The organism is Bradyrhizobium sp. CIR18 (assembly GCF_014198295.1).
In the GTDB taxonomy this organism is placed as follows: domain Bacteria; phylum Pseudomonadota; class Alphaproteobacteria; order Rhizobiales; family Xanthobacteraceae; genus Bradyrhizobium.
Window position 1 is genome coordinate 396,623 of sequence record NZ_JACIHF010000003.1, and the last position, 57,671, is coordinate 454,293.

46 protein-coding genes (2 of these 46 running past the window's edge) are annotated in these 57,671 nt (G+C 63.9%); 20 read left to right on the forward strand and 26 right to left on the reverse strand.

Annotated features, from left to right (window positions below; translation table 11 throughout):
* The 6 genes from GGD65_RS14820 to GGD65_RS14845 form a co-directional block, all read left to right on the forward strand.
* Positions 1 to 405: the final stretch of an AMP-binding protein gene (locus tag GGD65_RS14820; protein ID WP_183235726.1), read on the forward strand. Its footprint begins 1,146 nt before the window's first position; the window shows 405 of its 1,551 coding nt (coding positions 1,147-1,551); its start codon lies off the left edge, out of view; its stop codon occupies positions 403 to 405.
* Between the two features lie 228 nt (positions 406 to 633).
* Positions 634 to 2,232, forward strand: a complete 1,599-nt coding sequence (locus GGD65_RS14825) for an ABC transporter substrate-binding protein (protein ID WP_183235727.1) — start codon at positions 634 to 636, stop codon at positions 2,230 to 2,232.
* Positions 2,233 to 2,338: 106 nt separating this feature from the next.
* The gene (locus tag GGD65_RS14830; RefSeq protein ID WP_018316803.1) at positions 2,339 to 3,286 is read left to right on the forward strand and encodes an ABC transporter permease; all 948 of its coding nucleotides are present in this window, start codon (positions 2,339 to 2,341) and stop codon (positions 3,284 to 3,286) included.
* A gap of 9 nt (positions 3,287 to 3,295) precedes the next feature.
* The gene (locus GGD65_RS14835; RefSeq protein WP_018316802.1) at positions 3,296 to 4,189 is read left to right on the forward strand and encodes an ABC transporter permease; all 894 of its coding nucleotides are present in this window, start codon (positions 3,296 to 3,298) and stop codon (positions 4,187 to 4,189) included.
* On the forward strand, positions 4,189 to 5,196 hold the full coding sequence (locus GGD65_RS14840) for an ABC transporter ATP-binding protein (protein ID WP_183235728.1): 1,008 nt from the start codon (positions 4,189 to 4,191) through the stop codon (positions 5,194 to 5,196). The genes GGD65_RS14835 and GGD65_RS14840 overlap by 1 nt, the downstream gene beginning before the upstream one ends.
* Complete coding sequence (locus tag GGD65_RS14845; protein ID WP_183235729.1) at positions 5,193 to 6,188, forward strand: ABC transporter ATP-binding protein; 996 nt, start codon at positions 5,193 to 5,195, stop codon at positions 6,186 to 6,188. The genes GGD65_RS14840 and GGD65_RS14845 overlap by 4 nt, the downstream gene beginning before the upstream one ends.
* A 120-nt stretch (positions 6,189 to 6,308) precedes the next feature.
* On the opposite strand, the gene GGD65_RS14850 is transcribed toward GGD65_RS14845, so the two are convergent.
* From GGD65_RS14850 to GGD65_RS14885, 8 genes are all read right to left on the reverse strand, one after another.
* Positions 6,309 to 7,118 carry a hypothetical protein gene (locus GGD65_RS14850; protein ID WP_183235730.1) on the reverse strand — a complete coding sequence of 270 codons (810 nt, stop codon included), beginning with the start codon at positions 7,116 to 7,118 and terminating at the stop codon, positions 6,309 to 6,311.
* Between the two features lie 250 nt (positions 7,119 to 7,368).
* Entirely contained in the window at positions 7,369 to 9,342 is a 1,974-nt protein-coding gene (locus GGD65_RS14855; RefSeq protein WP_183235731.1) for an acetyl-CoA carboxylase biotin carboxylase subunit, read from the reverse strand.
* Complete coding sequence (locus tag GGD65_RS14860) at positions 9,339 to 10,955, reverse strand: acyl-CoA carboxylase subunit beta (protein ID WP_183235732.1); 1,617 nt, start codon at positions 10,953 to 10,955, stop codon at positions 9,339 to 9,341. The genes GGD65_RS14855 and GGD65_RS14860 overlap by 4 nt, the downstream gene beginning before the upstream one ends.
* Before the next feature lie 113 nt (positions 10,956 to 11,068).
* Positions 11,069 to 11,935, reverse strand: coding sequence for a 3-keto-5-aminohexanoate cleavage protein (locus tag GGD65_RS14865; RefSeq protein ID WP_179732987.1), 867 nt, complete (start codon positions 11,933 to 11,935; stop codon positions 11,069 to 11,071).
* Between the two features lie 199 nt (positions 11,936 to 12,134).
* On the reverse strand, positions 12,135 to 12,935 hold the full coding sequence (locus GGD65_RS14870; protein WP_092251622.1) for an AraC family transcriptional regulator: 801 nt from the start codon (positions 12,933 to 12,935) through the stop codon (positions 12,135 to 12,137).
* A 175-nt stretch (positions 12,936 to 13,110) separates the two neighbouring features.
* Positions 13,111 to 13,767, reverse strand: coding sequence for a glutathione S-transferase family protein (locus tag GGD65_RS14875; RefSeq protein ID WP_028139679.1), 657 nt, complete (start codon positions 13,765 to 13,767; stop codon positions 13,111 to 13,113).
* A complete protein-coding gene (locus GGD65_RS14880; protein WP_183235733.1) occupies positions 13,767 to 14,930 on the reverse strand; it encodes an acyl-CoA dehydrogenase family protein in 1,164 nt (387 codons plus the stop codon). Before GGD65_RS14880 ends, GGD65_RS14875 begins: the two co-directional genes overlap by 1 nt.
* Before the next feature lie 133 nt (positions 14,931 to 15,063).
* A complete protein-coding gene (locus GGD65_RS14885; RefSeq protein WP_183235734.1) occupies positions 15,064 to 16,200 on the reverse strand; it encodes an acyl-CoA dehydrogenase family protein in 1,137 nt (378 codons plus the stop codon).
* 264 nt (positions 16,201 to 16,464) lie between these two features.
* Here GGD65_RS14885 and GGD65_RS14890 point away from each other — a divergent pair, with 264 nt between their 5' ends.
* Positions 16,465 to 18,015, forward strand: coding sequence for a long-chain fatty acid--CoA ligase (locus tag GGD65_RS14890; RefSeq protein ID WP_183235735.1), 1,551 nt, complete (start codon positions 16,465 to 16,467; stop codon positions 18,013 to 18,015).
* Positions 18,016 to 18,091: 76 nt separating this feature from the next.
* Complete coding sequence (locus tag GGD65_RS14895; protein WP_018316790.1) at positions 18,092 to 19,315, forward strand: ABC transporter substrate-binding protein; 1,224 nt, start codon at positions 18,092 to 18,094, stop codon at positions 19,313 to 19,315.
* On the opposite strand, the gene GGD65_RS14900 is transcribed toward GGD65_RS14895, so the two are convergent.
* Together GGD65_RS14900 and GGD65_RS14905 are read right to left on the reverse strand one after the other, a co-directional pair.
* Positions 19,312 to 20,802 (reverse strand): glycosyltransferase family 2 protein, encoded by a 1,491-nt coding sequence (locus GGD65_RS14900; protein WP_183235736.1) that lies wholly within the window; start codon positions 20,800 to 20,802, stop codon positions 19,312 to 19,314. The genes GGD65_RS14895 and GGD65_RS14900 overlap by 4 nt on opposite strands.
* 48 nt (positions 20,803 to 20,850) lie before the next feature.
* Positions 20,851 to 21,621 (reverse strand): helix-turn-helix transcriptional regulator, encoded by a 771-nt coding sequence (locus tag GGD65_RS14905; RefSeq protein ID WP_183235737.1) that lies wholly within the window; start codon positions 21,619 to 21,621, stop codon positions 20,851 to 20,853.
* A gap of 187 nt (positions 21,622 to 21,808) precedes the next feature.
* On the opposite strand from GGD65_RS14905, the gene GGD65_RS14910 reads away from it, so the two are divergent.
* Both GGD65_RS14910 and GGD65_RS14915 read left to right on the forward strand, forming a co-directional pair.
* Entirely contained in the window at positions 21,809 to 24,070 is a 2,262-nt protein-coding gene (locus tag GGD65_RS14910) for a marine proteobacterial sortase target protein (RefSeq protein WP_183235738.1), read from the forward strand.
* A gap of 116 nt (positions 24,071 to 24,186) precedes the next feature.
* Positions 24,187 to 24,756 (forward strand): class GN sortase, encoded by a 570-nt coding sequence (locus tag GGD65_RS14915; protein WP_183235854.1) that lies wholly within the window; start codon positions 24,187 to 24,189, stop codon positions 24,754 to 24,756.
* A gap of 39 nt (positions 24,757 to 24,795) precedes the next feature.
* Here GGD65_RS14915 and GGD65_RS14920 read toward each other — a convergent pair whose 3' ends face one another.
* Positions 24,796 to 25,020 (reverse strand): hypothetical protein, encoded by a 225-nt coding sequence (locus GGD65_RS14920; protein ID WP_179732273.1) that lies wholly within the window; start codon positions 25,018 to 25,020, stop codon positions 24,796 to 24,798.
* On the opposite strand from GGD65_RS14920, the gene GGD65_RS14925 reads away from it, so the two are divergent.
* Positions 24,919 to 25,911 carry a glycosyltransferase gene (locus GGD65_RS14925; protein ID WP_183235739.1) on the forward strand — a complete coding sequence of 331 codons (993 nt, stop codon included), beginning with the start codon at positions 24,919 to 24,921 and terminating at the stop codon, positions 25,909 to 25,911. The two genes, GGD65_RS14920 and GGD65_RS14925, sit on opposite strands and share 102 nt — an antisense overlap.
* Positions 25,912 to 25,922: 11 nt before the next feature.
* On the opposite strand, the gene GGD65_RS14930 is transcribed toward GGD65_RS14925, so the two are convergent.
* Complete coding sequence (locus GGD65_RS14930) at positions 25,923 to 27,569, reverse strand: glycosyltransferase (protein ID WP_246783283.1); 1,647 nt, start codon at positions 27,567 to 27,569, stop codon at positions 25,923 to 25,925.
* Between the two features lie 198 nt (positions 27,570 to 27,767).
* Here GGD65_RS14930 and GGD65_RS14935 point away from each other — a divergent pair, with 198 nt between their 5' ends.
* Together GGD65_RS14935 and GGD65_RS14940 are read left to right on the forward strand one after the other, a co-directional pair.
* Entirely contained in the window at positions 27,768 to 29,987 is a 2,220-nt protein-coding gene (locus GGD65_RS14935) for an acetate--CoA ligase family protein (RefSeq protein ID WP_183235741.1), read from the forward strand.
* Positions 29,988 to 30,131: 144 nt separating this feature from the next.
* A complete protein-coding gene (locus tag GGD65_RS14940) occupies positions 30,132 to 30,962 on the forward strand; it encodes an MlaD family protein (protein WP_183235742.1) in 831 nt (276 codons plus the stop codon).
* Between the two features lie 40 nt (positions 30,963 to 31,002).
* Here GGD65_RS14940 and GGD65_RS14945 read toward each other — a convergent pair whose 3' ends face one another.
* The 9 genes from GGD65_RS14945 to urtA form a co-directional block, all read right to left on the reverse strand.
* Positions 31,003 to 33,963 (reverse strand): autotransporter domain-containing protein, encoded by a 2,961-nt coding sequence (locus tag GGD65_RS14945; RefSeq protein WP_183235743.1) that lies wholly within the window; start codon positions 33,961 to 33,963, stop codon positions 31,003 to 31,005.
* A gap of 354 nt (positions 33,964 to 34,317) precedes the next feature.
* On the reverse strand, positions 34,318 to 35,358 hold the full coding sequence (locus GGD65_RS14950) for an aliphatic amidase (RefSeq protein ID WP_018316780.1): 1,041 nt from the start codon (positions 35,356 to 35,358) through the stop codon (positions 34,318 to 34,320).
* A gap of 36 nt (positions 35,359 to 35,394) precedes the next feature.
* Positions 35,395 to 35,772 carry a zinc ribbon domain-containing protein gene (locus tag GGD65_RS14955; RefSeq protein WP_183235744.1) on the reverse strand — a complete coding sequence of 126 codons (378 nt, stop codon included), beginning with the start codon at positions 35,770 to 35,772 and terminating at the stop codon, positions 35,395 to 35,397.
* Positions 35,773 to 35,887: 115 nt separating this feature from the next.
* Positions 35,888 to 37,117 carry a formamidase gene (fmdA, locus tag GGD65_RS14960; RefSeq protein ID WP_018316778.1) on the reverse strand — a complete coding sequence of 410 codons (1,230 nt, stop codon included), beginning with the start codon at positions 37,115 to 37,117 and terminating at the stop codon, positions 35,888 to 35,890.
* A gap of 27 nt (positions 37,118 to 37,144) precedes the next feature.
* Positions 37,145 to 37,834 carry an urea ABC transporter ATP-binding subunit UrtE gene (urtE, locus tag GGD65_RS14965; protein WP_092251604.1) on the reverse strand — a complete coding sequence of 230 codons (690 nt, stop codon included), beginning with the start codon at positions 37,832 to 37,834 and terminating at the stop codon, positions 37,145 to 37,147.
* 227 nt (positions 37,835 to 38,061) lie between these two features.
* Positions 38,062 to 38,817 carry an urea ABC transporter ATP-binding protein UrtD gene (gene urtD / locus GGD65_RS14970; protein ID WP_091964397.1) on the reverse strand — a complete coding sequence of 252 codons (756 nt, stop codon included), beginning with the start codon at positions 38,815 to 38,817 and terminating at the stop codon, positions 38,062 to 38,064.
* A gap of 10 nt (positions 38,818 to 38,827) precedes the next feature.
* Entirely contained in the window at positions 38,828 to 39,970 is a 1,143-nt protein-coding gene (gene urtC, locus GGD65_RS14975) for an urea ABC transporter permease subunit UrtC (protein ID WP_183235745.1), read from the reverse strand.
* Positions 39,971 to 39,987: 17 nt separating this feature from the next.
* Entirely contained in the window at positions 39,988 to 40,914 is a 927-nt protein-coding gene (urtB, locus tag GGD65_RS14980) for an urea ABC transporter permease subunit UrtB (protein ID WP_018316774.1), read from the reverse strand.
* 133 nt (positions 40,915 to 41,047) lie between these two features.
* Positions 41,048 to 42,307 carry an urea ABC transporter substrate-binding protein gene (urtA, locus tag GGD65_RS14985; protein ID WP_026201734.1) on the reverse strand — a complete coding sequence of 420 codons (1,260 nt, stop codon included), beginning with the start codon at positions 42,305 to 42,307 and terminating at the stop codon, positions 41,048 to 41,050.
* A 170-nt stretch (positions 42,308 to 42,477) separates the two neighbouring features.
* Here urtA and GGD65_RS14990 point away from each other — a divergent pair, with 170 nt between their 5' ends.
* Together GGD65_RS14990 and GGD65_RS14995 are read left to right on the forward strand one after the other, a co-directional pair.
* Positions 42,478 to 45,849 carry an ATP-binding protein gene (locus GGD65_RS14990; RefSeq protein WP_183235746.1) on the forward strand — a complete coding sequence of 1,124 codons (3,372 nt, stop codon included), beginning with the start codon at positions 42,478 to 42,480 and terminating at the stop codon, positions 45,847 to 45,849.
* Positions 45,833 to 46,759, forward strand: coding sequence for a response regulator (locus GGD65_RS14995; protein ID WP_183235747.1), 927 nt, complete (start codon positions 45,833 to 45,835; stop codon positions 46,757 to 46,759). The genes GGD65_RS14990 and GGD65_RS14995 overlap by 17 nt, the downstream gene beginning before the upstream one ends.
* A gap of 222 nt (positions 46,760 to 46,981) precedes the next feature.
* Here the strand turns inward: GGD65_RS14995 and GGD65_RS15000 are convergent, their stop codons facing one another.
* Positions 46,982 to 48,484: an NAD(P)/FAD-dependent oxidoreductase gene (locus tag GGD65_RS15000; protein WP_183235748.1), complete on the reverse strand. Its 1,503-nt coding sequence runs from the start codon at positions 48,482 to 48,484 to the stop codon at positions 46,982 to 46,984.
* A 124-nt stretch (positions 48,485 to 48,608) separates the two neighbouring features.
* The gene (locus tag GGD65_RS15005) at positions 48,609 to 49,355 is read right to left on the reverse strand and encodes a trypsin-like serine protease (protein ID WP_183235749.1); all 747 of its coding nucleotides are present in this window, start codon (positions 49,353 to 49,355) and stop codon (positions 48,609 to 48,611) included.
* A gap of 101 nt (positions 49,356 to 49,456) precedes the next feature.
* On the opposite strand from GGD65_RS15005, the gene GGD65_RS15010 reads away from it, so the two are divergent.
* Positions 49,457 to 50,092, forward strand: coding sequence for an HAD-IA family hydrolase (locus GGD65_RS15010; RefSeq protein WP_183235750.1), 636 nt, complete (start codon positions 49,457 to 49,459; stop codon positions 50,090 to 50,092).
* Between the two features lie 113 nt (positions 50,093 to 50,205).
* Here GGD65_RS15010 and mtnA read toward each other — a convergent pair whose 3' ends face one another.
* The 3 genes from mtnA to GGD65_RS15025 form a co-directional block, all read right to left on the reverse strand.
* Positions 50,206 to 51,309: an S-methyl-5-thioribose-1-phosphate isomerase gene (gene mtnA, locus GGD65_RS15015; protein ID WP_183235751.1), complete on the reverse strand. Its 1,104-nt coding sequence runs from the start codon at positions 51,307 to 51,309 to the stop codon at positions 50,206 to 50,208.
* Between the two features lie 15 nt (positions 51,310 to 51,324).
* Complete coding sequence (locus tag GGD65_RS15020; protein WP_179732935.1) at positions 51,325 to 52,200, reverse strand: S-methyl-5'-thioadenosine phosphorylase; 876 nt, start codon at positions 52,198 to 52,200, stop codon at positions 51,325 to 51,327.
* A 277-nt stretch (positions 52,201 to 52,477) separates the two neighbouring features.
* Positions 52,478 to 52,750 carry a phosphopantetheine-binding protein gene (locus GGD65_RS15025; RefSeq protein ID WP_183235752.1) on the reverse strand — a complete coding sequence of 91 codons (273 nt, stop codon included), beginning with the start codon at positions 52,748 to 52,750 and terminating at the stop codon, positions 52,478 to 52,480.
* Positions 52,751 to 53,107: 357 nt separating this feature from the next.
* On the opposite strand from GGD65_RS15025, the gene GGD65_RS15030 reads away from it, so the two are divergent.
* From GGD65_RS15030 to GGD65_RS15045, 4 genes are all read left to right on the forward strand, one after another.
* Positions 53,108 to 54,325 carry an acyl-CoA dehydrogenase family protein gene (locus tag GGD65_RS15030; RefSeq protein WP_183235753.1) on the forward strand — a complete coding sequence of 406 codons (1,218 nt, stop codon included), beginning with the start codon at positions 53,108 to 53,110 and terminating at the stop codon, positions 54,323 to 54,325.
* A 39-nt stretch (positions 54,326 to 54,364) separates the two neighbouring features.
* On the forward strand, positions 54,365 to 55,345 hold the full coding sequence (locus GGD65_RS15035; RefSeq protein ID WP_183235754.1) for an amino acid--[acyl-carrier-protein] ligase: 981 nt from the start codon (positions 54,365 to 54,367) through the stop codon (positions 55,343 to 55,345).
* 117 nt (positions 55,346 to 55,462) lie between these two features.
* The gene (locus GGD65_RS15040; RefSeq protein ID WP_018316762.1) at positions 55,463 to 56,338 is read left to right on the forward strand and encodes a hypothetical protein; all 876 of its coding nucleotides are present in this window, start codon (positions 55,463 to 55,465) and stop codon (positions 56,336 to 56,338) included.
* A gap of 352 nt (positions 56,339 to 56,690) precedes the next feature.
* Positions 56,691 to 57,671: the start of a PAS-domain containing protein gene (locus GGD65_RS15045; protein WP_183235755.1), read on the forward strand. It continues 1,887 nt past the right edge of the window; only the first 981 of its 2,868 coding nucleotides appear in the window; the start codon lies at positions 56,691 to 56,693; its stop codon lies beyond the right edge, outside the window.

Genomic DNA, 57,671 nt, shown 5'->3' on the forward strand with positions numbered 1-57,671 from the left:
ATGAGCACGGTCGGCGATGTCGGCTATGTCGATGCCGACCGGTTTCTCTACCTCACCGATCGTGCCACCTTCATGATCATCTCCGGTGGCGTGAACATCTACCCGCAGGAATGCGAGAATTTGCTGATCACCCATCCCAAGGTCGCCGATGCCGCGGTGTTCGGCGTGCCCAATCCCGATCTCGGCGAAGAGGTGAAGGCGGTGGTGCAGCCGATGCCTGATGTCGTGCCGGACGAGGCGCTCGCCGAAGAGCTGATCGCATTCTGCGCAAAATCGCTGTCACGGCAGAAGGTGCCGCGCTCGGTCGATTTCGAGAAGGAATTGCCGCGGCTGCCGACCGGGAAGTTGTACAAGCGGCTGCTGCGGGACCGGTATTGGGGGAACAAGGCGTCGCGGATTGTGTGAGGGCGCGGCGGCGAGCTTGTTGATACGATTGCGCGCAACACCAGCACCGGAACCATCTCTTCGCACCTGCACTCTCACATCGTGAGAGCATGAAGACCTGCGGCCTTCGGTCATCCGAATTGTCGAGGCGGCATGCGGCCTTACCGGTTGCCTCCCTCGACTCGCGTGCTATCGTCGCGACAAACAGGCCGCAAAGGCCCAAAAGACTGACGTCCAGGGAGGATGAGCATGCGGAGCGTGTGGGCGCTCGCCGCAATGGCGGCGCTATCTGTGCTGACGGCCTCAACCACCACGCTCGCCGGCGAGCCCAAGCAGGGCGGCGTCCTGCGAATGTATCACCGCGACAGCCCGGCCAACGCATCGATCCTCGAGGGCGCGACCTATTCGGTCAACGTGCCGTTCATGGGCGTCTTCAATAACCTCGTCATTTACGACCAGCACATCGCGCAGAACAGTCCTGAGACCCTGCGGCCTGAGCTCGCCGAAAGCTGGTCCTGGAGCAGCGACAACAAGAAGCTGACGTTCAAGCTGCGCCAGGGCGTCAAATGGCACGACGGCAAGCCGTTCACATCGGCCGACGTCAAATGCAGCTTCGATCTGCTGATGGGCAAATCGCAGCAGAAGCTTCGGCAGAATCCGCGCAAGGCCTGGTACAACGAAGTCAACGAGATCACGACGAGTGGCGATTTCGAGGTCTCCTTCGACCTGAAGCGGCCACAGCCGTCACTGCTGGCGATGCTCGCGTCCGGCTATACGCCGGTCTATCCCTGTCACGTCTCGCCGGCGGACATGCGCACCCATCCGATCGGGACCGGACCGTTTAAATTCGTCGAGTTCAAGGCCAATGAATCGATCAAGCTGACGCGAAATCCGGACTATTGGAAGAAGGGCCTGCCCTATCTCGACGGCATTGAATACACGATCATCACGAACCGCTCGACCGCGATTCTCGCTTTCGTCGCCGGCAAGTTCGACATGACCTTCCCGACGCACATCACGATTCCGCTCCTGAAGGACATCAAGTCGCAGGCGCCGAACGCGACTTGCGTGGTCGAGCCGACCAACGTTTCGACCAACATCATCGTCAATTCGACCTCGGCGCCATTCGACAACATCGATATTCGCCGGGCGGTGGCGCTTGCGCTCGACCGCAAGGCCTTCGTCGACATCCTGTTCGAAGGCCAGGCCGATATCGGCGGCACCATGCTGCCACCGCCTCAGGGCATCTGGGGCATGCCCAAGGACAAGCTTGAGACCATTCCGGGCTACGGCCGGGACGTGAACGCGAATCGGGAAGAGGCAAAGAAGCTGATGCAGAAGGCGGGCTACGGTCCTGACAAGCATCTCGCGGTGAAGGTCTCGACGCGCAATCTGGCGGAATATCGCGACCCCGCCGTCATCCTGATCGACCAGCTCAAGAGCATCTATATCGATGGCGAGCTCGACGTCGTGGAAACTGCGAACTGGTTCCCGAAAGTCGCGCGCAAGGATTACATGCTGGGCCTCAATCTGACCGGCAACTCCGTCGACGACCCCGATCAGTCCTTCTACGAAAACTATTCCTGCGGCTCGGAACGGAACTACACCAATTACTGCAACAAGGAGATCGAGAAGCTGTTCGACGTGCAGTCGCAGGAGACCGACACCGCCAAGCGCAAGCCGCTGGTGTGGGACATCGACAAGAAGCTGCAGGAGGACGTTGCCCGTCCGATCATCTTCCATGCACGGGCCGGCACCTGCTGGCAGCCCTACGTCAAGGGCATCACGATCATGTCGAACAGCTCCTATAACGGCTTTCGCTACGAGGACGCGTGGCTCGACAAGTAGCGCGGCAGGCTGAAGGCTTCGGGATTTTGGTTTTGAGCATGATCTTGTCGGAAAACCGCTGCGCACCTTTCCGGATCATGCTCTAGCGGCTCGCGGAGGGCGAAGGATGTTTGCCTATCTGGTGCGACGCCTGTTCCTGATGCTCGTGACCCTGTTTGGGATCTCGGTCGTCATCTTCGTCCTGCTGCGCATCGTGCCCGGTAACATCGTCGACATCCTGTTCGCAGCCGCCGGCTATGTCGACCCCGCCGACAAGGCCAATCTGGAGAAGGAGCTCGGCATCGACCAGCCGCTGATCGTGCAATATTGGCATTGGATCAGCGGTTTTCTGCACGGCGACTTCGGCTACTCCTACGTCTCCGAAAAGCCCGCGCTGCAGGAGATATTGCCGCGGATTCCGATCACGGCAAAGCTAGCCGGCCTCGCGCTGCTATTCTCGGCCTCGATCGGTATTCCGCTCGGCGTCATCAGCGCGGTGAAGCAGGGCACACGGCTGGATTACGCATTGCGTGTCGTCAGCTTGAGCGGCTTGTCGCTGCCCTCGTTCTGGCTCGGCCTGCTCATCCTGACTGCGTCGGTGGCGATGTTCGGCCAGATGCCGATCTTCAATCCAAACCCGAAGACCTGGCTCGAGGCGTTCGCAACCTACGCCGTACCGGCCGCCGCGGTCGGTTTCCGCAGCGCCGCGCTGACCATGCGCATCACGCGATCCTCGATGCTGGAGGTGCTGCGGCAGGACTACATCCGCACCGCGCGCGCCAAGGGCGCCTCCGATGCCGCCGTGAACTATCACCACGCGCTGAAGAACGCGATCCTGCCGGTGATCACCGTGATCGGCATCGAGGCTGCGTTCCTGATCGGCGGCCTGATCGTCACCGAGACGGTGTTCAACATCCCCGGCGTCGCCCGCTTCCTGGTCGAGGCGATCCGCTGGCGTGACTATCCGATCGTGCAGAACCTCGTGATGCTGATCGCCGTCGTGGTGGTGAGCGCGAATTTCATCGTCGACATGCTCTACGCCGTGTTCGATCCGCGCATCAGATACACGGATTAGGGGATCAATTTGGCCGCGATCGACTTCGACGTTGAACTGAGGCGGGCCGGCGCGCATGCGACCGGGGGCTGGCGCCGCGTACTGTTTTTGGCACAGCGGCATGTGCTGGGTGCCGCGGGCCTCGTCATCATGACCGTGTTCGTATTCACGGCCGTCTTCGCCGATTTCATCGCGCGCTACGATCCCCTGTCGATCGATTCGGCCCGCGCTCTCGCCCGCCCGAGCCTGGCGCACTGGATGGGAACGGACTCCTTCGGCCGCGACGTGTTCAGCCGCATCATCCACGGCGCGCGGATCTCGCTGGCGGTCGGGATCGGCTCGACCGCGCTTGGCGGCACGATCGGCGTCATCGTCGGCCTCACCTCCGGCTATCTCTCCGGCTGGGTCGATCTCGTGTTCCAGCGCGTCTCCGACGTCCTCCAGGCGCTGCCGCTGCTGGTCCTGGCGCTGGTGATGACGGCGGCGCTCGGCCCATCGCTGCCGAACGTGATCATTGCGATTGCCATTCCGCTGATCCCGACGGTCGCGCGTGTCATCCGCGCCAACACGCTGGCGCTGCGCGAACTCCCCTTTATCGAAGCCGCCAAGTCGATCGGCATGAGCGAAGTGCGCATCGCGCTCCGCCACGTGCTGCCGAACACGCTGGCGCCGCTGATCGTACTCGCGACCGCCCAGCTCGGCTCGACCATCCTCACCGAGGCCTCGCTCTCCTTCCTCGGCCTCGGCATTCCCGAGCCTTATCCATCATGGGGCCGCATGCTCTCGGAGTCCGCCGCCGAATATGTCCGCACCGCGCCGTGGCTGGTGATCTTCCCGGGCATCGCGATCAGCCTCGCCGTGTTCGGCGCCAACCTGTTCGGCGACGCCTTGCGCGACATTCTTGATCCGAGGCAACGCGGCTGATGGCTGACAAACCCGACCTCGTGCTCGATGTGAAGAACCTGAAAACGGTATTCTTCACCAATTCCGGCCTGTTCAAAGCGGTCGACGACGTCTCCTTTACCGTGAAGCGCGGCGAGACGCTGGCGATCGTCGGCGAATCCGGCTGCGGCAAGAGCGTCACCGCGCTGTCGCTGATGCGGCTGGTGCCCGACCCGCCCGGCCGCATCGTCGGCGGCTCCGTCTCGCTCGAAGGCACCGATCTGCTGGCGCTGGACGAGGCGGAGATGCGTGCCATCAGGGGCAACCGCATCTCGATGATCTTCCAGGAGCCGATGACCTCGCTCAATCCGGTGATGCGGATCGGCGACCAGATCGTCGAGGCGGTGCGGCTGCACCGGAACATCCCGGCCAAAGAGGCCCAGAATATCGCCGTCGAGATGCTGCGCCTGGTCCGCATTCCCGAGCCGGCGCGACGCGCGAAGGAATATCCGCATCAACTCTCCGGCGGCATGCGCCAGCGCGCGATGATCGCGATGGCGCTGGCCTGCCGACCGGCGCTGCTGATCGCGGACGAGCCGACCACGGCGCTCGACGTCACCATCCAGGCGCAGATTCTGGCGCTGATCCTCGATCTGCAGAAGGAGCTCGGCACCGGGCTCGTGCTGATCACGCATGATCTCGGCGTGGTCGCGCAGACGGCGCAGCGCGTGATCGTGATGTATGCGGGCCGCAAGGTCGAGGAAGCCAGCGTCGAAGCGCTGTTCGCCGCGCCGAAGCACCCTTATACGCGCGGGCTGATGGCCTCGATCCCGGCGGTGCCGGCATCCGGCGTCGCGGCGCCGGCACGGCTGAATGAAATTCCCGGCACCGTGCCGTCGCTGGTGCGGCTACCGAAGGGATGCGCCTTCGCACCGCGCTGCAAGCTCGCGATCAAGCGCTGCGAGGCTGAATATCCACCGCTGGCGGATTGGGGCGGCGGACATCTTGCCGCCTGCTGGCGTGCGGAAGAAGTCGCGGAGGTGGCATGAGCGACGTTCTGCTCGAAGTCACCAACCTCAAGAAGCACTACCCGGTGCGGGCCGGCGTGCTGCGCCGGCAGGTCGGCACCGTGCACTCGGTCGACGGCGTCTCGTTCTCGCTGCATGCCGGCGAGACACTCGGGCTCGTCGGCGAGTCCGGTTGCGGCAAGTCGACGGTGGCGCGCAGCGTGTTGCGGCTGGTCGAGCCGACCTCGGGCCAGATTCGCCTCGACGGCGAGGATATCACCCATCTGTCCAAGGCAGCACTGCGCCCGCACCGGCGCTCGATGCAGATCGTCTTCCAGGACCCGTTCGCCTCGCTCAATCCGCGCATGACCGCCGGCGACATCGTTGGCGAGCCGCTTGCGGTGCACGGGCTCGCCAGCGGCAAGGAACTGGAGGCGCGGGTCGCAACGCTGTTCGAGCAGGTGGGCTTGCGAGCCGATCAGATGCACAACTTCCCGCATCAATTCTCCGGCGGCCAGCGCCAGCGCATCTGCATCGCGCGCGCACTGGCGCTGGAGCCGCGCCTGATCGTCTGCGACGAGCCGGTCTCCGCGCTCGACGTCTCGATCCAGGCGCAGGTGATCAACCTGCTGATCGACCTGCAGCGCCAGCACGGCTTCTCCTATCTGTTCATCGCGCACGACCTCGCCGTGGTCGCGCACATCAGCCACCGCGTCGCCGTGATGTATCTCGGCCGCATCGTCGAGATCGCGGGCAAGGACGAGCTGTTCCGCAATCCGCGCCATCCCTACACGCAGGCCCTGCTCGCCTCAGTTCCGGTCGCCAATCCGCTCGCGAAGAAGCTCGCGCCGCTGGTCGACGGCGATGTGCCGAGCCCGGTCAATCCACCCTCAGGCTGCGCGTTTCACACCCGCTGCCGATTTGCGATGGAGCGTTGCAGGACGGAGCGGCCGGCGCTGCTGGACGCGGGCGACGGGCATCAGGTGGCATGTCTGCTCAATGAGGGCACGGGGCGGAGCAACACAGTCCCGTAGGGTGGGTTAGCCTTGCGGACTTCGCGAAGCGTGGTCCGCAAGGCTAACCCATCACTTCTGTTTCCGCGGAGCTCAAAGAGGTGGATTACGCCAGCGGACCGCGCTTCGCGCGGCCGCCGGCTAATCCACCCTACGCTCGGTACGATTGCGGAGCGTGCTGATCACCGGCCAGGCCGCCAGCGCTGCGGCCAGATGCTTGAGCGTGTGGCCCGAGACGATGTGTCCTGTCGCTTCGAAAATGAGCGCGTCACCGAGTTCGAAAAGCTTCGCCAGCACATAAAAGAAGATCACGCCGCCGAGCGGCACGCCGAGCGCGCCAGGCTGCGGCCGCGTCAACGCCAGTCCCACGGCAAGTGCCATGCCGCCGAACTGCACGACCACCCATGGCGTGAGATTCTCGCGTGCCACCCAGGCAGCAAGCAAGCCCGCAACCATCATCAGCACCAGCACCGCCTCGCCGGCGCGCACACTGACGCGCTCACTGGCCGCGATGCCCAGAAAGCCTGCGAATGCCACCGCCATGCCGAGACGATCAGCCACGAGCCGTTGTGGCATGTCGGGGTCCAGATGATAGAAGCCTGAGCCCAGGCAGGTGAGGATCAGGCCGACGAAAAACCAGCTTGCACCCACTGGCGCATCATGGCGGGCGCGCAGCCGCTCCGAGCCCCAGACGCCCATCGCGAGAAAGGCGAGATTGCTCAGCACATCGCCTGCGTTGGGCACGCCGAGCCAGGTGCGACTGTCGACGAAGTGCGGGATGTGCCAAGCGGCGGCGGGCAGCGCGGGGGCAAGGAGCGCCGACAGCGCCAGAACGCAGAGGGCCCCAATCAGGTATCTCTCGCGGAGTTGTGGGGCGGCGAACGAGAAGCGGCGGGATACCGACGAGAGCGTCGGATTGGTCGCTTGGGCGGGATCATTGACGCGCAACATGCCGGCTCCAAAATTGAACAATGTTCATTATTTGTAGCTGGAAAATGAACGCCGTTCAAATTGAATTTCTCCCCTTGCGCCAATACGCAATTAAGCGACTGAATTAATAAGGGAATTTTTATCGCACGCGAGATGCCGTAGGGTGGGCAAAGCGGAGCGTGCCCACGGCTTTTCTGCGATTAGCGCGAGATGGTGGGCACGGCGCTTTGCGCCTTTGCCCACCCTACGATTGCGGAGTTCGTGGCGCCGACTATGCCCCGATTTCCGCAACGATCCTGCCCGTCGTCACCTGCTCGCCTTCGGCGACGTCGATAGCCGCCACCACGCCGTCGACGCCGGCCTTGTGGACGTGCTCCATCTTCATCGCTTCAAGCGTCAGAACCGGTTGGCCAGCGGTGACGCGGTCACCCGGCTTGACCAGGACGGCGACGACGCGGCCGTTCATGGCGGCGCGCACCTTGCCGTCGCCGCCATTGGCAGCAGTGGCCTTCGGCGCGGCGAGCGTGAGATCGCTGACCGCGAGCGGGATGCCACGGTGCTGGAGATAGAGGCGGTCGCCGTCGCGCAGGAATTTTGCACTATCCATCAAGCCATCGTGGCGGAAGCGGACGGCGTCGGCGTCGAGTTGATCAATTTCGAATGTGTTTCGCCGGCCGTCGATGGCAACGGTGTAGCTACCATCGCGCTCGCGCGTGACTTCGAGTTCGTATGTCTGACCGGCGATCTCGATCTTCGCTGGCAGCGGAAAGGTGGCAGCGAGGCTCCGCCCGCCCTGCCATGACGGTGTGCGCGGGTTGGTGATATAGAGCAGCAGGCCCGCCAGCGCCAAGTCAAATGCCGCGTTCGCGCGCGGTGCCAGCAGCTCGTCGCGATGCGTGCCGATGAAGGCCGTCGTCGCCTCGCCCCTGGCAAAGCCGGGATGACGGAGGCAGGACATCAGAAACGACTGGTTGGTGGTCACGCCGAACGCGGTCAGCTGCTCGAGGCCGACGATCAGTCGCCCCCGCGCCTCCTCGCGGCTCGCGCCGTGGCTGATGACCTTGGCGATCATGGAATCGTAGAACGGCGGGATCTCCGAGCCCGATCGCAGCGCGTGCTCGACGCGGATGCCGTCAGGCACCTGCCAGCGCGCCATGCGGCCCGACTGCGGCATGAAGTCGTGCGCGGCATCTTCCGAGCACAGCCGCACTTCGATGGCATGGCCGGAGAACTTGACGTCCTGCTGCTTCACCGGCAACGGCTCGCCGCGCGCGACGCGCAGCTGCAGCTCGACCAGATCCAGCCCGGTGATCGCCTCTGTCACGGGATGCTCGACCTGGAGACGCGTGTTCATCTCCATGAAGTAGAATTCGCCACTGGCATCGAGCAGGAATTCCAGCGTGCCGGCGCCTTCGTAACGCAGCGCCTTCACCGCGGCGACCGCGACTTCACCCATCTTCGCGCGCAACACCGGCGTCACCGCAGGCGACGGCGCCTCCTCGATCAACTTCTGGTGCCGCCGCTGCACCGAGCAGTCACGCTCGCCGAGATGGATGGCGTTGCCATGGCTGTCGCCGAACACCTGGATCTCGATATGGCGCGGGTTCTGAATGGCGCGTTCGAGAATGACGGTGGGGTCGCCGAACGCCGCCTTCGCCTCCGACCGCGCACTGCGCAGCGCATCCGGGAAGGACGCCGCGTCCGTCACGAGCCGCATGCCACGACCGCCGCCGCCGGCGACCGCCTTGATCATCACGGGAAAGCCGATCTTCCTGGCCTCCGCCAGCATGACTTCATCGCCTTGATCGGCACCCTGATAGCCGGGCACGCAGGGCACGCCGGCCTCCCTCATGATCTCCTTGGCGCCGGCCTTGTTGCCCATCGCCTCGATCGCCTGTGGCGACGGGCCGATGAAGACCAGGCCCGCATCCTTGCAGGCGCGCGCAAAATCCTCGTTCTCGGCGAGGAAGCCGTAGCCGGGATGAACCGCATCTGCGCCGCTCGCTTTCGCCGCGGCGATGATCGCGGGGATGTTGAGATAGGATTGCGCCGGCAAGGGTTCGCCGATGCGCACGGCCTGATCCGCCTGCTGCACATGGATCGCATCGCGATCCGCATCCGAATAGACCGCGACGACGCCAAGGCCGAGCTGCCGGGCGCTGCGCATCACGCGCAATGCGATCTCGCCGCGATTGGCGACCAGGACCTTGAAGAACGGCCGGTGCTGCACTGATCCGTTCCTCATGGGCGGGCCACCGAGAACTGCATGCGCTGGGGATTCCGCGCGTCGCCTTCGCGGCAGATCGCGAGCACTTCGGACAGCACCGCGCGGGTGTCGCGCGGATCGATCACCCCGTCGTCGAGCACGCGCGCGCTGGTCGAGAATACATCCATCTGGCCGTCGAACACGCCGATGATCTGCGCCTTCATGGCATCGAGCTTGTCCTTTTCGACCGGCTTCCCGCGCCTCGCGGCGGCCGCTTCCGTCACGATAGCCATGGTCTCGGCGGCCTGCTCGCCGCCCATCACCGCGGTCTTGGCGTTCGGCCAGGAGAAGCAGAAGCGCGGATGGAAGCCGCGGCCGCACATGCCGTAATTGCCGGCGCCGAACGAGGCGCCGCAATAGATGGTGATCTGCGGCACCGTCGCCGAGGTCACCGCCTGGATCATCTTCGAGCCGTGCTTGATCATGCCAGCTTCTTCATAGGCCTTGCCGACCATGTAGCCGGTGGTGTTGTTGAGATAGAGGATTGGCGTGCGGGTCTGGCAGCAGGCCTGGATGAAATGCGTCGCCTTGTTGGCGCCGGCGGGATCGAGCGGCCCGTTGTTGGTGATGATGCCGATCGCTTGTCCTTCGATGCGGGCGTGGCCGCAGACGGTGGCGGGTCCGTAGTTCGGTGCCATCTCGGTGAAATCGGAATCGTCGACGATACGTGCGATCACCTGCTTCATGTCGACGGAGCGCTTGTGGTCCATCGGCATGATGCCGAGCAGCTCGTCCTGGTCGTAGCGCGGCGGCTTGAATTCCGACGCCGTCCTGCCCGGTCGCTCCCATTGCAGCGCCACCATGATCTCGCGCGCGATGCGCAGTGCATCGCGGTCGTCCTCGGCGAGGTAGTCGCCGAGACCAGACACTTGCGTGTGCATCTCGGCGCCACCGAGCTCTTCTTCCGTAGCGATCTCGCCGGTCGCGGCCTTCAGCAGCGGCGGCCCCGCGAGGAAGGCGCGGGTACGGCCGCGCACCATGACGATGTAGTCGGAGAGACCCGTCTGATAGGCGCCGCCGGCAGTCGAGGAACCGTGCGTGACGGTGACGACGGGCAGGCCTGCCGCAGAGAGCCGCGCCAGATTGCGAAAAATGTTGCCGCCGCGGACAAAGTCCTCGACGCGGTAGCGCAACAGGTTGGCGCCGGCGCTTTCGACCAGTTGCACGTAGGGCAGCTTGTTCTCCAGCGCGAGCTCCTGCACCCGCAACGTCTTGTCGAGACCGTAAGGCTGCAGCGCACCGGCATCGATGCCGGAATCGCTGGCGCTGACCATGCAGCGAATGCCCGAGACGAAGCCGATGCCCGCGATGACGCCGCCGCCGGGCACGCTCTTGGTCGCGTCGGGTACATCGAACATGTAGCCGGCGAGCGTCGACAGCTCGATGAAGGGCGCGCCGGGATCGAGCACCAGCGCGACGCGCTCGCGCGGCAGCAGTTGGCCGCGCTTGTGAAAGCGATCCTTCGCCGCCGCCGACGCCGCGCGGGTGCGCTCTTCCAGCGCGCGCATGCGATCGATCAGGCCGAGCATGCCGTCGCGGTTGGCGTGGTAGGCGGCGCCGCCGGGGGAGATGGTGTTTTCGAGAATGGACATGACTCTATCCTACCCGTCATTGCGAGGAGCGAAGCGACGAAGCAATTCAGTCTGTTTCCGCGGATGTACTCTGGATTGCTTCGCTTCGCTCGCAATGATGGCTGGGGCTACATTCAGCGATTCGTCCCAAAGATCTTCCGCGCCTCGGCGGGGCTCGCGATCTCGCGGCCGGCACGGCGGGCACAGGCGGCGACGGCTTCGATCAGCTGGCCGTTCGATGTCACCTTCTTGCCGTCGGCGAGATAGAAGGTGTCCTCGAGACCGGTGCGCAGGTGGCCACCGAGCTCGGCGCAGCGCTGGTGCAGCGGCCAGATCTCCTCGCGGCCGATCGCGGTGACCTGAAAATGCGCCTCGGGACGTTTCAGCTTGATCAGGATCGGCAGCAGCTCCGGATCCGAAGGCATTCCCGAAGCGACGCCCATCACAAAATTATACTCGAGCGGTCCCTTGTACATGCCGACCTGCGTGTACATGCCGACGCAGCGGACGATGCCGACGTCGAAGCATTCGAACTCGGGAATGGTGCCGACCGCGTTCATGACGTCGAGATAGTCCTTCACCTTCTCGACCGCGTTGTCGAACATCATCGGTGGCCAGGCCCAGGTATTGTCGGCCTTCACCTTCAGATAATTCAGCGAGCCGGCGTTGCAGGCGGCGATCTCCGGCTTGGTCTCACGGATGCAGTCGAGCGCGCCGGAGTAGTTCGGCCCTGACACGCCCGAGGTGTGATTGATGATCACGCCGGGACAGGCTTCACGGATCGCCTGCTGGATCTCCCTGCTGACGGCGACCTCCCAGGACGGCAGATGGCCCTTGCCCGGCGCCTGCTGACGCAGGTGGATGTGCATGACGGACGCACCGGCGTCGAACGCAGCCTTGGCCTCGCGCGCCATCTGCTCGGGCGTCACGGGCACATTGTGCTGCTTGGGGTCGGTGAGCACGCCGTTCAGCGCGCAGGTGATGACGGCCTTGTCGCTCATGCCTTGGATATCTCGCACGTTGAGAATTCAACGCTTGCGATCATGGGATGGGTGGCATGCGGCTTCTTGCGCGGAGAAGCTGGAAAACACGACGAATTCGTAGGGTGGGCAAAGCGAAGCGTGCCCACCATCTTTGCCAGTTGCCGAGAGGTGGTGGGCACGGCGCAAGAGCGCCTTTGCCCACCCTACGAGTGCGAGCCTAACTCGCCTCCGCGAGCCTCACCGTCTCGGTGCTGCGATAGATCGCAAGGTCGCGCGAGCCGACGAAGATCGCGCGCGGCTTCAATCCGTAGAAGCGGCGGATCGAATGGCTGAAATGCGTGGAGTCGGGATAGCCGATGTCCTGCGCGAGATGGGCGAGGTTGAGGTCCTGGTTGGCGAAGTGCAGCAGATGCCGTGCGCGCTTCCAGGCGCGGAAGGAGCGGAACGAGATGCCGGTCTCTTCCTTGAACAGATGCAGGAAGCGCGAGGCCGAGAGCCCTGCTTCCGCCGCACAGGTGTCGGCCGTCACCGGCTCGCCGGAGAAACGCTCGATGCGGGCGACGGCGCGGGTCACGCGCGGATCGAGCTCGCGGCGAGCAAGCGCCTCGCCAAAGCACATCTCGTCGAACTCGGCGGTGGTGATGTCGCCATAACGGCGCTGGCGCAGCAATGCGTAAGCGGCCAGGATCTTGCGGGCATAGAGAGCCTTGTCTGGCCCGCGCAGCCGCTCGGCCAAAGCCTCGATCACGCCATCCGGCATGCTTTCCGGCTCGAGGGTCACGCTGATTGCAGTGCGGTAGTCGCTGGCGATGGAATGCCGCTGGTTCGGCAGGGTCACGATCAGTTCGTCCGACGTGTGGACGTCGTCGATCGTCAGGTGCAGGCTGCCTTTCACCGCGACGTAGATATGGCAGCAGCCGGGGGTCCGCTTGCGAGGGCGCCCGAGCAGGCCGGCATAGAATACCCGCTCCGGCGTGATCAGCATCAGATGGTCGGATTCGCGACCTTTATCTTCCATTGGGGATCCTCCTCGCGCGGCTCTCTGGCCGCTGCGGACGGAGGTCACCTTAGCGGAAATTTGGGCGCTGTCACGACGGGATAGCGCTGTCATCGAGCGCAAAGCGTTGGCATTCCAGGACAGCGATGCGCCGGTCCGGAACCATCGTGAGACTATAGTCTCGACGCGCGGAGGTTTACGCCCTCACGCGCGGTGCAACATTCTGCTCGGCGCCAGCCTTCTGTTCCGCAGCAACCGCACGCTTGAAACCGTCGCGCTGCTGCAGGCGGGCCCAATAGGCTGCGACATTTGGCCCAAAATCCTTGGCAAGCCCGATGTTGTCGGCCAGCCGAAGCGCATAACCGATGACAATGTCAGCGGCGGTGAAGCGGCCGGCGCATAATGTTTCGGCATTGGCCGTCGCGGCTTCGACAGCGCGCAACCGGCCGAGGAACCATTTTGCATAGTCGCCGGCGACCTGCGGATTGCGCCGCTCCTCCGGCTCGAGCTGGGTGTATCGGAGCACCAGCGTCTGCGGGAAGGTTAACGTGGCGTCGCTGAAATACATCCAGTTCAAGAACGCGCCATAGGCGGGATCTTCCGGCCCGACCATCAGCGGCGTCGGGCCATGCTTGATGCCGAGATAGTGGCAGATGCCGGAGGATTCGGTCATCTTCGTCTCGCCGTCGACCATGAAGGGAATCGTGCCGAGCGGATTGAGCGCGAGATATTCCTTGGCGAAGACCCGCGGCGGGAATGGCAGCATCTTCAGCTCATACGGCAGCCCCATCTCCTCCAGCATCCAGAGCGGGCGGAACGAGCGCGCGGCGTCGCAGTGATAGAGCGTGATCATCAGGCGTTTCCTTTGCTGCCGGGCAGCGTGCCCATCATCTTGCACAGGACCATCAGCATGACCTCGTCGGCACCGCCGCCGATCGAGGTCAGGCGGCTGTCGCGATAGGCGCGGCTGACCGGCGTCTCGTTGGTAAAGCCCATTCCGCCCCAATATTGCAAGCAGGCGTCGGTGAGCTCGCGGCCGAGCCGGCCGGCCTTGAGCTTGGCCATGGTGGCGAGCTTCGTCACGTCCTCGCCGGCCACCAGCTGCTCGGCGGCCCGATAGATCAGCGCGCGCAGCAGCTCGACCTCGGTCTGCATCTCCGCCAGCTTGAAGTGCACCACCTGGTTGTCGAGGATCGACTTCCCGAAGGCCTTGCGGTTGCGGGTATATTCGATGGTCTGATCGATGATGTATTCATGCGCCTTCAGGCAGGCCGCCGCACCCCAGAGCCGCTCCTCCTGGAACTGGATCATCTGGTAGGTAAAGCCCTTGCCCTCCTCGCCGATCCGGTTGCGCTTGGGCACGCGGACATTGTCGAAGAAGATCTGCGCGGTGTCGGAGGAGCGCATGCCCATCTTGTCGAGCTTGCGGGCGACGGTGACGCCCTTGCTCTTCATGGGCACGCAGATCAGCGACTTGTTGCGGTGAACGGGCCCGTCGCCGGTGTTGGCGAGCAGGCAGATCCAGTCGGCCTGGGTGCCGTTGGTGATCCACATCTTGCCGCCGGTGATGACATAATCGTCGCCGTCGGAGCGCGCCTGGGTCTTGATCGAGGCCACGTCGGAGCCCGCACCGGGCTCGGAGACGCCGATGCAGGCGACGAAATCGCCCGAGATCGAGGGCGCCAGGAACTCGCGGCGCACCTCATCCGAGCCGAACCGCGCCAGCGCGGGCGTCGCCATGTCGGTCTGCACCCCGATCGCCATCGGCACGCCGCCGCAGGTGATGGCACCCAGCTCCTCCGCCATCATCAGCGCGTAGGAGTAGTCGAGGCCGGAGCCGCCGAACTCCACGGGCTTGTTCAGGCCGAGGAAGCCGAGGCTGCCCATCTTCTTGAACAGCTCGTGCGCCGGGAAGATGTCGGCCTTTTCCCATTCATCGACATGAGGATTGATCTCGTTGGCGATGAACTTTTGTAAGCTACGGCGAATGTCGTCGTGGTCGGCGGTGAATAGCATTCTTTCCCCTTTGTCATTCCGGGGCGCGCGAAGCGCGAACCCGGAAACCAGAGATCAGTCCTACAATGTCGAGATTCTCCGATGCGCAATTGCGCATCGTAGTTCGGCGCTTGGCATCGCCCCACGGTGGTGATCACAACCCCATCTGCCGGCTGGCCAGATCCTTCATGATCTCCTCGGTGCCGCCGCCGATGGCGTTGACCTTGACCTCGCGGTAGATGCGCTCGGCCTTGATGCCGCGCATGAAGCCGGCGCCGCCGAAGATCTGTACGGCTTCCGAGGCGCAGAAGGCCATGGTCTGCGTCGCCTGGTTCTTCATCATGCAGATTTCGGCGACCGGGCTCTCGCCCTGCTCGAGCCGCCAGGCCAGCATCTCCAGCATCGCCTGTGACGCCGCCACCTTCTGCGCCATGTCGACGATCTTGTGCCTGATGACCTGGTGCTGCGCCAGCGGCTTGCCAAAAGTCTTGCGCTCCTTGGCGTAGGCGATCGCCTCGTCCAGGCAAACCCGCGCGAAGGCGGTGCAGGCGGCCGCCATGCCCATGCGCTCGCTGTTGAAATTCTGCATGATGATCTTGAAGCCCTGGCCTTCCTCGCCGATCAAGTTTTCGGCCGGCACGCGGCATTGGTCGAAATGCAGCGTCGCGGTATCGGAGGCCCACCAGCCCATCTTCTTCAGCCTGGTGCGCGACAGGCCGGGCGTATCGCCCTCGATCAGGAGCAGGCTGACGCCGCCGGCACCTTCGCCGCCCGTGCGCACCGCAACGGTCAGATAGTCGGCGCGCATCCCCGAGGTGATGAAGGTCTTCTCGCCGCTCACGACGTAGTGATCGCCGTCGCGCCGCGCCCTTGTGGCGAGGTTCGCGACATCGGAGCCGCCGCCCGGCTCGGTGATCGCGAGCGCGGAGATCTTGTCGCCTGACAGCACCTGCGGCAGCACGCGTGCCTTTACCTCCGGCCGTGCCGCCCGCGCAATCGGTGGCGAGCCGATGGTGTGACTCATCAGGCTGGCGCTGACGCCGCCGGCGCCCGCGCGCGCCAGCTCCTGACTGGCCACGATCTTCATGAACTGGTCGGCGGCGATCCCACCATATTCCTCGGGGAATCCCAGCCCCAACAGGCCGATCTCGGCCGCCTTGCGATAGAGCGCGCGCGGGAATTCGCCGGCCTCGTCCCACTCATGGGCGAACGGGGAGATCTCCTTCTCGACGAAGCGGCGCATCATTTCGCGGAAGGCATCGTGCTCGGCGGTATAGAACGGGCTCTTCATCGCAGTCTCGCCTCGCGGACGGATTCGTCTCGTTCACCATGGCCGGAACATCGGCTGCTCACTTGCGCAGAGTGGCTGACCAAAGAACCACTGCGGCGCAGGCCATGGCCTAGCAACTCAACGCAAGACGATTTTGACCCCTCGCGCGCCAACTCCAAGTCAAAAAACGTCGATGCACCAACTCCGGCTGGTCCCCAGGGCCACGCCGGGCATGGTGCACGGCAACAGCGATGCAGGCGGCAAAGGCCGCCGAGGGAGGAATTCTTGGCCGTTCGTTACTACGACTGGATCGTTCACCATGGCCGCCGCACGCCTGACAAGGTCGCGCTGGTCGATCTTGCGAGCGAGCGCCGCTTCACCTATGCACAGCTGGACGCCCGCGTCTCGCGCCTCGCCTCATTCCTGCGCCATACGCTGAACGTCTCACGCGGCGACCGCGTCGCGGTGCTGGCCCTGAACACGACCGATACGCTGGAGGTGCAGTTCGCCTGCGGCCGCCTGGGCGCGATCTTCGTGCCGCTGAACACCCGCCTCACCGTTCCCGAGCTTCAGTTCATCACCAGCGATTGCGCACCGAAGGTGATGATCCACGACACCGATCTGGCCGAGACCGCGCTCAGCGTCGCAAAGCTGTGCGGCATTGCGACCAGCCTGCTGCTCGGGCCCGGCGGGGCCTATGAGGCCGGCATCGCCGGCGCAAAGCCGCTCGAGGCGATCGAGCAGGTCACGCTCGATGACGTCTCGACCATCATGTACACGTCGGGCACGACGGGACATCCGAAGGGCGCGACCATCACCCATGGCATGACCTTCTGGAATTGCGTCAATCTCGGCGGCCCCGCCTGCATCGGGCCGTCCTCGGTGCTGCTCACCGTGCTGCCGCTGTTCCACACCGGCGGGCTGAATTGCTACACCAATCCGGTGCTGCATGCCGGCGGCACCGTGATGATCATGCGCGCGTTCGATCCCGGCACCGCGCTCGGCCTGATCAACGACCCCGCGCAGGGCATCAACGTGTTCTTCGGCGTGCCCGCGATCTACCAGTTCATGGCGCAGCACCCCGCCTTCGCGACGACCGATCTCGGCCGGCTGATCGTCGGCGGCGTCGGCGGCGCGCCGATGCCGGTGCCGCTGTTGAAAGTGTGGGAGGCGCGCGGAGTCGCGCTCCAGCAGGGCTACGGCATGACCGAGACCTCGCCGGCCGTGCTGGTGCTCGACCGCGAGGATGCGGCGCGAAAGGCCGGCTCCGCCGGCAAGCCCGTGCTGCACACCGAAGTGCGCATCGTGCGTCCTGACGGCAGCGATGCCGATGTCGGCGAGCTCGGTGAGCTCTGGGTCAAGGGGCCGAACATCACGCCGGGCTACTGGAACAGGCCGGAGGCGAACAAGACCTCCTTCACCGACGGCTGGCTGCACACCGGTGACGCGACGCGCGTCGACGAGGAGGGCTTCTACTACATCGTCGACCGCTGGAAGGACATGTACATCTCCGGCGGCGAGAACGTCTATCCGGCCGAGGTCGAGAACGTCCTGCATCAGCTCGCGGCCGTTGCCGAAGCTGCCGTGATCGGCATTTCCGATCCGCAATGGGGCGAAGTGGGCCTTGCTATCGTCGCGGTCAAGCCGGGCCAAAAGCTGACCGAGGTCGATGTCCTCGCGCATTGCGCGGCCAATCTGGCGCGCTTCAAATGTCCGCGCCAGATCCGCTTCGTCGACGCGCTGCCGCGCAACGCCACGGGCAAGATCCACAAGCCGACCTTGCGCAAGGAGTTCTCGGTGGCCTCCGAAGTCGACAAGAAAGTCGCCAACGCCTGACCCAAGCGCCCCTCGCGGGCGCTTTTTCTTTTTTGAAGTGCCTGCTCGACCCAACAAGAAACCCCAAGGAATTTCCATGAAGAACAAGAAACTCGTCCTGCTCGCCGCGGCAACTGCCCTGACGCTACTCTCCACCCAGGGCGCTTTCGCGCAGAAGAAATACGACACCGGCGCCAGCGACACCGAGATCAAGATCGGCAACGTCGAGGCCTATTCCGGTCCGGCCTCCGCCTACGGCATCATCGGCAAGACAGAGGAAGCCTATTTCAAGATGGTCAACGACCAGGGCGGCATCAACGGCCGCAAGATCAACTGGATCTCCTACGATGACGGCTATTCGCCGCCCAAGACCGTGGAGCAGGTCCGCAAGCTGATCGAGAGCGACGAAGTATTCCTGATCTTCAACGCGCTGGGCACCCCGACCCAGACCGCCGTGCAGAAATATCACAATGCCAAGAAGGTGCCGCAGCTGTTCCTCGCCACCGGCGCCAGCAAGTGGAACGACCCGAAGAATTTTCCCTGGACCATGGGCTTCCAGCCCAGCTACCGGGTCGAGGCGCGGATCTTCGCCAAATACATCCTGCAGGCCAAGCCAGATGCCAAGGTCGCGATCTTCTATGCCAATGACGATTTCGGCAAGGACTACGTCGCCGGCATCAAGGAGATCTTCGGCGACAAGGCCTCCTCGCTGGTCGTCGCGGAGGAGAGCTATGAGACCACCGAGCCGTCGATCGATTCCCACATCGTCAAGCTGAAGGGAACCGGCGCCAACGTCTTCGTCAACATCTCGACGCCGAAATTCGCGGCACAGGCGATCAAGAAGATCGCCGAGCTCGAATGGAAGCCGATGCATGTGATGACCGACGTCTCGATCTCGATCGGCGCCGTGATGAGACCCGCGGGCCTCGACGCGTCGGAAGGCGTGCTGTCGGCGACCTATCTGAAGGACGCGTCCGATCCGCAATGGAAGGACGACGAAGGCATGAAGAAATTTCTCGCCTTCATCGACAAATACATGCCGGGCGCCAACGTCTCCGACACCAACCTCGTCTACGGCTATGCCGCAGCGCAGACCCTGGCGCAGACCCTGAAGCAGTGCGGAGACAATCTGACGCGAGAGAACGTGATGAAGCAGGCCGCCAGCCTGAAGGACTTTACGCCCGATACGCTGATCCCCGGCATCAAGATCAACACCGGCGCCAACGATTTCGCGCCGATCGAGCAGCTCAAGATGATCCGCTTCAAGGCCGGCCAGTGGGAGCTGTTCGGCGATATCATCAGCGCCGAAACGGGCGGTTAGTTGCACATGATGGCCGTGGGCGATGGCGCGCAGCTCGCGCCTTCGCCCGCCGCCATGCGGATCTCCGCCACCGGCAAACCCAGCCGGCGATCGTCGCCGGCGGCCGCAAAGCGCGGACATGTCCATGCCAGTATCGCCGTGCCTGATGACGGTCGATCGAGTTGCAGGACGAAAGCACCGGCGTCGATCGCGATCGCTGCATCGGCGACTCGTACGCCGTCGAGATAAAATCTTACCCCGATTCGATCCAAAGGCTCGCGAATCTCGGGCGATACGATGCGGATGATGCTGCGTCCGGGCGACACCTTGATCCGCAAGGCAGCTTCCGGCTCACTCCAGCGAAAGCTGTGGCCCTGCCAGACCTCGCACGCGTGGAAGCCGGCTTGCGCCATCACCTCATCCCCGAGACGCGACAGCTTCGTGCCAGCGGGCTCGCTGCCGCCCTGAATGCAATCGAGGCGCTGAAAGTGAATCAGTGAGGCGATATAGCGCTTCAGCCAACGCGCGATGCTGTCGGGAGAGCCGCCCATGGTGAGCATGGTCAGCACACAGCGGGCATAGACTGCGGAGAGGCGCGCTGAACTGCGCGCAGAGCGGCCGCCGACCAACGCGATCACGCCCCAGCGCCCGAGCGCCTGCACGCTTTCGCCGTTCACTCGAGCGGATCGCATCCGTGCGCCGAGGGCACTCCGCGCAAGCGCGGTGTCGAAATCGTCGCGCTTGCTCCACTCGGTGGGCACTTCCAGCAGCTCGCTACCGGGATCACGGTGCGCCTCGCCAAGATAGCGGATCTCGCCCCGAACGAAATCGAGCGTGAAAGTCTTAAGCTCGCCGATCTTGCCTATGTAATAGTGATGGAAGCGCGCCTCTTGCAGATAACCAATGGCATGGCCTCTCGCGTGATATGCCGCAGCCAGCACCCATTCGGCGAAATGGCCGAGCTCCTCGCGCAGGCCGCCGCATTCCCAATAGACGTCGCGCCGCGTCACGAAGCACTGATCAAGCACTTTGCGCCAGGGATGCCGCTTCATGCCGAACTCGATGTCGGCCTGGTACATCGCAGCCTCCGCCACGGACAATCGATTGTGGCAGATCGGAACCGAATGGCAGGAAAAGCCGGCCCACTCGGGATGAGCCTCGATGGCGCGGATACACAGCTCGATCACATCGGGCGCGGGCCAGCAGTGCGATTCGGTGAAGAACAGATAGCTGCCGCGGGCTTTGGTTGCGCCGAATGCGCACAGCCCGATATCGTGTTCGGAATCAGTGAACTCGAGGCGAGCCTCGTCGCCGGCCAGCGCCTTCAACGCCTCGCGCGTCTTGAAATCCGGTGGCACGACCAGGATGATTTCGTAAAGCGACTTGTCCGCGGTCTGCGATGTCCAGCCGAGCCAGGACTGCTCCCATTGCCCGCGATGATATTCGAGCGGGATGATGATGGAGAACAGCGGAGATTCGCCGAGGCATGGGGCGCGCGCGTTCTGCATACCCCCTTATAGACGCAGGCAACGCCATTCCGGATTCTTTCTTGCGGACTATACCGACAGAAACAGTGCGAAGGATTCTTCCACCGTGCGGCGCAGATGCTTTCCGTACAACGCATGGTTGGCGTCGCCGGGCCCGACCCTCCCCAGCGACGGCTTCGGGACGTTCCGGAGCGGTACGTAGGCGATCGGCGCTGCGATCGGCGTGAGCTGTGAACCAGGCCCGGCGCGGAGCGTCGAGATGATGCCGTACATCTCGCCGGCGACCGTCGGCCGCGACACTGTGATCACGCGATGCTGGCCGTGCTTGATGATGACGAGGTAGATGAAGCCTGACTGATGCGGGACGGCGACCTCGCCGGTATGCTCGTAGGCGGTATCGGTGCGATCGCCCTCCCGAAAGACCAGCGAAGACACCTTCGGCTCCCAGACGATCTCGGTGCGGTACGCGAAGATCGCGTCCTTGTCGCCGAACGACGGCCGCAGCGTGATGTAGACGTCCTCGAGCCAGGTCACGGCGCGATGCGCATAGGAGCCAAGACTGTCGGGAGCGACATCGTTGGCGGCCTGAGGCGCCGCCACGACGGGACTCTTCCGCAAGGAGACGCCCAGCGCCTGCTCCAGCCGGACCGTCGTCGCCAGCGTAAACGGGCGTCGGCCGCCGAGCACCTTCTCCAGCGTCGACAGGCTGAGCTTGGCCTGCTCGGCCAGCGCCTGCCGGGAGATCCGGCATCTGGCGAGCTCCTCGCGAATGGTCTCGGCGATCTCGCGGCTCTGCTCGTCCGAAAGCTGCTTGTCGGCGGATTTGTCCTGAATCTGCATCGCTAACCCTGCTCCAGCACGGCCATTCTAGCAGGGCGGACAAACCAGCACAAAACCGCACATGGGCGCCCCCACGGCGGCCTGCGCGGGCCGGCCGCGGCGGAACATGACCGATCATTCTGCTCGCAAAATCGGCCCCTCCCAGCGAATGCTCAGAGCCAGCAAACGTCCTTTCGGGAGCAGGCCAATGGACACCTACGACACAGCCGACAACGACGAGCACCCCATGTTGAAGGGGCTGATCAAGCTCGGATTGTTTCTTCTCGCGCAGGGCATCGCGGTGATGCTGATGGCCTTCATAGCCCTGCTCGTCAGCTTCGGGACCAGTTGGTCGGCCACGACAGAGCAGGCCAGCCTGCTCCAGCCCGGCGACGCCAAGTCCGGCTCCCTCCTCCTGAAGGAGGATGGCGCCACCACCGAAGCGATCCGCCTCGGCACCGACATCGACATCACCGTCTCGGGCCCGACGCTGCGCGCGCGCGTCACCCAAATCTTCCGCAATCCGACCAAGGACTGGGTCGAAGCAACCTATGTCTATCCGCTCGCGACCAGCGGCGCCGTCGATACGCTGAAGATGGTGGTCGGCGACCGCGTCATCGTCGGAGACATCAAGGAGCGGCAGCAGGCCCGCGTGATCTACGAAGAGGCGCGCCGCACCGGTCAGAGAGCTGCGCTCACCGAGCAGGAGCGGCCGAACATCTTCACCAATTCGGTTGCCAATATCGGCCCCGGCGAGACCGTGCTGGTGCAGATCGAATATCAGGAACCCGTGCATCAATCCGGCAACGAATATTCGCTGCGCCTGCCGCTGGTGGTCGGACCGCGCTACAATCCGGCGCCGATCGTCCAGAGCGTCGACTTCCGCAAGGACGGATCGGGCTGGGGCGCGGCGACCTCGGACCCGGTCCCGGACAGTGACCGTATCTCGCCGCCTGTGCTGGATCCCGCCAGGAATGCACCGGTCAATCCGACCAGCATCACGGTGCGCCTGAAGGCCGGCTTCGCGCTCGGCGAGGTCAAGAGCCACCACCATAAGGTCAAGGTCGAAAGTCCGGACAACACGGATCGCGTCATTACGCTCGCCGACGGCGCGGTCCCCGCCGACCGCGACTTCGAGCTGACCTGGAAGCCCGCCGCCGAGAAGGCGCCGTCGGTCGGCCTGTTCCGCGAACATGTCGGCGACGCCGACTACCTGCTCGCCTTCGTCACTCCGCCCAGCGCAGAACAGACGACACAAAAGCCATTGCCGCGTGAGGTCGTGTTCGTGATCGACAATTCGGGCTCGATGGGCGGCACGTCGATCGTCCAGGCCAAGGCGAGCCTCGCCTACGCTCTGTCGCGGCTCCAGCCGACCGACCACTTCAACGTCATCCGTTTCGACGATACCATGGATGTGCTGTTTCCCGATTCCGTGCCGGCAGACGCGGCCCATGTCGGTGATGCCACCTCGTTCGTGAGCGCGTTGCAGGCGCGCGGCGGCACCGAGATGGTGCCGGCAATGCGCGCCGCGCTGGCCGACAAGCTCGGCGACACCGGCATGGTTCGCCAGGTCGTCTTCCTGACCGACGGCGCAATCGGCAACGAACAGCAATTGTTCGAAACGATCACGGCGATGCGCGGCCGCTCGCGCGTCTTCATGGTCGGCATCGGGTCGGCGCCCAACACCTATCTCATGACACGCGCCGCCGAGCTCGGCCGTGGTGCCTTCACCCACATCGGCTCCGTCGAGCAGGTGGAGGAGCGCATGCGTGGCTTGTTTGCCAAGCTGGAAAACCCCGCCGTAACCGGCCTTACCGCGAAATTCTCCGAGGCCAACGCCGACATCACCCCGACGATCATCCCCGACGTCTATCGCGACGAGCCGCTGGTGCTGGCAGCAAAGCTCGACAAGCTCGCAGGCTCGCTCGAGATCAAGGGGCGGGTCGGCGATCGTCCATGGTCGGTAACCCTGCCGCTGCAAAATGCCGCCGAAGGCAACGGCCTGTCGAAACTCTGGGCCAGGCGCAAGATCGGTGATGCCGAAGTGGCGCGCGCCATGCGGGAGCTCGCGCCCGAGGAGGCCGACAAGGCGATCCTGGCGCTGGCGCTCGACCATCAGATCGTCACGCGCCTGACCAGCCTTGTCGCCGTCGACAAGACGCCGAGCCGGCCCGAAGGCGCGCCGCTCAAGCTCAGCGAATTGCCGATCAACCTGCCGGCCGGCTGGGAGTTCGAGAAGGTGTTCGGCGAACGGCCGCAGGTCCCGGCACACTTGCGTGAACGCCACGCCGATGCGCGCACCTCACCGGCCGCGCGGCGTCCGACACCCGCAGGGCCTGACGCGATCCGTCTGCCCAAGACAGCAACTTCAGCCGAGCTGAAGATGATCGCAGGCCTGGTCCTGATCGTGCTCGCCCTGATCCTGTTCGTGTTCAACCGGCGTCGGCTCTTGCTCACCGACGCCGCTTGAGAGAGGAGCCTCCCCGAGCTCCTCTGTTAGCGCGCGCGGCTGCCCGTCCCATACCAACGGCCGCGCGCGCCTTTTTCTCTGTCATTGTGAAGAGCGAAGTGACGAGAGTAGATGTCATGCTCCGCCTCTTATCTCCCCTGGTTCTGGCACTGATCGGACTCATCCTGTTCGGCGACGGCGCCTACATCCATGCCAAGGCGTGGCTGGCGCAGGTGCTGCTGGAGCGCGCGTTCGACAAGAGCCTTGCGACGGGCGAGGCGATCAAACCATGGGCATGGGCCGATACCTGGCCGGTCGCGCGGATCGAAGTGAAGCGGATTGGCGCCAGCGCAATCGTGCTGGAAGGTACGAGCGGCCAGGCGCTCGCCTTCGGACCGGGCCACATCCATCAAACGGTTGATGCCGGCGAGCGGGGAGTTGCCGTATACGCAGCGCATCGTGACACCCATTTCCGCTTCTTGCGGAATGTTGCCGTCGGAGACGTCATTGAGGTCACCCGCCGCGACGGCAAGCATTTTCACTATCGGGCGGATTCTTCGGCCGTTGTCCGTTTCGACGCGTCGGGCATCGCCCCCTCGACGCAGGGCGTGGAACTCGTGCTCGCGACCTGCTGGCCGTTCGACGCCGTTACGTCCGGCCCGGAGCGCTACGTCCTGCATGCCACCTTGATCGAAACGCGTGAATAGCGGTTCGCAATCGACCCATCCGGGAACGATCGAGCCTTCTCAAACCGCGCCGGACACGCCGGGTCCATCGCGTTTGACGCGACCGTGAACTGGCGCCGTCGACCAGAGACCTGTAAGAAGATTCCATTGTTTTGGACGTTGTAATTTGCGAAAGCTCGATAGATGGACGACGAGTTCAGGCAGCGCCTCGAACAGCGATTGGAGCAGCTCGAAAATCGCGTCGCGCTGCTCGAAAGGAATCAGGATCTCATCGCCGCCGGGCAAAGAAGATCTTCGCTTCGGAGCCTCTGGCGGCGTCCGCCGATGTGGACCTTCGAGCAATATCCACCGCGCCTGCTCAACCTGATGGCTTTCCCGCCAGCACCCTCGATCCATGAGAATGCACCGCGGATCGCGATGGTCACGCCGAGCTACAACCACGCGCAATATCTCGGCGCCACGATCGACAGCATCGTGAGCCAGAACTATCCGAACCTGTATTACCACGTGCAGGACGGCGCCTCGATCGACGGCACGGCTGATCTCCTGAAGGGCCGCGGCGAGAGCATCAGCTGGAAGAGCGAACCTGACAGCGGGCAATCGAACGCCATCAATCTCGGCTTCGCCGGCGTCGACAGCGAGATCATGGCCTATCTCAACAGCGACGACATGCTGCTGCCGGGGACGCTGGCCTATGTCGCCAACTACTTCACGTCGCATCCGCATGTCGACATCGTCTATGGCCATCGCGTCTTCGTCGATCGCGAGGGACTCGAGGTGGGCCGTGCCGTGCTGCCGCCCCATGACGGGCGCGCGCTGCAATATGCCGACTATATCCCGCAGGAGACGATGTTCTGGCGCAGGCGCGTATGGGACAGGATCGGTCCGATCGACGAGAGCTTCCACTACGCGATGGATTGGGACTTCATCCTGCGGGCGCAGGCCGCGGGATTCAAATTCGTGCGCCTGCCGCGATTTCTCGCCTGCTTCCGAATCCATGATGCCCAGAAGACGGCATCGACCTACGCGATCGGCGTCCGGGAGATGGGCATCCTGCGGCGCCGCGCTCTCGGCTTCGATCCGACACAGATTCAGATTCGCCGCGCCATCGCCCCCTATCTCGCGAGGCAGGTCATCTTTCACTACGCCCACAAGCTGAGCCTGCTGGGATACTGAGCGGGCGGCGATCACCCACCTCGTGCCGCATGGACATCGTGATCGAGCCAGATCCGCTCGAGCCCGATGCCGAGAGGTCGCGCGTCGGGGCTCAGTCCGAGATCCGCGGGCGAGCGTGGATCGGATAGCGACAGGCTGATGGTCAGCGTCCCGTCGGCGGCAATCGCGGCGGGATCGAGCATCAACCTGCGCAAGCCCGCGAACGCCTCTCTCGAGAATGTCAGTTGCTGCGGCGCTCCATTGCCGACGCGGCATGCCGCCTGCAATTGCGGATTCCTCTCGGAAACGAAGGCCCGGCACGCCAGCACAAGCTCAACCGGCCGTGACGGAATGGGATGGACCTCGAACCGGAGCACGCAATTCCTGGCAATGGACCAGGTGCCCCATTGCTCCGGCTCGCTCCATCCCTCGATCAACGCGGCGACGCCCGCTCCGCCATGCGCGAATTCGAGCTGCTTTGCGCCGAGGATCGGCGAGGACACGGGAGCCTTCAGAGCGGCCGGATCGAACGGCCCCTGATCCGGAACGAACTGCGCGATCACGCGCACTGCATCCGCAATCGAATTGAGCCCAAGCGCAGAACCATCCAGCTCGTAAGCCACACGGTTCGGTCCGGTCACGCTAACACCCCGGCCGGGTGGCGGCCGGTCCGCAAGGCGGGCAGGAATGATGATGTCGGCGACGTCGAACCCATGCGTGCGCGCGAGTTCGCCGATGGTCTGCACGGTCCGATCATACAGGGGCGGCCGATGGTTGATGTCGGTCGCGAGCGCCTGTGCCAGCGCCTTGAAGTCGAGCCGCACCTCGTCGTGATCCGCCAGCAGCAGACGCTTGAGGACAAGCATGTCCTTGGCGATGAAGAGCTGGAGCGCGTTGAGATCGGGAAGTTGGAGATCCTCGTCAATAGGTCCGAAATCGCGCGCTCCTCGCGGCGTCTCGAGCAGATCAGTGGTCTCGAAGAACAGCGCGTGACCGGTGCTGTGCTGCGAGAATCCGGCCATGCTGAGCGGCCGCGACAGCCGGATGAAACTGTCGGTCAGCGCAGCGTTGGCGATACCGGACGCCACATCGGGCGATAGACCGATGAAATAGCGGCCGCCGATCGCACGCATTCGATCGATGACGCTGCGGCGGACGAACGAATTGTAGATCATCGGCAGATGCGCATAGTTCGCCTGGAAACCGAAGATGCGCCTCAGTTCGTCGCGCGACGAAACTCGCTGTGCGGACGAGGTGAGGTCGATCTCGGCAAGCAGCCGGTTGCGGAAGGCCGGGTGGTAGTAGCTCGGCCAGTGATAGGTGTAGGCGCTCCAGCTCAGGAGATCGATGTTTCGGCCGGAGAGCATCGCCGATGCCGCGGCGCATGCATAGGGCATCAGCCCGTCGTCGTCGCCGATGAAGGCGACGTACTCGCCCGAGGCGTGGCCGAGCGCCGTCTCCCAATTGTCCGTCATGGTCAGAACGACCTCGCTGGCAAAATGCCTGAAGCGATCGTCCTGGAGGTCTGCGACGATCTTCTCAATCTCGGGATTGCCGCCATTGTTCTGAACGATGAACTCGCAATCTGCATGCGCAGGCTGGCACGCCATGGTCGCGAGCGCGTGGCGAAGCGTGTCGGGACGATCGAGGGTCGGCACCACGATGGACAGCAGCGGCATGATCACCATTTGCGAGAATGAGGGTCACGGTTTCCTAGCATCTTGCCGGACCGTTCGCACTTTCGCCAAAAGTCTCGTGATGCTAGCCTTATCGTCAGATCCTGCCCATTCCGTCTCGCGGCATGGAGCGGCCACGATCAGCCCCCGAAGCCGGCGCGCGGCGCGCGTTGCAACAAGAACAAGAAGTGAGGGAAGCGCATGGAAGCTCAAGTGCCCGCCGCATCGGTTTCTCCGCGCCCATGGTCTCCATCGCCCGATGCCGGAGAGATCGTCAAGGGCATCCACGCCATGCTGCACCCGCACAACATCGTGCTGGTGGGCGCGACCGACAAGCCCGGCAACTATGCCGAACGCATCTGGAATAACCTGATCAAGTACGGTTACGAGGGCGGCCTCTATCCGGTCAACGCCAAGCGGGAAACCATCTGGGGCGTCCCCTGCTACAAGGATTTTGCGAGCCTCCCGGAAAAGCCGGATCACGTTCTGGTGCTGGTGCCGGCGCGCTTTGCCGTACAGGTGATCCGCGATGCCGCGGCCGCCGGCGCACGGTCGGCCACCATCGTCACCTCGGGCTTCAGCGAGTTGCAGGACGAGGAAAGCCAGAAGCTCGCGGCCGAATTGCAGGCGGCGATACGCGAGACGGGACTTGCCGTCACCGGCCCGAACTGCCTCGGCAATCTGAGCGCCGGCGAGAAGCTTTTCACCAACATCGACGACCGCATCGTCACCATGGAACAGGGCGCGGTAGCGATCGCCGGACAGTCCGGCGCGATCGTCATGGCGATCCGCCAAGCGCTGGAGGATCGAGGTGTCGGCGTCGGCTACATGGTGACATCAGGCAATGAGGCCGGGCTCGAGACGCCGGACCTGATGCGCTATTTCGCCGAGGATCCGAGCATCAAGGTGATCGTCGTCTACCTCGAAGGCGTACGCAATACCAAGGCGTTCCGCGAGGCCTGCAAGGCAGCGCGCGCTGCCAGCAAACCCGTGATCGCACTCAAGCTTGGTTCGTCCGAGGGTGGCCGCGCCGCGGCGATGGCACATACGGGTGCGCTTGCAGGCTCGATCGAGACGTTCGACGCCATTGCAACGCGCGAAGGCGTCATCCGCGTCGGCGGGCTCGACGAGCTGATCGAGACCACGGAATGCTTCGTTCATTGCGGCGTGCCCAAGGGCGACCGGCTCGCGGCGGTCACGCTGTCCGGCGGCAAGCGCGGCATGCTGCTGGACGCCTTCTATGCCGAGGGCCTGAACTTTGCGCCGCTCAGCCCGCACGTCGGCTCCGAGCTGGCAAAGATGCTCGGCCCGGGGTCGATCGTTGGTAACCCGCTCGACGCCGGCTTTGCCGCGGTGGTCGATCCCTCCGTCTACATGAAGTCGATCAAGCTGATGATCGACGACCCCGATATCGACATTGTCATCGTCGATGCCGAGCTGCCGAAAGCCCCGCACGAGCTTCGCGAGCGCAATTTGCGTATCGTCGACGACATGGCGCGCCAGGGCGGCAAGCCTGTGATCTATATCAGCGCGATGTCGATCGGCTTCACCGAGTTCACCAAGACCTTGCGCAAATCGCTGCCGCATCTCGCGGTCATGCAGGGCATGGACCGGGCGGTGACCGCGATCAAGTCGCTGCTCGACTACGCCAGGCTGCGCAAGGAGGTGCCCGATATCGTCTCGAGCTCGAAACCTGCCGCGCGCGCCGTGCTGGAGAAGGCGCTGAAATCGGCGAGCGGCGCCGCGCTCGACGAGGTCGCCTCGAAGAAGCTCCTGAAGGCCTATGGCATTCCGATCTCGAAGGAGGCGATCGCACAGACCGCAGCCGAGGCGGTGAAGATCGCCAAGCAGATCGGCTTTCCGGTCGTGGCAAAACTCGTCAGCGCCGAGATCCTGCACAAATCCGACATCGGCGGCGTGGTGTTGAACCTCAACAGCGCGGCCGAGGTGAAGACGGCGTTCGCCGACATCACCGCACGGGTCGCGAAGCTGAAGGGCAAGCCGAAGCTGGACGGCATTTTGATCGCGCAGCAGGTCAAGGCCGAGCTCGAGCTCGTCGTCGGCGCCTCGCTCGATGCCGAGATGGGACCTGTCGTGCTGTTCGGCACCGGCGGCATCGACATCGAGCTGATGAAAGACGTCGCGCTTGCCGGCGCGCCGCTGGACGAGGCCGAGGCGCGGCTCCTGATCGGCCGCACCAAGGCTGGGATCAAGCTGCGCGGCTATCGCGGCAAGCCGGCCCTGCACGAGGCCTCCGCGGTGAAGACGCTGGTCGGCCTGTCCAATTTGATCGCGGATGCCGACGACCGGATCGCCTCGATCGATATCAACCCGTTCCTGATCAACACCAGGACGGGCGTAGCGGTCGACGCTCTGATCGTGCTGAACAATGCTGCTGCTAGGCGAGTTGCCGGGCATTGAGGCCGTAGGGCGGATTAGCGCCAGCGTAATCCGCCAATTTACACGACTGCTGCGGCGAAAACGGCGGGTTACGCTTCGCTAACCCGCCCTACGTACCATTGGGGCCTCCTTCCAACTTCCCCGCTTTGGCCGTAGAATCGCCTGATGGCACGCGCGAGTAATCTGGTGATCGGAACGGCAACGCTGACGGTGATTGCCGTGGCGTTCGGCGGCCTGCTCGGCGTGCAGAAATGGCGCACCATCCAGAGCCGCAGCCAGTTGCGCGTGGTGTTCGAAGGCGGCTCGGCCAGCGGCCTGCGCCGCGGCGGACCGGTCAATTTCGACGGCGTGCCCGCCGGCCAGATCCTCTCGATCAAGCTGGACAATCCGCGCAGGATCGTGGCGCTGGTGATGCTCGACAACACCGCGCCGATCCGCAAGGACACCGTGGCGGGCATCGAGTTCCAGGGCCTCACCGGCGTCGCCGCGATCTCGCTGATCGGGGGCGCGCCCTCCGCGCCGCCGGTGCCGCTGGACTCGGACGGCATCCCCGTGCTGACCGCCGATCTCAGCGACGCCGAGTCCATCGTCGACACCCTGCACAGTGTCGACCGCACCATCGTCAGCAACGCCCCCGCGATCAAGGAAGGCCTGCGCACGTTCGAGGACTACACCGCCGACCTCCGGAGCAAGGGTGGCGAAATCGACTCCGTCATGGCCAAGGTCGACACCGCCTTCGCGGGCTTTGATAAGGCAGTCACGAAGATCGAGGGCGTGGTGCCCGGCTTCGTCGACGGCAAGGCCGACGAGCTGTTCGAGAAGATACAGGGGCTGCACGAGCTCGCCGACACCATGAGAAAGAAATCGGCCGGCTACCTCGAGGACATCCGTCGCTCGCTGCTCGACGTCAGCGAGGCCGCCAACAAGATGAGCGGGACGCCGGCCCCCACTGCCGCCCCGCGCCCGCCGCGCAAGCCGCCGCAGAAGAAGCAGTGACGCCTCCCCTATCCTCCCTCTCAAGGGAGGCGACCATGTCTCACCATGCGTAGCGCACGACGCCCTTGCCGGCGTAGGAACGGGTGAGGTTCGAGAACTCTCCCTCGAACGTCGCCGATGCAGACCAGCCGTTCATCCAGTTCATCTGCGCTGATGCCGTGGTCAGAGCCGAATCGCGCGCCTGGGCGGCACCGTTCACGACGAAAGCCGATCCCGGCAGGGTCTGGAACACCGCGCCGACGGTGCGGTCCGGATTGTAATCATGCGCCCAGGCGAGGCGGCCGCGCAGGGTCATGAGGCCACCGGCCGCGGCAAACGATCTGTCCGCGCGCAGGCCGAGTTCGGTGCGCGTGCTGGTCACGTCCTTGGCGGCATAGTTGAGAGCGAAGACGTTGCTGCCGACCACGGCAGCCTCTGCATAGGTCGGAAGGCTGAACAAGGTGGCCTGGAGCGCCGCATACGGCGTGAGGCCAGCCCACTGCATGGCATAGCGATAGCCGCCCTCGATGCGGCCCGAGAACGCGTTGGCGTTGAACTGCGCACGCAGCTGGTCATAACCGGCAGCCGTCACGATGCGGTTGGTCGTGACGTCCTGCCAGCCATAGGCGAGCGCCGCCGTGATGTAGGCCGGTCCCGCCGTATGACGCACGAAGGCACCGGCCTGGAAAAGGTCGGAGCGACCCCAGCCGAGCCCGTTGACGTTCAAGGCGGTCCCGCCGCCTGCGAGTGCAAAGCCCGCAATCGTCGATGGCGAGAAGCGGTAATCGAGGCCCACGGCAGTGCCGTAGACACTGCTGCTCGTGTTGTTCGAGCCGAGGCCGGAATTGCCGTCCGTGGTCTGCGAGCCGCCGTAGCCGGCCGTCCACACATCCCAGCGCTGCTCGAACGTTGCACCTGGTGCCTTGCGGTAAATCGAGGCGAAGGCGTCGCGCGCGCTCTTGTCGCGCGCATTTGCGTCCGCGGCAAATGGCGAGGCGCCAGGGGTGCCGCTGCGTCCAGAGCTGAAGACGTCGGTCAACAGGCTCATGAACAGGTTCATCGCATTGAACGTCGTCTGCTGCGATCCCGTTGCGGATTCACCCGAGGCCTGCGTCAGGCCCCCGGGACCAAGACCCGCGAGTTCGGCCTGCAGGAAGCCGTTGGTGTTGAAGAAATTCTGAAGCGTCGTGGCAACGTTCTGCTGGTTGACGTTGAGCGCGTATTTCGCGCCGTAGTTCAGCGTGAAATCGAGGAAGACCTCGTTCGATCCGACGGTCGTCGTGCCGATGAGGCCACCCGGCGCGGCAACGCCCGAAAAATTCCCGCCGGAGGTGCCGAAGAAGTTCATGATCGAATAGTGCTTCATCACCGCGGCGCCCGGATACAGCGCGACGCCGACAGTGCCGTCCAGCGCGACATTGCCGGTGACGAGCGCGTGGCTCGTGCTGGATCCGCTACCGACCTGCACCACATAGACCGAGCCGGACTGAAGCGTGAGATCGCCCTGAACCTGCATGCTCGAGCCCGGGCCGCCGTCGCCGGGCGCATAGATACCGCCGTTGGCGATAACCGTATTGCCAACGATTCCGGCGCCGAACAACGCACCACCGGCATTCACGGTGGTCAGGCTCGACTGCGAGATGTCACCATCGACCCGCAGGATGCCGCCGTTCACCGTGGTCGTGCCGGTGTAGGTATTCGCGCCCGAGAGGATCAACGTGCCGCTGCCGACCTTTTCCAGCGAGCCGGGGCCAGCGGGACCGCAACCGCAGGTATCACCGATGACGCCGCTGACCTCGGTCGAGAGGTTGTTACCGCCGACGACGAGGGTATTGCCGCCGCCGATGTAGTAGAAGCCGCTGCCTTCGATCGATCCTGCGGTGATGCGACCATCGCCGGCCGGACCGGTGCCTCCACCGAAATCGACGACGCCGGTCCCGGTGGTGATGAAGCGTGCGTTGCCGCCGGTGGAGTTGTCGAAGAATTCGGTCCTGCCGCCGTCCTTGGTGATGATCGTGGCATTGCCGGCCGTCGTGAACGCGCCGAAATTGGTGAGACCGTCGGCTTCATTGATGATGGTTGCATTGCCGGCGGTCGCCGTGTCGGAGCCGGCGAACGTCCCGAACACGGTCCCGCCAAAATCCTTGTTCACGATCGTCGCCGAGCCCGCCGAAGATTGCTCGATGAATATCGTGCCGCCGCCATTCTGGTTGGTGATGTTGGCCGCGCCTGCATTAGTCCGTCCGAAGAAGCCGATCAGGCCGCTGTCATTGATGATGGTGGCCCGACCGGCCGTGGCGGTGTCGGAGCCGCCCCCGAGCGGATCGCCGAAATACACCTGGCCGTTGTTGGTGATCACGATCGAGCTGGCGGAGCTTGCGTTGAGAAACATCGTGGTGCCGGAGAAGGCGTTCAGGATCGACGTGATCCCCGACGTGTCGGCATTGACGATGCTGAAGAGGCCCTCGTTGGTGACGGCGCCGACCATGCTCGCGGTGTGGGTCGCGTCACCGAGCCGCAGGGATCCGCAATTGCAGATGAAGGTGCCGCCGGTATAGGAGTTCGCGCCGAGCAGCGCCAGGGTACCTGGTCCCTGAACATTGATGCCGTCGCTGCCGACAATGCGCGAAACGATCGCGGCCGAGGGATCGCTGGTGCCGGTCACATCGTTGGTGACGAACGTGGTGCCGCCCGCAGCCAGCCTGAGGTCGCCGCCCTGAATGGTATAGATCGAGCCGTCGGCGGTCAGGTCGAAGCCCACGAGGCTGGTGAGCTGCACGCCGCCCGGCGTAACCGTCACCGTGCCGCCCGTCGCCGGCGTCGAGGGAGCGCTGCTTCCGAACAGCGTGCCGGCTGACGCGGGATCATAGGCGGTGCTGGTCGCGCCAAAGACGTCGGTCCAGTTGGTCGTCGTGTTGTCCCAGACGCCGCCCCCACCGTTGACGGTGCCGTTCGGCGTGGTCTGTGATCCGTTGAAAACCTGCTGGGCCCCGACCGGGCTCGCCACAGCGATCGCGGTCACGACGAGGCCGGCCCCGAATGCCGCGCGCTTTGCCGCAGCACTCCGGCGCGGGCAACTCCCCCCGCTCGATCGCAACCAAGCCCCCACGCTCGTTCCCCACCCCGCGGCGCTCCCCAGCGGCGCCGCGGGGAACTTAGGCGAAGAGGATGGGCGGTAGAACTACGGGGCATCGAGAATCCGCCCAACTGCCCCCCAACTCGGGCAGATTCAACAGTCCATGTTGTAACCGCGCCACGGTTTTGCCGGGCGCCATTCCCATTCCGCACACCTACGGACGGATCAGAACGTCCGCATTTGTGGACGGCCGTTCACATCAAGGGGTTGACCCGTCCAACTCATGGAGCCGGCAAGGGCTCAGTAATTGCTCGGCGACGACCCATTCGGGATGCCGTCGATCGGACATTCGTCCGTGCCGGGGGTCGAGCGGGTCATCGCCTCGACCATGTCACGCGTGCCTTCGGGATCCTTGATCCAGTTCTTGTAGAAGTCATAGGGGCACGCCGCGACGCCGCGCGGGCTTTCGCCGGAATTGATCATGCCGGTGTAGCCGCGGTGGACCAGCTTGTAGAGATGGTTCTGTGACTGGCCGTTGCGGCGCGCATCGCGGATCAGATGTTTCGACAGCTGTGCGTACTGGATGCCGTAATCCTCCTCGCCGCACTCGCCGAGCGTACGGCCATCGAAGCCGATGATCGCGGAGTGGCCGAAATAGGAGTAGACGCCGTCGAAGCCTGCGGCATTGGCGACAGCGACATAGACGTTGTTGGCCCACGCCATCGCCTTGGAAATAAGGACCTGCTGCTCCTTGGCCGGATACATGTAGCCCTGGCAGCGCACGATCAACTCGGCGCCCTTCATGGCACAATCACGCCAGATCTCCGGGAAATTGCCATCGTCGCAGATGATCAGGCTGACCTTCATCCCCTTGGGGCCGTCGGAGACATAGGTGCAATTGCCGGGATACCAGCCCTCGATCGGCACCCATGGCATGATCTTGCGATACTTCTGCACGATCTCGCCCTTGTCGTTCATCAGGATGAGGGTGTTGTAGGGCGCCTTGTGCGGATGCTCCTCATGTCGCTCGCCGGTCAGCGAGAACACGCCCCACACCTTGGCCCTGCGGCAGGCCTCGGCGAAGATCGCTGTCTCTTCACCCGGCACCGCGCACGCCGTCTCGTACATCTCCTTGGAGTCGTACATGATGCCTTGCGTGGAATATTCCGGGAAGATCACGAGGTCCATGCCGGGCAGGCCAGTCTTCATGCCCACCACCATGTCGGCGATCTTGCGGGCGTTATCGAGCACCTCGGCCTTGGTGTGCAGGCGGGGCATCTTGTAGTTCACCACGGCGACGCCGACGGTATCGTTACTGCTGGAAATGTCACCGTGAAGCATGTTGGGCGCTCCTGTCGTTTATTGGTTTGAGGTGCGTTAGTGGCTGATCATCCACGGCCGCGCAGTCGGAAAGCCCTTGGCGCCGCTCTTCGTCTTGGTCACCAGCCGCGCCGGCTTCTTCTTGTCGATCGCGTTCTTGTCCTTCACGGACTTGCCCGAAAAGCAGCAGCCGCAGCCGGGACCGTGCGAGGCCTTGTATTGCGCGAGCGTCTGCGGCGCGTGCGAGCTGCGCTCGTTGACGGCATGCGCCTTGCGCTTGTCTGACGGCATGCAGAAGAAATTCGGCGCGGTCAGAATGACGCGCGGCGCAATGGTCTCGCAATGCGGGCAGCTTTGTGGATCGTCGCACTCGGCCATCGGGCGCAGGTCCTTGAACGGGCCGCAATCGTCACAGAGATATTCATAGACCGGCATCGCATCATCCCTACACTCTTGCCTGTTCAACGGAGGCTCGCTCGCACTGTTCGTGCGGAGATAACTCCTCACCCCAACCCTCTCCCCGTAAGGACGGGGAGAGGGAGCACACCGACTACTTGTCCGGCGAGATCGGCATCTGGATATCGCCGGTGATGTGCTTGATGGGACCTGCCGCCGACGGCATCACGTCGAAGTCGAAGATCTCGGTCGGCAGCCACAGCGTGGCGCAGGCGTTGGGCACGTCGACCACGCCGGAGATGTGGCCCTGACATGGCGCGGTGCCGAGGATCGAATAGGCCTGTGCGCCGGAGTAGCCGAACTTCTTCAGGTATTCGATGGCGTTGAGACAGGCCTGGCGATAGGCGATGTGAACATCGAGATAGTGCTGCTTGCCGGCTTCATCCACCGAGATGCCTTCGAAGATCAGATAATCCTTGTAGTTCGGCGTGATCGGGGACGGCTTGAAGATCGGGTTCTTGATGCCGTACTTCGACATGCCGTCCTTGATCACCTCGACCTTCAGATGCAGCCATCCCGCCATCTCGATGGCGCCGCAGAAGGTGATCTCGCCGTCGCCCTGGCTGAAGTGCAGATCGCCCATCGAAAGACCCGCGCCCGGCACATAGACCGGGAAGTAGATCTTCGAGCCGCGCGAGAGATCCTTGATGTCGCAATTGCCGCCGTGCTCGCGCGGCGGCACCGTGCGCGCGCCCTCGGCGCCGATCTTGGCTTTCACGTCGCCCTTGGCGCGGCCGCCATGGGCGGTCGCCGCGAACGGCGGATTGGCAAGGCCCGGCACGCGGGTCGGATTGGTCGAGATCAACTCGGCCTCACGCTTGTTCCAGGTCTCCAGCATCTTCGGATCGGGCAGACAGCCGATCAGGCCGGGATGGATCAGGCCGGCGAAGTTCACGCCGGGCACGTGGCGGGACGAGGTGTAGAGGCCCTTGATGTCCCAGATCGATTTCTGCGCCAGCGGGAAATGGTCGGTGAGGAAGCCGCCGCCGTTCTGCTTGGAGAAGAAGCCGTTGAAGCCCCACAGGCTCTCTTTCATCGGGCCGACGTCGAGCAGATCGACGACGAGGAGATCGCCGGGCTCGGCGCCCTTGACGCCGATCGGACCGGACAGGAAGTGCACGATCGACAGGTCGATGTCGCGCACGTCATCGGCGGAATCGTTGTTCTTGATGAAGCCACCGGTCCAGTCATAGGTCTCGATGATGAAATCGTCTCCGGGATTGACCCAGGCCACGATCGGGATGTCGGGGTGCCAGCGGTTGTGCACCATGTCATTTTCGTAAGCCGACTTGGTCAGATCGACCTTGATCAGTGTCTCTGGCATCGAGATGCTCCCCTTTTACACGGTTGGTTAGACGGACAGATATTTCGAGACCTGCGCGGCATCGACGGCGTGGCGCGGATCGTCGCGCACGATCTCGCCGTTCTCGATCACCAGCACGCGGTCGGCGATGTCGAGCGCGAAGCTCAGGACCTGCTCGGACACGACGATCGAGAGCCCCTTCTCGTCGCGGATGCGTTTCAGGGTCCGCGCCATCTCCTTGATGATGGAGGGCTGGATGCCTTCGGTCGGCTCATCCAGCAGCAACACCTTCGGCTTGGTGGCGAGCGCACGCGCAATGGCGAGCTGCTGCTGCTGGCCGCCGGAGAGATTGCCGCCGCGGCGGCCCTTCATCTCCAGCAGGACCGGAAACAATTCGTAGATGTCGCCGGGTACCTCGGATTCGCCCGCAACGACGAGGCCGGTCTCGATGTTCTCCTTCACCGTCATGGTGGAGAAGATCATGCGGCCCTGCGGCACATAGGCGAGGCCCTTGGCGACGCGCTCGTAGCTCTTGAGGTTGCCGAGCTCGGCGCCGTCCATGGTCACCGAGCCGCTCCTGGCCGGCAGGATGCCCATCAGCGACTTCATCAGCGTGGTCTTGCCCATGCCGTTGCGGCCCATGATCGCCACGATCTCGTTGGGCGCGACCTTGACGTTGAGCCCGTGCAGCACCTCGCTCTGGCCGTAGGCGACGTGAAGATCGGAAATTGCCAGCATGAAGCGCTCCTAGGCTCGGTACGTCTTCCTTCTCCCCTTGTGGGAGAAGGTGGCGCGGGCGGAGCCCGCGACGGATGAGGGGTATGCATCAGCGGATCCGAGCGGCAGCTTGATCCGCGGAGAGAGACCCCTCACCCGGATCGCATCTGACGATGCGATCCGACCTCTCCCACAAGGGGAGAGGTGCATCGTCGATGCCGCGACGGATTCATTGGTTTTCGCCATCGTCAGTGCCCCAGATAGACTTCGATGACCTTGGGATCGTTCTTGACCTTCTCCATGGTCCCCTCGGAGAGGATCTGGCCCTGGTGCAGCACGGTGACCTTGTGGGCGATGTCCTCGACGAACTTCATGTCGTGCTCGATCACCAGCACCGAGCGGTTCTTGATGATGCGGTTGAGCAGCTCGGCGGTCTTGGCGCGCTCGGACACGCTCATGCCGGCGACCGGCTCGTCGAGCATCAGGAGGTCCGGGTCCTGGATCAGCAGCATGCCGATCTCGAGCCATTGCTTCTGGCCATGGCTGAGCTCGTCGGCATAGGTGTTGAGCTTGTCCTTGAGGAAGATCATCTCCGCGACCTCCTCGACCCGGTCCTTCACCAGCTGGTCGCGCTGAAAGGTCAGCGAGCCGAACACGGTGCGGCCGCGTGGAAACGAGATCTCGAGGTTCTCGAACACGGTGAGATCCTCGAACACCGACGGCGTCTGGAATTTGCGCCCGACGCCGGTCTGCACGATCTCGTTTTCTTTCATCTTCGTGAGCTCCTTGCCACGAAACTGGATCGAGCCCGAGGTCGCCTTGGTCTTGCCGCAGATCAGATCGAGCACCGTGGTCTTGCCGGCGCCGTTGGGACCGATGATGACGCGGATCTCGTTCTCCTCGACGTAAAAGGAGAGATCATTGACCGCCTTGAACCCGTCGAACGAGACGGTCAGTCCGGAGACAGCGAGCAGGAATTCCTTGGGCTGGTGTCCAACGAGCATGATGGCCTCCTCACTCTGCCGGTGCGCCGTCGGCGACCGAATTGTCGTTCCAGCCCGGCTTCCGCTTGCGCGAGGCGAACAGCCGATCAATCCTCGGCTGCACGTAATCGGCCCAGAGCCCGGACAAACCGTTCGGGAAGGCGAGCACGACGGCGATGAACAGCGCGCCGAGGCCGAACAGCCAGAGTTGCGGGAAGGATTCCGACAGGCTGGTCTTGGCGAAATTCACCAGGATGGCGCCCCAGATCGCGCCGAAGATCGACATGCGTCCGCCGACCGCGGTGTAGATCACCATCTCGATCGACGGCACGATGCCGACAAAGGACGGCGACATGAAACCGACATTGAGCGCGAACATTGCGCCACCGATCGCGGCGAAGACCGCGGCCATGCAGAAGGCGAAGATCTTGAAGTTGGCGACGCTGTAGCCGGAGAAGCGGACGCGATCCTCCTGTTCGCGCATCGCCACCAGGATGCGGCCGAGCTTGGTCAGGCGGGTGAACTGGGCGATGCCGATGCAGGCGAACAGCAGCACCACCTCGACGAAGTACAGGATGACCTTGGCGTGGTCGGGCCGGATGTCCCAGCCCTTGAGGGTGCGCAGGTCGGTCATGCCGTTGATGCCGCCGGTGTAGCCCTGCTGCCCGACGATCAGGATGGTGAGGATGGCGGCGACGGCCTGGGTGATGATCGCGAAATAGGTGCCGCCGACTCGGCGCTTGAACATCGCGGTGCCGATGATCAGGGCGAACAGGCCGGGGACCAGGATGATGGCGAGGATGGTGAAGGTGAGGCTGTGAAACGGCTGCCAGAACAGCGGCAGCGACGTGATCTGATTCCAGTCCATGAAATCGGGGATGCCGGGCGTCGACTGGATCTTCGTGTTCTCGACGCTGGAAGCCTCCAGCTTGAGAAACATCGCCATGCAGTAGCCGCCGAGACCGAAGAACACGCCCTGCCCCAGGCTCAAGATGCCGCCATAGCCCCAGCACAGCACGAGGCCGAGCGCGACAAAGGCGTAGGTGAGGTATTTCGCGACCAGGTTGAGGCGGAACACATCCAGCGACAGCGGCAGGATCACGAACAGCACGGCGGCCAGAACGATGAAGCCGATGAGCTCGGAGCGATTGAAGAAGCGTGAGTTGATGATCATGACTTGCCTGCTTCTCCTTACTTGCGGACTTTGAGGGCAAAGAGACCCTGCGGCCGCAGCATCAGGATGCCGACGACAGCGAGCAGCGTCAGGACCTTGGCCATCGAGCCCGACATGAAGAATTCGAGCGTCGATTGCGTCTGCGAGATCGAGAACGCGGAGGCGATGGTGCCGAGCAGGCTGGCCGCGCCGCCGAATACGACGACGAGGAACGTGTCGACGATGTAGAGCTGTCCGGAGGTCGGCCCGGTCGAGCCGATCATGGTGAAGGCGCTTCCGGCGATTCCGGCAATGCCGCAACCAAGCCCGAAGGTGTAGCGGTCGACCTTCTCGGTATTGATGCCGACCGCGCCGGCCATGATGCGGTTCTGCACCACCGCACGGACCTGGCGGCCCCAGCGCGACATGTACATGACGTACGCGACCGAGAGAGTGATCAACACGGTGAGACACATCACGAAGACGCCGTTGATCGGCACTTCGATGCTGTCGGTTACGTGCAGCGAGCCCAGCATCCATTGCGGCAGCTCGACGCCGACCTCACGCGCGCCGAACACGGAGCGATAGGCCTGCTGCAGCATCAGGCTGAGGCCCCAGGTGGCAAGCAGCGTATCCAGCGGGCGCTTGTAGAGATGCCGTATCAGCACCCACTCCACCAGCATCCCCAATGCGCCGGACGCGACAAAGGCCAGGATCATCGCAAGGAAGAAATAGCCGCTGAACAAGCCCGGCAAATAGGACTGGAAGACATTCGAGGTCATCCAGGTGACGTAGGCGCCGAGGATCATGAACTCGCCATGGGCCATGTTGATGACGCCCATCTGGCCGAAGATGATGGCAAGCCCGAGCGCCATCAGGACGTAGACCGAGAACAGGATCAGTCCTGCAAAGCCCTGCATGACGAAGATGGAGCCAAGGTCACCAAGCGAGTAGTCGCCGAACATCGATGTCCTCCGTCGGGGTTAAGGGTCCCGCGTCGCGAGCAGGTTCGCGACGCGGGGGTCTTGGGCGTGGATTTGCGGTCCACGCCAGGGAGAGGCTTGGTGGTTGGAAGAAAGCGCGACTGGGCGCGCTTCTTTATTGGTAACCCTTCGGGAACGGATCGGGCTCGACGAGATCGGCGGTCTCGTAGATCAGCTCGAACTGGCCATCGAGCTTGGCGCGCCCCACCCGGGTCTTCGACCAGAGATGATGGTTCTCGTGGATGCGCACATAGCCTTCCGGCGCGCCCTTGAACTCGACGCCGGGCGAGGCCGCCGCGATCTTGTCGACGTCGAAGGAGCCCGCCTTCTCCACCGTCAACTTCCACAGCCACGGGCCGAGATAGGCAGCCTGGGTGACGTCTCCGATCACCGTCTTCTCGCCCCACGCTTTCTTGAACGCCGGCACGAACGCCTTGTTGTTCGGATTGTCGAGCGACTGGAAGTACTTCATGCAGGCATAGGCACCCGCGATGTTCTCGCCGCCGATGCCGTCGATCTCGTCTTCGGTCACCGAGATCGTCAGCAGCGCCTGCTTGGAGAGGTCGATGCCGGCGGCCTTGAGCTGCTTGTAGAAGGCGACGTTGGAGCCGCCCACGACGTCGGTGAAGATCACGTCGGGCTTGGTCAGCTTGATCTTGTTGATGACCGAGTTGAACTGGGTGTTGCCGAGCGGATAGTACTCCTCGCCGACCACCTTGCCCTTCAGCACGTTCTCGACGTGCTTGCGCGCGATCTTGTTCGAGGTGCGCGGCCAGATGTAGTCGGAGCCGATGAAGAAGAACGACTTCGCGCCCTTTTCCTTGGCGATCCAGTTCAGGCCGGCGAGAATCTGCTGAGTCGCTTCCTGACCGGTGTAGATGACGTTCTTGGACTGCTCGAGGCCTTCGTAGAAGGTCGGGTAATAGAGCATGCCGTTATACTGCTCCATGACCGGCAGCACCGCCTTGCGCGAGGCCGAGGTCCAGCAGCCCATGATCGCCGCGACCTTGTCGTTGACCAGCAGCTTCTTGGCCTTTTCCGCGAAAGTCGGCCAGTCGCTGGCGCCGTCTTCCTGGATGAACTTGATCTTGCGGCCGAGCACGCCGCCGGCGGCATTGATCTGCTCGATGGCAAGCTTTTCGGCCTCGATCGACCCGGTCTCGGAGATGGCCATGGTGCCGGTCGCCGAGTGCAGGATGCCGACCGTGACCTCGGTATCGGTGACTGCAAGGCCGGTGGTGTTGACCGCCGAGGTCGCGGGAGCCTGCGCAAAGGACGCCCGCGGCAGCATCGTGATGGCCGGCACGGCGGCCATTCCCATCAATAGTTTGCGCCGGAGCGGCGACAAAAGTCCCTTGTTTGGTTCGTCTGACATGAGCACCCCACTTTTGTTCGAGTACACGCGATTGGTGCCGTGAGGATGGCTCGGATTGATGCAGTGCCAGCATACGCAAGATCGCGTATACTGCACCGCAAAATGCCGACGTAGGCTTTTGGTACGGAATTTGCGAGGGCTCCGGGTCCGTATCAGGAGTGGGGTAAAGCGTGGCAGGGCGGCAGCGAATAGACCGCGTCAGGCGCCAGTACAACCAATGGGTCGCCAACCAGACCCTGGAGGACTATGCGCTGCGCTTCACGGCGAAGAGCGCGCGCCGCTGGTCCGCCGCCCGGGTCGCCAACACGGCGCTGGGCGCGATCTCGTTCCTGGCGATGGAGGCGATCGGCGGCACCATCACGCTGAACTATGGCGTCACCAATGCGACCGCCGCCATCCTCGTGGTCTCCCTCATCATCTTCTGCTGTGGCGTACCGATCGCCTATTATGCCGCCAAATGCGGCATCGACATCGACCTGCTCACGCGCGGCGCCGGCTTCGGCTACATCGGCTCCACCGTCACCTCGCTGATCTACGCGTCCTTCACCTTCATCTTCTTTGCGATCGAAGCCGTGATCCTCGCGTCCGCCCTCGAAATGTGCTTCGGGATTCCGCGGCCGATCGGCTATCTCATCAGCGCCGTCGTCATCATCCCGCTGGTGGCCTACGGCATCACGCTGATCAGCCGCTTCCAATTGTGGACGCAGCCGCTGTGGATCGTGCTCCACATCATTCCGTTCGCGGCGATCGCCTGGCACAACCCGCATTCCTTCACGGAGTGGCGTAAGTTCTCGGGCGAGCACGGCGACCTCAGCGGGCATTTTGACCTGCTGCTGTTCGGAGTTGCGGCTTCCGTGGTGTTTTCGCTGGTGGCGCAGATCGGCGAGCAGGTCGACTTCCTGCGATTTTTGCCGCGCGACCGCCGCGCCTCCAGGGCGTCCTGGTGGGTGGCGCTGATGAGCGCGGGACCGGGCTGGATCGTGCTGGGCGCGCTGAAGCTCCTAGCGGGTTCGTTCCTCGCGTTCTTCGCGCTCAGCCACGGGGTGCCGCCCGAGGAGGCCGCCGAGCCCGCCCATATGTATCTCGAAGCGTTCCGCTATGTGCTGTCCCAGCCTGACCTCGCGCTGGCGTTGACCGGCACATTCGTGATCCTGTCCCAGGTGAAGATCAACGTCACCAACGCCTATGCCGGCTCGATCGCCTGGTCGAACTTCTTCTCGCGCCTGACCCACAGCCATCCCGGCCGCGTCGTCTGGCTGGTCTTCAACGTCATCGTGGCGCTGCTGTTGATGGAGATCGGCGTCTACAAGGCCCTGGAGCAGACGCTCGCGCTCTATTCGAACGTCGCGATCGCCTGGGTCGGCGCGCTGGTCGCTGACCTCGTCGTCAACAAGCCGCTTGGATTGCGGCCACAGCAGATCGAATTCAAACGCGCGCATCTCTACGACGTCAATCCGGTCGGCGTCGGTGCGATGACGATCGCGACCATTGTTTCCATCAGCGCCTTTTACGGCCTGTTCGGGCCGACCGCGAAGGCGCTGTCGGCCTTCATAGCGCTGGCGGTTGCCTTCCTCACCGCACCGTTGATTGCCTGGGCCACGGACGGCAAATATTACATCGCGCGCAAGCCGAAACGGAGCTGGCAGGACATCGAGGCGATCCAGTGCTGCATCTGCGAGCACGCGTTCGAGCCGGAGGACATGGCCTCGTGCCCCGCTTATGCCGGCCCGATCTGCTCTCTGTGCTGCTCGCTGGATGCCCGCTGCCACGATCTCTGCAAGCCGCACGCGCGGATCCAGGCGCAGGTATCGGAGACGCTGGGCAAGCTGATGCCGCAACCGATCTACGCGCGCATCAACTCGCAACTCGGCCACTATGTCGGCGTGTTCGTGGTCTCCGCCGGCCTCGTCGCGCTGGTGCTGGGCCTGATCTATCTGCAGACCTCGGCGAGCGTGCATGGCGAGAACGCGCTCGTCTCCGACGTGCTCTGGAAGGTTTTCTTCTCGCTCAGCATCATCATCGGCGTGGTGGCGTGGCTGTTCGTGCTGGCGCAGCAGAGCCGCCGGGCGGCGGAAGCCGAGACGCGACGGCAGACCGCGCTGCTGATCCAGGAGATCGACGCCCACAAGCGCACCGACGCCGAGCTGCAGCGCGCCAAGGAGGTTGCCGAATCCGCCAACCTCGCCAAGAGCCGCTACGTGGTGGGCCTGAGCCACGAGCTGCGCTCACCGCTGAACGCGATCAGCGGCTATGCCCAACTCCTGGAGCAGGACACGACGCTCAACACCAAGCCGCGCGATCAGGTCCGCGTCGTTCGCCGCAGTGCCGACCACCTCTCCGGCCTGATCGACGGCATTCTGGACATCTCCAAGATCGAGGCCGGACGGCTGTATCTGTCGCGCGACGAGGTGCGCTTCAGCGAGTTCCTCGATCAGCTGGTGGGCATGTTCCGCCTTCAGGCCGCCGCCAAGGGCATCGACTTCGTGTTCCGGCGGCCGGCGTATTTACCGCTGGTGGTCTATGCCGATGAGAAACGGCTGCGCCAGGTATTGATCAATTTGCTCTCGAACGCCATCAAGTTCACCCAGACCGGCAGCGTGCAGTTCGTCGTGCACTATCGCAGCCCCGTTGCCGAGTTCGAGGTGATCGACACCGGTCCCGGCATCCAGGGCGACGATCTCGAACGCATCTTCGCGCCGTTCGAGCGTGGTGCGCTCGGCGTCTCGCAGCCGCAAACCGGCACCGGCCTCGGCCTGACCATCAGCCGTCTGCTCGCCGGCGTAATGGGCGGCGATATCAAGGTCATGGCCACGGTCGGCACCGGCTCAACGTTCAAGGTCAAGATCCTGCTCTCGGAGGTCACCAATCCGCAGCTCATCGCGCCGGTGGAGGCCCCGGTCTCCGGCTATCACGGCGCGCGCAAGACCATCCTCATCACCGACGACGACCCCGTGCATCGCGACCTCCTGCGCGAGGTGCTGACCCCGCTCGGCTTCATCCTGCTCAGCGCGCCGGATGGCCCCGGCTGCCTCGCATTGGCGCAGCATTGCCGGCCCGATCTGTTCCTGCTCGACATCTCGATGCCCGCCATGGACGGCTGGGCCGTCGCGGAGGCCTTGCGCGCGAGCGGCCATCACCAGGCCCGCATCCTGATGGTGTCGGCCAGCGCGATCGAGGCTCACGGGGCGCCGCTGGCGCAGCCCTTCCATGACGGCTATTTGATGAAGCCGATCGACATCCCGAGGCTCCTGGAGACGATCCGCCAGCTCCTCAAGATCGAATGGCAATACGGCTCGGACGAGATCGCGGTGCCGTTCTGGCGCCCCGAAAGCGGATCGAGGCCGCCGGCGCGGCACATCGAGGCGCTGATCGGGCTCGGCCAGATCGGCTACGTCAGGGGCATACAATTGAAGCTGGACGAGATCGGCAGCGAGCATCCGGAGCACGCCGACTTCGTCGCGCAGATGCGGTCGCTGGTCGACCGGTTCGATCTCGAGCAGTACATGGCCACATTGAAGACGTTGCATGCGCATGAACATTGAGTCGAAAAAGCGCGACGTCGCGCTCGTTGTAGATGACTCTCCCGAGACGCTGCGGCTGCTCACCGACGCGCTCGACGGCGCCGGAATGACGGTGATGGTGGCGCTCGACGGCGCGGCCGCGATACGCATCATCGACCAGATCACGCCCGATATCGTTCTGCTCGATGCCGTGATGCCCGGCATCGACGGCTTCGAGACCTGCCGTCGGCTCAAGCGCGATGCGGGTCTTGCCAATGTCCCCGTGATCTTCATGACGGGCCTCGCCGAAACCGAGCATATCGTGCGCGGGCTCGAGGCGGGCGGCGTCGATTACGTGACAAAGCCGATCGTGATCGAGGAAATGCTGGCACGCATCCGCGTCCATCTCGGCAATGCCCGGCTGACCCAGAGTGCGCGCGCCGCGCTCGACGTCTCCGGCCGCTTCCTGTTCGCGGTCGACCGCCATGGCAATCTGCTGTGGGCAACGCCGCAGGCGCAGAAGCTGCTGTCCGATCATCACGGCGCACAGGCCGACGATTTCGTCCTGCCGCCATCGCTGCTGCTATGGCTGGAGCAGGCCAAAGCCAAGGGCAGCTCGAAATCCCAGGCGGCTTGCTTGCCCGACAATCCGCAGCTGCGGCTCTATTACATGGGCGAAACTGCGCCGAACGAATTCCTGCTGCGGCTCTCCAGGGAGTCCGGCACCGCGCTGCCGCCAGAATTCACCAGCGAGCTCGGCCTCACCACCCGCGAGGGCGAGGTGCTGGCCTGGCTCAGCAAGGGCAAGACCAATCGCGACATCGCGCAAATCCTGGGCCTCAGCCCGCGCACGGTCGACAAGCATCTCGAGCAGATCTACGCAAAACTCGGCGTGGAGAACCGGACCGCCGCGGCGGCGATTGCGGCGAATGCGACGCGAAGGAATTCGTAGAGCTGCTGGGGTGGGTTGGGAGGCTGTTCACGCAACAACCGGTGTCGTCCCGGACAAGCGAAGCGCAGATCCGGGACCCATAGCCACAGCCGATGTTTGGCGAAGGCTCGGAGTTAGCAGCTCGCTCCATAACTACTCCCTGTGGTTATGGGTCCCCGCCTTCGCGGGGACGACAGTGGAGGATGTGGCAATCGTTACCGCCCCTTACACCCCCGAGCGCCCTCACCCGTACACAAACGCCTTGTCATCCAGATCCGTCTTCGGGATCTCGTCCTTCTCCGTCCAGTAATCCTGGCTGTGCTGCCATTCCGGCTTGTCGCCGCGCTTGGGCAACAAATCCATGTTGCGCATCATATAGCCGGGGTTGAAGTTTTCTGGATCGATCCAGGGCAGGATCGGCATGTTGTGGTCTTCGGCGCGCAAGCGTACCTCGACCTTCTTCGCACCCTTGTCCTTCATGTGACCAAGCAGCCGGCAGACGAAGTCGGCGACGAGATCGACGCGCAGCGTCCAGCTGGCGCGGAAATAGCCGAACACCCAGACCATGTTCGGAACGCCCGTGAACATCATGCCGCGATAGGTGACGGTATCGCCGAAGGCGAGCGGCTTGCCGTCGATCTCGAAGGCGATGTCGCCGAGCGCGGCGAGATTGAAGCCGGTCGCGGTGACGATGACATCGGCTTCCAGCAGCTTGCCGGACTTGAGCTGAATGCCGTTCTCGACGAAGCATTCGATCTCGTCGGTCACGACGGAGGCCTTGCCGCTGGCGATGCCCTTGAACAGATCGGCATCGGGCACGAAGGCGATGCGCTGCCGCCACGGCCGGTAAGTCGGCGTGAAATGCGTCCCGACGTCGTAGTCGGGACCGAGCACCGCGCTGATCTGGCCGATCAGGTCCTTCTTGACCTGTTCTGGCTTGGACACGCAGAGTTTCGTGAAGGCATCCTGCTCGAACAGGATCTTGCGCCGAACGATCTCGTGGATCCAGGCCTCATCGACCTGAAGCCGGCGCAGCTCTTCCGCGATCTCGATGGCGTTCCGGCCGAGGCGAAAATAGGTCGGCGAACGCTGCAGCATGGTGACATGCGCGCATTGGTCAGCGATGTTCGGCACCAGCGTCGCCGCTGTGGCGCCCGAGCCGATCACAACGACCCTCTTGTTCGTGAGGTCGACGTCATCGGGCCATGTCTGCGGATGGACGATGCGGCCCTTGAAGCGATCGGTGCCCTTCCATTCCGGCGTGTAGCCTTCCGAATGACGGTAATAGCCCTGGCACATCCAGAGGAAGTTCGCCGTGAACGTCCTCGGCTCGCCGGTGTCGGTCGTCACCGCCTCAATAGTCCAGAGATTCTGCTCGCTCGACCAGCTGGCGGAATTGATCTTGTGCTTGTAGCGGATGTGCTTGGCGATACCGTTGTCGTCGATCACCTCTTTCATATAGGTGAGGATTTCTTCGGCGGTCGCGATCGGCGGCCCGACCCAGGGCTTGAAGCTATAGCCGAACGTATGGAGATCACTGTCCGAGCGGATGCCGGGATAACGATGCGTGCTCCAGGTGCCGCCGAACGTCGCCTGCGTCTCCAGGATGACATAGCTCGTGCCCGGAAGCTGCTTCTCGATGTGATAGGCGCTGCCGATGCCGGAGATGCCGGCGCCGACGATCAGCACGTCGAAATGTTCAGAAGCCTGTTTGGCGGTGGCGTGACTGCGAACAGCGACATTCATTGTTGCTTCTATGCCTTGCTTGTTTTTGTGGCCGCCCTTGACGGACGACGCGTTTCCTCCGCGGCCGGCATGATCACCCGCCGCGCTTCCGCTTCAAAATGACATAGATCAAGCCGCGGTCAAATCACAGCGCCGCACCCCAGCTCCGCGCGGTCTGCAAGATCCAGTCGCGGTAGAGCGTGAGCGGTGTGACGCCGGTCAATCCGCCACAGCCATCGCCGGCGTTCGGTCCCGTCGCCCAGCTGATGACACCGACAAGCACGGCGCCGTTCGGCTTGTCCTCGAACACAGGACCACCGGAATCGCCGGTACAAGCGCCAATTCCGTCGCGAACACCGTTGGTTACGGGATCGACCAGGCGGATCTGGAGCGTGCCGGGCTGGCCTGTGACGACAAGGCCCGCGACGCGCGTGGCCCCGCCGCTCCTGCCATCACCGCGCACGGTGACACCGGTACCGGCAATGACGAAACGGCTACCGACCTGGATCGGAATATTCGGCGCGCCGACCGGCACCGCCGATTTTCCCTTGAGTGGAATTTCCAGTTGCAGCAGCGCCACGTCTGCGCCGGCGCGATGAACCTGCGCTTTGTAGCCCGGATGGATCGCGATGGTGCGCACGTTCAGCAATTGCGGTGCGCCACCGCTGCGATCGACGATCTTGTAGTCCGCGCCCGGCGGCACGCAGTGAGCGCCGGTCAACACGATCTTCGGCGCGATCAGAGTGCCGGTGCAGGAATTGCCGCGCGAGCCGACGATGGTGACGACGGCGCGCGCCACGCCATCGGCCTGCGGCGTGCCACCGCCGACGATGGCATGGGCGGGTGTGGCGAGCAGCAGCGCAGTCGTGATGAACGTGGCAAGCTTCTTCATGGGAACACGCTTCGGTATTGGCGGCGGCAGATTGCTTCGGACTGGTCCTTGCCGATAGCGCATGCTAGCCCTCTTGGAAAGGAATTGACGAGGGCAGGACATTGGCGATCGAGGCGGTGATCTTTGATTTTGGCGGCGTGCTGACGAGTTCGCCGTTCGAGGCATTCGCGCGGTTCGAGACCGAGCGCGGCCTGCCCGTCGACATCATCCGGCGGACCAACGCCGCCAACCACCTGGAGAACGCCTGGGCCAAGTTCGAGCGGGCCGAGGTCGATATCGACACCTTCGACGAATTGTTCGCCACGGAATCGCTCGCACTCGGCGCGGAGGTGCGCGGCCGCGACGTGCTGCCGCTGCTGCAGGGCGATCTGCGCCCCGAGATGGTCGAGGCGCTGAAGCGCATCAAGGCGCAATTCAAGACCGGCTGCATCACCAACAACCTGCCGGCCAATGCGATCGGCAGCATGACCGGGCGCTCGCTCTACATCGCCGAAGTCATGGTGCTGTTCGACCACGTGATCGAGTCCGCCAAGATCGGCCTGCGCAAGCCTGATCCGCGCATCTACCGGCTGATGGTCGAGACGCTGAAGGTCGATCCGAACAATTGCGTCTATCTCGACGATCTCGGCGTCAATCTGAAGCCCGCGCGCGAGATGGGCATGACCACGATCAAGGTGACGAGCGGCGCGCAGGCGATCGCCGAGCTTGAGAAAGCAACTGGGCTGAAGCTGACTTAATTCGCAAATGCCGCAGGGTGGGCAAAGCGGAGCGTGCCCACCACAAGCAGATGGTGGGCACGGCGCTTCCGCGCCTTTGCCCACCCTACGAGAACTCGCAATGACGGCGGAGCCTACTCCCCCGCCGCGATTCGCTCCGGAAACGCCGCCGCCAGCTCGTCGCGATCCGGCTTCAGCACGCCGCGCTCGGTGATGAGGCCGGTCACGAGCCGCGCCGGCGTCACGTCGAAAGCGTAATTCGCGACCGGCGATCCCTCCGGCACGATGCGCACCGTCTCCAGCCTTCCATCCGCGGTGCGGCCGGTCATATCGGTGACCTCAGTGCCGCTGCGCTGCTCGATGGGGATATCGCGGATGCCGTCATGGACGGCAAAATCGATCGTCGGCGACGGCAGCGCGACATAGAACGGCACGCCGTTGTCGTGGGCGGCGAGCGCCTTCAGATAGGTGCCGATCTTGTTGCAGACATCGCCATTGGCGGCGACGCGGTCGGTACCGACGATGGCGAGGTCGACCATGCCGTGCTGCATCAGGTGCCCGCCGGTGTTGTCGGGGATCACCGTGTGCGGTACGCCGTGATGACCGAGCTCCCAGGCCGTGAGCGAGGCGCCCTGGTTGCGCGGACGTGTCTCGTCGACCCAGACATGGATCTTGATGCCGCGTTCATGCGCAAGATAGATCGGCGCCGTCGCCGTGCCCCAGTCGACGGTGGCGAGCCAACCGGCGTTGCAATGGGTCAACACGTTGACGGTCTCGCCCCGCTTCTTCGATGCGATTGCCTCGATCAGCTTCAAGCCGTTGCCGGCGATGCCGCGGTTGATCTCGACATCCTGCTCGACGATTTCGTCGGCGCGCGCATAGGCCGCCTCCGCCCTTTCAATCGGGTCGATCGGCGCGAGCGCCATGCGCATCTCGTCCAGCGCCCATTTCAGATTGATCGCCGTCGGCCGCGCCACCACGAGCGTGTCGTAAGCGCGCTTCAAGCCGGCGTCGGAAGCGTCCTCGCGCATGGCGAGCGCCATGCCATAGGCCGCGGTGGCACCGATCAGCGGCGCGCCTCGCACCAGCATGTCGCGGATGGCGACGGCTGCGTCTTCGCAGGATGTGAGCTTCGCGACGACGAACTCATGCGGCAGCCGGCGCTGGTCGATCGCGCCGATTGTCCAGCCGTCATGCTCGCGCCAGATGCTGCGGAAATGCTTGCCGTCGACCTTCATGGCATTCTGCCTTTCTCATACTCGCAGGATGCGCCCGGCCACCGCATCGAGCTTCTTCAGAAGCTCGGGATCGCGCGCCTCGGGCGCCGTAATCAGCGCGGTGTCGAGCGCGCGGTCCGAACCGATCGGACACGACTCATGCTCGCGCGGAAAGTCCATTGCCAGCCGCGCCACCAGCGCCTTCGCCTTGTCGGCGTTCGAGGTCAGCACGCGGATGATGTCCTGCACGGTGACGGCATCGTGATCGGGATGCCAGCAGTCGAAATCCGTCACCATCGCCACCGTGGCGTAACAGATTTCCGCCTCACGCGCGAGCTTCGCCTCCGGCATGTTGGTCATGCCGATCACGGAATAGCCCAGCGTCTTGTAGGTCATGCTCTCCGCATAGGTGGAGAATTGCGGCCCCTCCATGCAGACGTAAGTGCCGCCACGCGCGATCGCGATGCTCTCGGCTTCAGCGGCCGCGGCAAGATGGATACGCAAACGTGGAGAGACAGGATGCGCCATCGACACATGCGCGACACAGCCCCGGCCGAAGAACGAGCTTTCGCGTTTGTGGGTGCGGTCGACGAACTGATCGACGAGAACGAAGGTGCCCGGCGGCAGCTCCTCCCTGAAGGAACCGCAGGCCGACAGCGAGATCAGATCGGTGACGCCGGCCCGCTTCAAGACGTCGATATTGGCGCGGTAGTTGATGTCGGAGGGCGACAGGCGGTGCCCCTTGTCGTGCCGCGGCAGGAATACGATCGGCAACCCTGCGATGGTGCCGCGACGCACGGGCGCCGATGGCTCGCCCCAGGGGCTCTCGATCACCTCTTCGCGCGCACCCTCGAGGCCCGGCAAATCATAGATGCCCGAGCCGCCGATGATGCCCAATACCGCCTGCGTCATGCCTGCTCCACCCTGTTCGCCACGTGCGACATGGTTAAGCTATGCCAGTTTTGCGGCGGTTTTGGAACGGGGTGGTGGGGCGATGTCGGTGGTGTGAGGGGCGCGGGCGCGCTCGCCTCTCACTCGAACTCGTCCCTGCGCACGCAGGGACCCATACCGCGGATTCTTTCGAGGTGCTTGGTCGCAATCCAGAACGACCAGCCTTCGCAAAACCTCTCCCTGGGGTAATGGGTCCCTGCGTTCGCAGGGACGACCCGGAGAGAGGTCGGCGCGCGGCTTAAGCCGCGTTCGCCAGCTGAAGCTGGGTCGCCACCATCCGCTCCAGCGTCTCGACGGACTGGAAATTCTCCGGCGTGATCTCGGCTTGCGGGATGGTGAAGTCGAACTCGGCTTCGACGGCGAGCATCAGATTGACCATGTCCATCGAGGTCAGGCCGACGTCGACCAGCTTTGCAGACGACGTGACATCGGCCATGAGCGAATTCTGCTCGAGGATGCCCTTCACCAGCTTGATGATGCGATTGCGTACGTCGGTATCAAAGGATTGCATCGGCAAATTCCCGTCTGTCTGTCAAAGGTCGAACCGGCTTGCCGCTACGATGGGCACGGCCTGCCGGTCCCGCAATGGGCGACACCAATACTTCGCGTTTCTTAGTAAACGATGACTCAGATTGTCTGAAATTCAGGCTTCTTCCAGAGTCCTAACGCGATGCTGGAAAAACGGGTGATGCAAACAACCGGACCTTAACTGTTCGTTCGGAATTGGGCTTTGTTTACCCTCTATTTCATCGACGAATTTGAATTAAATCCGTAGCCTCGTCTCACAAGCAAAGATGGCCGGAGGATCGCTTACGCGCATCGCGAATGATGCCGGCGATCTCGAACGGCAAACCGGAGGCGGACGAGTATGAACGTGCGTGAAGCAGTCCTCACTGTCGACGAAACGCAGACGGGCTTCCTCGAGCAGGGTCCCTCCCTGACCGAGCGCGCCGCCCGGACCGCCGCAGCTGCCGCGGCCGACGCCGACGGGGTCGATCGCGACGCCCGTTTCCCGCACAAGGCTTTCGAGGTCGCGCGCGAGCAGAAGCTGCTCGGCGTCATGATCCCGGTCGAATTCGGCGGCTTCGGTGCCTCCATCTACGACGTCACCGACATCTGCTACACGCTCGGACGCGCCTGCGCCTCGACCGCGATGATCTATGCGATGCACCAGACCAAGGTTGCGTGCGTCGTCAGGCACGGCCACGGCATCCCCTGGATGGAAACCATGATGCGCCGGGTCGCCCGCGACCAGTGGTTGCTCGCCTCCTCCACCACCGAAGGCCAGAACGGCGGCAACATCCGCGCCAGCACCGCTGCCGTCGATCACGCCGGCGACACCGTCTCGCTGGTTCGCGACGCCACCGTGATCTCCTACGGCGCCGAAGCCGACGGGCTCGTCACCATCGCCCGCCGCGCTACCGAGGCCGCCGCCTCCGACCAGGTGCTGCTGGCGCTCGCCAAGGACGATTATTCGCTGAAGCGGACGCTGGGCTGGGAAACGCTCGGCATGCGCGGCACCTGCTCGACCGGCTTCGAGCTGAAGGTCGATTGCCCCGCCGATCGCGTCTTCCCGGAATCCTATGACAAGATCCACGCCCAGACCATGACGCCGTTCGCGCATCTGTGCTGGTCGTCGGCCTGGGCCGGCATCGCCGCCGCAGCGGTGACCCGCGCGCAGGCCTTCATCCGCAAGGCGGCCCGCACCTCCGGCGGCCAGATGCCGCCGGCCGCGGCGCATTTCACCGCCGCCAAGATGTCGCTGGCGAAGCTGCGCGCGCTGCTGTCGGCCAATATCGATGCCTTTGCCCGCGCCGAGCATGACGAGCGCGCCCTCGGCTCGCTCGACTTCCAGTCCTCGATCACGCTGCTGAAGGTGCAGGCCTCCGAGCTCGCGGTCGAGACCGTGATGCATGCGATGCGCACAGCCGGCCTCTCCGGCTACCGCAACGACGGCGAGTTCACTATGGGCCGGCACCTCCGCGACGTGCTGTCGTCCCCGATCATGATCAACAACGACCGTATTCTGGCCAATGCCGCGACTTCGACGCTGATGAGCGGCGTGCCGACAAGCCTTCACGACTGAATCAACAACAACAATTTTGAGATAGCAGGACATCGCTCCATGAACATTGCCATCCTCCCCGACTCGCCCGCGACCGCGCCGCAGTTGATCGATCCGCTCGATCATCTCGCCGACAAGCTGTTCCACCGCATGGGCGCCGATGGCGTCTACGCCCGCACCGCGCTCTATGAAGGCGTCGTCGAGAAGCTCGCCGCGCTGATCACCAGCCATCGCGAGAGCGGCACCGAGGTGATGCGTTTCCCGCCGGTGATGAGCCGGGCCCAGCTGGAAAAATCCGGCTATCTCAAGAGCTTTCCGAACCTGCTCGGCTGCGTTTGCGGTCTGCACGGGACCGAGCGCGAGATCAACGCCGCGGTGAGCCGCTTCGATGCCGGCGGCGACTGGACCACCTCACTGTCTCCCGCCGATCTCGTGCTGTCGCCCGCCGCCTGCTATCCGGTCTATCCGATCGCGGCGAGCCGCGGCCCCTTGCCGAAGGGCGGCCTGCGCTTCGACGTTGCCGCTGATTGCTTCCGCCGCGAGCCGTCGAAACATCTCGACCGGCTGCAATCATTCCGGATGCGCGAATATGTCTGCATCGGCACCCCCGACGACGTCGCCGATTTCCGCGAGCGCTGGATGGTGCGCGCGCAGAAGATCGCGACCGACCTCGGCCTCACCTTCCGCGTCGACTATGCCAGCGATCCCTTCTTCGGTCGTGTCGGCCAAATGAAGGCGGTGAGCCAGAAGCAGCAGCAGCTCAAGTTCGAGCTGCTCATTCCGCTGCGCTCGGAAGAGCAGCCGACGGCCTGCATGAGCTTCAACTATCACCGCGAGCATTTCGGCACGACCTGGGGAATCCAGGATGCCGGCGGCGAGCCAGCCCATACCGGCTGCGTCGCCTTCGGCATGGACCGGCTGGCGGTCGCCATGTTCCACACCCACGGCACGGACCTTTCCGCCTGGCCCGCCAAGGTGCGGGACGTCCTGGGCCTGCAGCCGCGGGTCACGGCCGACGCCCATGTCGAAGGCTGGCGCTAGCAGCATGATCCGGATCCGAAGGACCGCGTCTGCGAAGAGTGCAAAGCGGTCTTCCGACAAGATCATGCTGAAACAATAAACCAAACGAGGCCTGTCATTTCCACGGGTAAGACGAGCGTGATTCACACCAAGGTGCGATGCCGCGAGATCACCGAGTCCGACGCCGAAGCGGTCGCGGACCTGCTGACGCGCGGCTTCGTCGGCCGCTCGCGGAACTACTGGATCCAGGGTCTGCGCCGGCAGGCCTTCCGGTCCGTGCCGGAGGGCTATCCGCGCTTCGGCTACATGCTCGAGAGTGACGGCACGCCGGTCGGCGTGCTGCTGCTGATCTACACGGCGCGGAAGAACGGCGAAGAGACCGCCATCCAGTGCAATCTGTCGAGCTGGTATGTCGATCCGGCCTACCGCAACTATGCCCCGCTGCTGACCAAGATCGCGCAGCGGCACAAGGACGTGACCTATTTCAACATCAGCCCGGCCCCGTGGACCTGGCCGATCATCGAGACGCAGGGCTTTCGTGCCTATTGCCGCGGCATATTCTTCTCGGTTCCTGCCCTGGCGCGACCTCCGCGCTGGAGCGAGATCGAGGTCATCTCGCCTCACGCCAAAACGATCGAGGGGCTATCCGAAGCCGAAACCGAGCTCTTGACGCGGCATGCGCGCTACAATTGCCTCAGCCTCGTCTGCCGCACGCCGAAGGGAACATTCCCCTTCATCCTGCAGCCGGTGCGCATCCGCCGCGGCTTCATTGCACCTCCTGCGATGAAGCTGATCTATTGCCGCAGCGCCGCGGAATACGCCGCCTGCGCAGGCCGCATCGGCCGGCTGCTGCTTCGGCTCGGCAAGATCGCGGTGGCGATCGATTCCAATGGACCGCTTCCCGGCCTGGTCGGTATTTATACCGAGCGGCGCGGTCGCAAATACTTCAAGGGCCCGGATCGGCCGCAGCTCGGCGATCTCACCGATACGGAACTGGTGTTGTACGGGCCGTGAGGGAGGCCGTCGGACCAGACCACCGCTGTCGTCCCTGCGAACGCAGGGACCCATACCGCGTGATCTGTCTCTAAGCCGCAATGCTGGTACCACGGGAAGGCCCCTTCACTTCCAATCTTCGTCAAACCTTTCCCTGTGGTTATGGGTCCCTGCTTTCGCAGGGACGACACTTCATTTGACGCGCCCTCCCGCCCAACTCTCGCGCGCACCTCCGCATTTCCGACGCGCTCTCCATCGCCAGTCACCCTCCGTAAACTACTGCGCTTAAGGGAATTTTCCGGCCTCTTCGCTACCCTCGGCGGCTGAATTAGGTTGCGTTAAGTCTATTGCTCGCCGAGATCCCGCCGATCCCATGACGTCGACCCGCGACAACGAGCTTGGTGCACGCCGCGAGCAGGGCCCGGAGGCCTTGGTCGCGCTGAGCCAGCTTGCGCTCGACCACATGGAACAGGGCGTCTGCGTCTACGATGCCGACAACCGGATCGTGCTGGTCAACCAGCGTTACTTGTCGCTGTTCGACATGTCGGCCGACATCGTGCGCGTGGGCACGAGCTACCGCGAGGTACTTGCGCATAGTGCGATGCGCGGCAACTTTCCCCAGGACCAGCTCGACACGCTGTATTCGGCGCGGATCGCGCAGATCGCAGGGGGAAAGCCGTTCCGGACCGAGCAGCAGCTTGCGAGCGGCCTCGTCATGTCGCTCGAGCTCAAGCCGCTTCCCGGCGGCGGCTGGATGACGATCTGCGACGATGTCACCCGCCTCGCCCGGCTCGAGGCGGAATTGCGCGTGCAGACCGAGCGCAGCCAGCACGCGCTCGCCAACATGTCGCACGGCCTCATCATGTATGATGCCGACAGTTGCGTCGTCGTCTGCAACGAACGTTTCCTGAACCTCTACAACCTCGATCCCAGCATCGTAAGCCCGGGCGCCTCGCATCGCGAGGTGCTCGATCATTGGGTATCGCGCGGCAATTTGCCGGGCATGCCGACAGACGAATTCCATAAATCCAGGCTGGAGGACGTGCGCACCAGAAAGGCGAAGTCCCTGCTGGTGATGCGTTATGACGGACGCATGGTGCAGACGGTCTCGCGCTTCCTGCCCGACGGCGGCTGGGTGACCGTGCATGAGGACGTCACGGAGCGGCTGCAATATGAAGAGACGCTGCGGCAACAGAATTTTATTCTCGATGCCGCGATGGAGAACATGGCGCACGGGCTCGCCTTCTATGACAGCGACATGCGCCTTCGCGTCTGCAATACCACCTACCGCAAGATCTACCTGTTGTCGCCGGAGGAGACCAGGCCCGGCACGCATCTCGCGGAGCTGATCGAG

Excerpts from the sequence above, each read along its gene's own strand:
- GGD65_RS14825 (WP_183235727.1), top strand. The coding sequence starts at position 634 with ATGCGGAGCGTGTGGGCGCTCGCCGCAATGGCGGCGCTATCTGTGCTG.
- GGD65_RS14830 (WP_018316803.1), top strand. The coding sequence starts at position 2,339 with ATGTTTGCCTATCTGGTGCGACGCCTGTTCCTGATGCTCGTGACCCTG.
- GGD65_RS14840 (WP_183235728.1), top strand. The coding sequence starts at position 4,189 with ATGGCTGACAAACCCGACCTCGTGCTCGATGTGAAGAACCTGAAAACG.
- GGD65_RS14845 (WP_183235729.1), top strand. The coding sequence starts at position 5,193 with ATGAGCGACGTTCTGCTCGAAGTCACCAACCTCAAGAAGCACTACCCG.
- GGD65_RS14850 (WP_183235730.1), bottom strand. The coding sequence starts at position 7,118 with ATGTTGCGCGTCAATGATCCCGCCCAAGCGACCAATCCGACGCTCTCG.
- GGD65_RS14855 (WP_183235731.1), bottom strand. The coding sequence starts at position 9,342 with ATGAGGAACGGATCAGTGCAGCACCGGCCGTTCTTCAAGGTCCTGGTC.
- GGD65_RS14860 (WP_183235732.1), bottom strand. The coding sequence starts at position 10,955 with ATGTCCATTCTCGAAAACACCATCTCCCCCGGCGGCGCCGCCTACCAC.
- GGD65_RS14865 (WP_179732987.1), bottom strand. The coding sequence starts at position 11,935 with ATGAGCGACAAGGCCGTCATCACCTGCGCGCTGAACGGCGTGCTCACC.
- GGD65_RS14870 (WP_092251622.1), bottom strand. The coding sequence starts at position 12,935 with ATGGAAGATAAAGGTCGCGAATCCGACCATCTGATGCTGATCACGCCG.
- GGD65_RS14875 (WP_028139679.1), bottom strand. The coding sequence starts at position 13,767 with ATGATCACGCTCTATCACTGCGACGCCGCGCGCTCGTTCCGCCCGCTC.
- GGD65_RS14880 (WP_183235733.1), bottom strand. The coding sequence starts at position 14,930 with ATGCTATTCACCGCCGACCACGACGACATTCGCCGTAGCTTACAAAAG.
- GGD65_RS14885 (WP_183235734.1), bottom strand. The coding sequence starts at position 16,200 with ATGAAGAGCCCGTTCTATACCGCCGAGCACGATGCCTTCCGCGAAATG.
- GGD65_RS14895 (WP_018316790.1), top strand. The coding sequence starts at position 18,092 with ATGAAGAACAAGAAACTCGTCCTGCTCGCCGCGGCAACTGCCCTGACG.
- GGD65_RS14900 (WP_183235736.1), bottom strand. The coding sequence starts at position 20,802 with ATGCAGAACGCGCGCGCCCCATGCCTCGGCGAATCTCCGCTGTTCTCC.
- GGD65_RS14905 (WP_183235737.1), bottom strand. The coding sequence starts at position 21,621 with ATGCAGATTCAGGACAAATCCGCCGACAAGCAGCTTTCGGACGAGCAG.
- GGD65_RS14910 (WP_183235738.1), top strand. The coding sequence starts at position 21,809 with ATGGACACCTACGACACAGCCGACAACGACGAGCACCCCATGTTGAAG.
- GGD65_RS14915 (WP_183235854.1), top strand. The coding sequence starts at position 24,187 with ATGCTCCGCCTCTTATCTCCCCTGGTTCTGGCACTGATCGGACTCATC.
- GGD65_RS14925 (WP_183235739.1), top strand. The coding sequence starts at position 24,919 with ATGGACGACGAGTTCAGGCAGCGCCTCGAACAGCGATTGGAGCAGCTC.
- GGD65_RS14930 (WP_246783283.1), bottom strand. The coding sequence starts at position 27,569 with ATGCCGCTGCTGTCCATCGTGGTGCCGACCCTCGATCGTCCCGACACG.
- GGD65_RS14935 (WP_183235741.1), top strand. The coding sequence starts at position 27,768 with ATGGAAGCTCAAGTGCCCGCCGCATCGGTTTCTCCGCGCCCATGGTCT.
- GGD65_RS14940 (WP_183235742.1), top strand. The coding sequence starts at position 30,132 with ATGGCACGCGCGAGTAATCTGGTGATCGGAACGGCAACGCTGACGGTG.
- GGD65_RS14950 (WP_018316780.1), bottom strand. The coding sequence starts at position 35,358 with ATGCTTCACGGTGACATTTCCAGCAGTAACGATACCGTCGGCGTCGCC.
- GGD65_RS14955 (WP_183235744.1), bottom strand. The coding sequence starts at position 35,772 with ATGCCGGTCTATGAATATCTCTGTGACGATTGCGGCCCGTTCAAGGAC.
- fmdA (WP_018316778.1), bottom strand. The coding sequence starts at position 37,117 with ATGCCAGAGACACTGATCAAGGTCGATCTGACCAAGTCGGCTTACGAA.
- urtE (WP_092251604.1), bottom strand. The coding sequence starts at position 37,834 with ATGCTGGCAATTTCCGATCTTCACGTCGCCTACGGCCAGAGCGAGGTG.
- urtD (WP_091964397.1), bottom strand. The coding sequence starts at position 38,817 with ATGCTCGTTGGACACCAGCCCAAGGAATTCCTGCTCGCTGTCTCCGGA.
- urtC (WP_183235745.1), bottom strand. The coding sequence starts at position 39,970 with ATGATCATCAACTCACGCTTCTTCAATCGCTCCGAGCTCATCGGCTTC.
- urtB (WP_018316774.1), bottom strand. The coding sequence starts at position 40,914 with ATGTTCGGCGACTACTCGCTTGGTGACCTTGGCTCCATCTTCGTCATG.
- urtA (WP_026201734.1), bottom strand. The coding sequence starts at position 42,307 with ATGTCAGACGAACCAAACAAGGGACTTTTGTCGCCGCTCCGGCGCAAA.
- GGD65_RS14995 (WP_183235747.1), top strand. The coding sequence starts at position 45,833 with ATGCGCATGAACATTGAGTCGAAAAAGCGCGACGTCGCGCTCGTTGTA.
- GGD65_RS15000 (WP_183235748.1), bottom strand. The coding sequence starts at position 48,484 with ATGAATGTCGCTGTTCGCAGTCACGCCACCGCCAAACAGGCTTCTGAA.
- GGD65_RS15005 (WP_183235749.1), bottom strand. The coding sequence starts at position 49,355 with ATGAAGAAGCTTGCCACGTTCATCACGACTGCGCTGCTGCTCGCCACA.
- mtnA (WP_183235751.1), bottom strand. The coding sequence starts at position 51,309 with ATGAAGGTCGACGGCAAGCATTTCCGCAGCATCTGGCGCGAGCATGAC.
- GGD65_RS15020 (WP_179732935.1), bottom strand. The coding sequence starts at position 52,200 with ATGACGCAGGCGGTATTGGGCATCATCGGCGGCTCGGGCATCTATGAT.
- GGD65_RS15025 (WP_183235752.1), bottom strand. The coding sequence starts at position 52,750 with ATGCAATCCTTTGATACCGACGTACGCAATCGCATCATCAAGCTGGTG.
- GGD65_RS15030 (WP_183235753.1), top strand. The coding sequence starts at position 53,108 with ATGAACGTGCGTGAAGCAGTCCTCACTGTCGACGAAACGCAGACGGGC.
- GGD65_RS15035 (WP_183235754.1), top strand. The coding sequence starts at position 54,365 with ATGAACATTGCCATCCTCCCCGACTCGCCCGCGACCGCGCCGCAGTTG.